The sequence below is a fragment of the Micromonospora sp. NPDC048947 genome (assembly GCF_040649495.1).
Lineage (GTDB): Bacteria > Actinomycetota > Actinomycetes > Mycobacteriales > Micromonosporaceae > Micromonospora > Micromonospora alfalfae.
Genome location: NZ_JBEZFO010000004.1, coordinates 337,498 through 395,168, shown reverse-complemented (window position 1 = coordinate 395,168; position 57,671 = coordinate 337,498). Strand labels below are relative to the sequence as shown.

37 protein-coding genes (1 of these 37 running past the window's edge) are annotated in these 57,671 nt (G+C 68.9%); 22 read left to right on the top strand and 15 right to left on the bottom strand.

Annotation, left to right across the window (positions count from 1 at the left end):
* Positions 1-767: the 5' portion of a branched-chain amino acid aminotransferase gene (locus AB0B98_RS09025; protein ID WP_357361645.1), read on the bottom strand. The gene continues 319 nt to the left of window position 1, outside the view; 767 of the gene's 1,086 nt are visible here — the first part of the coding sequence; it begins with the start codon at positions 765-767; the stop codon falls past the left edge of the window.
* Between the two features lie 304 nt (positions 768-1,071).
* Between AB0B98_RS09025 and AB0B98_RS09020 the strand changes: the two genes are divergently transcribed.
* A complete protein-coding gene (locus AB0B98_RS09020; RefSeq protein ID WP_357361644.1) occupies positions 1,072-2,412 on the top strand; it encodes a glycosyl hydrolase family 18 protein in 1,341 nt (446 codons plus the stop codon).
* Between the two features lie 136 nt (positions 2,413-2,548).
* Here AB0B98_RS09020 and AB0B98_RS09015 read toward each other — a convergent pair whose 3' ends face one another.
* Positions 2,549-2,818: a hypothetical protein gene (locus AB0B98_RS09015; RefSeq protein WP_238668016.1), complete on the bottom strand. Its 270-nt coding sequence runs from the start codon at positions 2,816-2,818 to the stop codon at positions 2,549-2,551.
* Between the two features lie 342 nt (positions 2,819-3,160).
* Here AB0B98_RS09015 and AB0B98_RS09010 point away from each other — a divergent pair, with 342 nt between their 5' ends.
* Positions 3,161-4,282: a hypothetical protein gene (locus AB0B98_RS09010; RefSeq protein ID WP_357361643.1), complete on the top strand. Its 1,122-nt coding sequence runs from the start codon at positions 3,161-3,163 to the stop codon at positions 4,280-4,282.
* An 81-nt stretch (positions 4,283-4,363) separates the two neighbouring features.
* Here AB0B98_RS09010 and AB0B98_RS09005 read toward each other — a convergent pair whose 3' ends face one another.
* Entirely contained in the window at positions 4,364-5,374 is a 1,011-nt protein-coding gene (locus AB0B98_RS09005; RefSeq protein WP_357361642.1) for a mechanosensitive ion channel domain-containing protein, read from the bottom strand.
* Between the two features lie 293 nt (positions 5,375-5,667).
* On the opposite strand from AB0B98_RS09005, the gene AB0B98_RS09000 reads away from it, so the two are divergent.
* The 3 genes from AB0B98_RS09000 to AB0B98_RS08990 are packed head-to-tail and all read left to right on the top strand — an operon-like array spanning position 5,668 to position 7,445.
* On the top strand, positions 5,668-6,264 hold the full coding sequence (locus AB0B98_RS09000; protein ID WP_357289864.1) for a molybdopterin-dependent oxidoreductase: 597 nt from the start codon (positions 5,668-5,670) through the stop codon (positions 6,262-6,264).
* Positions 6,234-6,974: an FAD-binding oxidoreductase gene (locus AB0B98_RS08995; protein ID WP_357361641.1), complete on the top strand. Its 741-nt coding sequence runs from the start codon at positions 6,234-6,236 to the stop codon at positions 6,972-6,974. The genes AB0B98_RS09000 and AB0B98_RS08995 overlap by 31 nt, the downstream gene beginning before the upstream one ends.
* 60 nt (positions 6,975-7,034) lie before the next feature.
* The gene (locus AB0B98_RS08990; protein ID WP_357361640.1) at positions 7,035-7,445 is read left to right on the top strand and encodes a GNAT family N-acetyltransferase; all 411 of its coding nucleotides are present in this window, start codon (positions 7,035-7,037) and stop codon (positions 7,443-7,445) included.
* Positions 7,446-7,540: 95 nt separating this feature from the next.
* On the opposite strand, the gene AB0B98_RS08985 is transcribed toward AB0B98_RS08990, so the two are convergent.
* Positions 7,541-8,413 (bottom strand): NADP-dependent oxidoreductase, encoded by an 873-nt coding sequence (locus AB0B98_RS08985; RefSeq protein ID WP_357361685.1) that lies wholly within the window; start codon positions 8,411-8,413, stop codon positions 7,541-7,543.
* Between the two features lie 545 nt (positions 8,414-8,958).
* Here AB0B98_RS08985 and msrB point away from each other — a divergent pair.
* The 6 genes from msrB (at position 8,959) to AB0B98_RS08955 (ending at position 14,374) form a co-directional block, all read left to right on the top strand.
* Positions 8,959-9,438 (top strand): peptide-methionine (R)-S-oxide reductase MsrB, encoded by a 480-nt coding sequence (gene msrB / locus AB0B98_RS08980; protein ID WP_357361684.1) that lies wholly within the window; start codon positions 8,959-8,961, stop codon positions 9,436-9,438.
* Entirely contained in the window at positions 9,435-9,941 is a 507-nt protein-coding gene (gene msrA / locus AB0B98_RS08975; protein ID WP_238668024.1) for a peptide-methionine (S)-S-oxide reductase MsrA, read from the top strand. Before msrB ends, msrA begins: the two co-directional genes overlap by 4 nt.
* A gap of 313 nt (positions 9,942-10,254) precedes the next feature.
* Positions 10,255-10,911: a TetR/AcrR family transcriptional regulator gene (locus AB0B98_RS08970; RefSeq protein ID WP_357361639.1), complete on the top strand. Its 657-nt coding sequence runs from the start codon at positions 10,255-10,257 to the stop codon at positions 10,909-10,911.
* Between the two features lie 451 nt (positions 10,912-11,362).
* Positions 11,363-11,791 carry an OsmC family protein gene (locus tag AB0B98_RS08965; protein ID WP_357361638.1) on the top strand — a complete coding sequence of 143 codons (429 nt, stop codon included), beginning with the start codon at positions 11,363-11,365 and terminating at the stop codon, positions 11,789-11,791.
* 150 nt (positions 11,792-11,941) lie between these two features.
* Positions 11,942-13,765 carry a Na+/H+ antiporter NhaA gene (gene nhaA, locus AB0B98_RS08960; protein ID WP_357361637.1) on the top strand — a complete coding sequence of 608 codons (1,824 nt, stop codon included), beginning with the start codon at positions 11,942-11,944 and terminating at the stop codon, positions 13,763-13,765.
* Positions 13,766-13,894: 129 nt separating this feature from the next.
* Positions 13,895-14,374, top strand: a complete 480-nt coding sequence (locus tag AB0B98_RS08955; RefSeq protein WP_357361636.1) for a carboxymuconolactone decarboxylase family protein — start codon at positions 13,895-13,897, stop codon at positions 14,372-14,374.
* An 83-nt stretch (positions 14,375-14,457) separates the two neighbouring features.
* On the opposite strand, the gene AB0B98_RS08950 is transcribed toward AB0B98_RS08955, so the two are convergent.
* The 3 genes from AB0B98_RS08950 to AB0B98_RS08940 all read right to left on the bottom strand — a co-directional run bounded on the left by AB0B98_RS08950 (position 14,458) and on the right by AB0B98_RS08940 (position 19,676).
* On the bottom strand, positions 14,458-17,643 hold the full coding sequence (locus tag AB0B98_RS08950) for a penicillin acylase family protein (protein WP_357361635.1): 3,186 nt from the start codon (positions 17,641-17,643) through the stop codon (positions 14,458-14,460).
* Between the two features lie 288 nt (positions 17,644-17,931).
* A complete protein-coding gene (locus tag AB0B98_RS08945; RefSeq protein ID WP_357361634.1) occupies positions 17,932-18,420 on the bottom strand; it encodes a MarR family transcriptional regulator in 489 nt (162 codons plus the stop codon).
* 8 nt (positions 18,421-18,428) lie between these two features.
* Positions 18,429-19,676, bottom strand: a complete 1,248-nt coding sequence (locus AB0B98_RS08940) for an NAD(P)/FAD-dependent oxidoreductase (RefSeq protein WP_238668031.1) — start codon at positions 19,674-19,676, stop codon at positions 18,429-18,431.
* 247 nt (positions 19,677-19,923) lie between these two features.
* Between AB0B98_RS08940 and AB0B98_RS08935 the strand changes: the two genes are divergently transcribed.
* The 3 genes from AB0B98_RS08935 (at position 19,924) to AB0B98_RS08925 (ending at position 22,448) form a co-directional block, all read left to right on the top strand.
* On the top strand, positions 19,924-20,295 hold the full coding sequence (locus AB0B98_RS08935; RefSeq protein ID WP_357361633.1) for a DUF302 domain-containing protein: 372 nt from the start codon (positions 19,924-19,926) through the stop codon (positions 20,293-20,295).
* A gap of 72 nt (positions 20,296-20,367) precedes the next feature.
* Positions 20,368-21,027 (top strand): MSMEG_1061 family FMN-dependent PPOX-type flavoprotein, encoded by a 660-nt coding sequence (locus AB0B98_RS08930; protein WP_357361632.1) that lies wholly within the window; start codon positions 20,368-20,370, stop codon positions 21,025-21,027.
* Between the two features lie 128 nt (positions 21,028-21,155).
* Positions 21,156-22,448: a serpin family protein gene (locus AB0B98_RS08925; RefSeq protein ID WP_357361631.1), complete on the top strand. Its 1,293-nt coding sequence runs from the start codon at positions 21,156-21,158 to the stop codon at positions 22,446-22,448.
* 269 nt (positions 22,449-22,717) lie between these two features.
* Here the strand turns inward: AB0B98_RS08925 and AB0B98_RS08920 are convergent, their stop codons facing one another.
* Positions 22,718-22,876: a hypothetical protein gene (locus tag AB0B98_RS08920; protein ID WP_357361630.1), complete on the bottom strand. Its 159-nt coding sequence runs from the start codon at positions 22,874-22,876 to the stop codon at positions 22,718-22,720.
* A gap of 750 nt (positions 22,877-23,626) precedes the next feature.
* Between AB0B98_RS08920 and AB0B98_RS08915 the strand changes: the two genes are divergently transcribed.
* The 5 genes from AB0B98_RS08915 to AB0B98_RS08895 all read left to right on the top strand — a co-directional run bounded on the left by AB0B98_RS08915 (position 23,627) and on the right by AB0B98_RS08895 (position 31,196).
* Positions 23,627-25,315 (top strand): PfkB family carbohydrate kinase, encoded by a 1,689-nt coding sequence (locus tag AB0B98_RS08915; protein WP_357361629.1) that lies wholly within the window; start codon positions 23,627-23,629, stop codon positions 25,313-25,315.
* Positions 25,316-25,457: 142 nt separating this feature from the next.
* Complete coding sequence (locus AB0B98_RS08910) at positions 25,458-26,381, top strand: aldo/keto reductase (protein WP_357361628.1); 924 nt, start codon at positions 25,458-25,460, stop codon at positions 26,379-26,381.
* Positions 26,382-27,405: 1,024 nt separating this feature from the next.
* Positions 27,406-28,848 (top strand): PLP-dependent aminotransferase family protein, encoded by a 1,443-nt coding sequence (locus AB0B98_RS08905; protein ID WP_357361627.1) that lies wholly within the window; start codon positions 27,406-27,408, stop codon positions 28,846-28,848.
* A 391-nt stretch (positions 28,849-29,239) separates the two neighbouring features.
* Positions 29,240-29,821 carry an NAD-dependent epimerase/dehydratase family protein gene (locus tag AB0B98_RS08900; RefSeq protein WP_357361626.1) on the top strand — a complete coding sequence of 194 codons (582 nt, stop codon included), beginning with the start codon at positions 29,240-29,242 and terminating at the stop codon, positions 29,819-29,821.
* Positions 29,822-29,963: 142 nt separating this feature from the next.
* On the top strand, positions 29,964-31,196 hold the full coding sequence (locus AB0B98_RS08895) for an MFS transporter (protein WP_357361625.1): 1,233 nt from the start codon (positions 29,964-29,966) through the stop codon (positions 31,194-31,196).
* A gap of 16 nt (positions 31,197-31,212) precedes the next feature.
* Here the strand turns inward: AB0B98_RS08895 and AB0B98_RS08890 are convergent, their stop codons facing one another.
* From AB0B98_RS08890 to AB0B98_RS08875, 4 genes are all read right to left on the bottom strand, one after another.
* On the bottom strand, positions 31,213-31,794 hold the full coding sequence (locus tag AB0B98_RS08890; RefSeq protein ID WP_238668040.1) for a dihydrofolate reductase family protein: 582 nt from the start codon (positions 31,792-31,794) through the stop codon (positions 31,213-31,215).
* Positions 31,795-31,860: 66 nt separating this feature from the next.
* Positions 31,861-32,700 (bottom strand): helix-turn-helix domain-containing protein, encoded by an 840-nt coding sequence (locus tag AB0B98_RS08885; protein ID WP_357361624.1) that lies wholly within the window; start codon positions 32,698-32,700, stop codon positions 31,861-31,863.
* 38 nt (positions 32,701-32,738) lie between these two features.
* Positions 32,739-40,379: a SpvB/TcaC N-terminal domain-containing protein gene (locus tag AB0B98_RS08880; RefSeq protein ID WP_357361623.1), complete on the bottom strand. Its 7,641-nt coding sequence runs from the start codon at positions 40,377-40,379 to the stop codon at positions 32,739-32,741.
* Positions 40,380-40,388: 9 nt separating this feature from the next.
* Positions 40,389-49,787 (bottom strand): neuraminidase-like domain-containing protein, encoded by a 9,399-nt coding sequence (locus AB0B98_RS08875; RefSeq protein WP_357361622.1) that lies wholly within the window; start codon positions 49,785-49,787, stop codon positions 40,389-40,391.
* Between the two features lie 329 nt (positions 49,788-50,116).
* Between AB0B98_RS08875 and AB0B98_RS08870 the strand changes: the two genes are divergently transcribed.
* Positions 50,117-50,920, top strand: a complete 804-nt coding sequence (locus AB0B98_RS08870; RefSeq protein WP_357361621.1) for an alpha/beta hydrolase — start codon at positions 50,117-50,119, stop codon at positions 50,918-50,920.
* Positions 50,917-52,158: a SpoIIE family protein phosphatase gene (locus AB0B98_RS08865; protein ID WP_357361620.1), complete on the top strand. Its 1,242-nt coding sequence runs from the start codon at positions 50,917-50,919 to the stop codon at positions 52,156-52,158. Before AB0B98_RS08870 ends, AB0B98_RS08865 begins: the two co-directional genes overlap by 4 nt.
* A gap of 235 nt (positions 52,159-52,393) precedes the next feature.
* On the opposite strand, the gene AB0B98_RS08860 is transcribed toward AB0B98_RS08865, so the two are convergent.
* The 3 genes from AB0B98_RS08860 to AB0B98_RS08850 all read right to left on the bottom strand — a co-directional run bounded on the left by AB0B98_RS08860 (position 52,394) and on the right by AB0B98_RS08850 (position 54,952).
* Positions 52,394-52,621: a ferredoxin gene (locus AB0B98_RS08860; protein ID WP_357361619.1), complete on the bottom strand. Its 228-nt coding sequence runs from the start codon at positions 52,619-52,621 to the stop codon at positions 52,394-52,396.
* Positions 52,618-53,847, bottom strand: a complete 1,230-nt coding sequence (locus AB0B98_RS08855) for a cytochrome P450 (protein ID WP_357361618.1) — start codon at positions 53,845-53,847, stop codon at positions 52,618-52,620. The genes AB0B98_RS08860 and AB0B98_RS08855 overlap by 4 nt, the downstream gene beginning before the upstream one ends.
* 331 nt (positions 53,848-54,178) lie before the next feature.
* Positions 54,179-54,952, bottom strand: a complete 774-nt coding sequence (locus tag AB0B98_RS08850; RefSeq protein ID WP_238668048.1) for a hypothetical protein — start codon at positions 54,950-54,952, stop codon at positions 54,179-54,181.
* A 345-nt stretch (positions 54,953-55,297) separates the two neighbouring features.
* On the opposite strand from AB0B98_RS08850, the gene AB0B98_RS08845 reads away from it, so the two are divergent.
* The gene (locus tag AB0B98_RS08845) at positions 55,298-57,538 is read left to right on the top strand and encodes a glycoside hydrolase family 44 protein (RefSeq protein ID WP_357361617.1); all 2,241 of its coding nucleotides are present in this window, start codon (positions 55,298-55,300) and stop codon (positions 57,536-57,538) included.
* Positions 57,539-57,671: the final 133 nt, after the last annotated feature.

Here is a 57,671-nt window from a genome sequence, read left to right as displayed (position 1 = left end):
AGTTCCGGGGTGATGATCCGGCCGTCGGCCGTGATGAAGTAGAGGTTCATGCCACCGAGCTCCTCCACGTAGCGGCCCTCGGCGGCGTCCAGGAAACAGACCTGCTCACAGCCGTGCTCGGCGGCCTCGACCATCGGCGCCAGGCTGGAGGCGTAGTTGCCGCCGCACTTCGCCTCGCCAGTGCCGCCCCGGGCCGCCCGGGTGTACTCGGTGGAGAGCCAGATGGAGACCGGCTTGACGCCACCGGAGAAGTACGCGCCGACCGGGCAGGCGATCACCATGTAGGTGATCTCCTGCGCCGGGCGGACCCCCAGGAACGGCTCGGACGCGAACATGAACGGCCGCAGGTAGACGCTGTATTCGTCCTCGTCCGGCACCCACACCTGATCGGCGCGGACCAGCCCTTCGACCGAGGCCATGAAGTCCGGCACCGGCAGTTCGGGCAGTGCCAGCCGCCGGGCGGACCGGGCGAAGCGCTCGCCGTTGGCTTGCGGTCGGAACGACCAGATCGAGCCGTCGCGGTGCCGGTACGCCTTCATCCCCTCGAAGATCTCCTGGGCGTAGTGCAGTACGGCCGCCGCCGGGTGCATGAGGATCGGACCGAAGGGGATGATCTCGGAGTCCTGCCAGCCGCCGTCCGGCCTCCACACCGCCCGTGCCATGTGGTCGGTGAAGTACCTGCCGAACCCCGGATTCGCCATGATCTCGGCTCGCCGCTGCGCGCTCGCCGGGCTCGGATTCTGGTGCAACGGGAACGACAGGCTCATCGCCGGGTCCTCTCCATGGCCGCATCCCTGGGCGCTCAGGTCACCGAGAACGATCACGCAGGGGACGATTGTCGGGTGACAGGGTGCAGAATACCGACCGTGTCGTCGCCGACAGTAGACAGACTGCGGCGACTCGGAGGGACGGTGCGGCCACCCCACCGGGTCGTTACGCCATCGACCTGGCCACCCTCCCGCGGCCGGTCGATCCCCCAACTTTCCGGGATCTGTAAACAACCCTTGATATTAAAGGTTACGAACGTCAATATGTGGAGGTCGCGGGTCGTCGAAGCCTGGGGAGCGAGCCATGAGAAGCCGTCGAATTTTCGCAGTGGTAGCCGGGGCGGCGATGACCGTCACGGCCGCCGTCGCCTTCGTCCCCAGCAGCATGGCGGCCGTGCCCTCGGCCAACGCCGTCCCGTTGGTCGCGTGCACCGCCCCCACCTGGGCCGAAGGACCCACCTACCAGTCGGGCGCCCAGGTCACCTACGGCGGCCGGCTCTACCAGGCGCTGGTCACCCACACCGCGCACCCCGGCGCCGGCTGGAACCCCGCAGCGACCCCATCGCTCTGGCGTGACCTCGGCGCGTGCTCGGGCACCACGCCTCCGCCCACCACGCCGCCACCCACGACCCCGCCCCCCACCACGCCACCACCGACCACCCCTCCCCCCACCACACCGCCGCCAACCGGTGGGACCTGCGCCGTGAAGTCGCGGCCCACCGGCAAGGTGTTGCAGGGCTACTGGGAGAACTGGGACGGGGCCTCCAACGGCGTCCACCCCGGCCTCGGCTGGATCCCGATCACCGACAGCCGGCTCACCCAGCACGGCTACAACGTGATCAACGCGGCGTTCCCGGTCATCCGCTCGGACGGCACGGTCCTCTGGGAGAACGGCATGGACGCCGGCGTGAAGGTGGCCACCCCGGCCGAGATGTGCCAGGCCAAGGCGGCCGGCGCCACCATCCTGATGTCGATCGGCGGGGCCGCCGCCGGCATCGACCTGAGCTCCGCCGCTGTCGCCGACCGGTTCGTCGCGACGATCGTGCCGATCCTGACTGCCTACCACTTCGACGGCATCGACATCGACATCGAGACCGGCCTGACCGGCAGCGGCAACATCAACACCCTGTCCACGTCGCAGGCCAACCTGATCCGGATCATCGACGGCGTGCTGGCCCGGATGCCGTCGAACTTCGGCCTGACCATGGCACCGGAGACGGCGTACGTCACCGGCGGCAGCGTGGTCTACGGCTCGATCTGGGGCTCGTACCTGCCGATCATCAAGAAGTACGTGGACAACGGCCGGCTCTGGTGGCTGAACATGCAGTACTACAACGGCAGCATGTACGGCTGCGCCGGCGACTCGTACCCGGCGGGCACCGTGCAGGGCTTCACAGTGCAGACGCAGTGCCTCAACAACGGGCTCACCATCCAGGGCACCACCATCCGGGTGCCGTACGACAAGCAGATCCCGGGCCTGCCGGCGCAGAACGGGGCGGGCGGCGGCTACATGTCCACGTCGTTGGTCACGCAGGCCTGGAACTCCGTGCCCGGCCTGAAGGGCCTGATGACCTGGTCGGCGAACTGGGACGGGTCGAAGGGCTGGACCTTCGGCGACAACGTGAAGCGCCTACAGGGCCGCTGACGGGTCCTGACGCCGGGCCCACCGCCAGCCGGTGGGCCCGGCGCTTCGCTGTCGAAAGGTCGGCACCGGAACCGTTCCACCGCCGGCACGCGCTGTTCGCACTCCGCGGGCCCCGCTTCCGGGCGCCCGTCGTGGGTCATTTCTCAGCAGTGGCTCGACTGTGCACCACCAACTCGTCGATCTCCAGCCGGCCGACGCGCAACTCCCGCACTACCGCCCGACGGATCGCGAGCCGCCCGATGACCAGCGCCCCGACGGCCACGGCCCCGACGGCCAGCGCCCCCACGGCGAGGGCACCGAGCGACGCCGCCCCAGCAGCCCTCGCGCCGGTAGCCGCCGCGCCCGTCGCCACCGCGCCGTCGGCGCGCGTCCCGGTCAACCGCATCAGGCTCACGTTTCGCTTCATCGCCCCATTGTCCGCGTACCGCCGGCTTGGTGCCGAATGTCAGCGTTGGCCCTGTCGGCGGTCCTGACTGGTGCACGACGAGCCGCCCGGGCGACGACGTGCTCAAGAGCCCCTTGCACTGAAACCGCTGCACCGGTCGGGGTGGTCTCTTAGGCTGCGTGGGCGGGACGCCCGGTTCGGCGAGTGCGTCGCGGTGGCGCCGTACGTGCTGGTCGGGGTGCTCCTCTCGGCGGCTTGGCGGTACCCACTGCCTCAGTCGGCACGGGGGCTGGCGCGACGGCGCCTGAGGCGCCGGTCTGTTCGCCGTCGGCGGCCGACCCCGGCTACCGGTGAGGAGCACCGATGACGCAGCGGCAACAGGACCGCCCGGAAATCGTCGTCGGACTGGTGGCAACCCCGCCGGATCACCCGGCTCGGGTGGCAGCGCGGCTCACGACGGAGCTGGCCAGCGGGCTCGCCGAGCGGGTTGACACGGACGTGCGGTGGATCGTCCGGGAAGGCTGGGGCGAAGTGGCGCCGCGCCGCGACGGTGGTGTTGAGGCGCTACTCGATGATCTCGCTCAGCGGCGTGCCGACGACCAGTGGGACGTCGCCATCTGCCTGACCGACCTGCCGCTGCATGCCGAGCGGGTGCCGCTGGTCGCGCAGGCCTCCGCTCGGCGTCGAGTCGCGGTGCTGTCCCTGCCCGCGCTGGGACTGCACCAGCTGCGAGCGGCCCGCGCGGCCGTTCCGGATCTGGTGAGCCGGCTGCTGACCGAGGCTTCCGACCAGCGGGTGCCGCCGGCCGGCTGGGCGCCGGCCGAGACGGCAGGCCGGGTTCCCGCCGTCCACCGGGTGGTCGGCGAGGCCGACACCGGTGAGCAACGCTACGTTGCCTCGCGGCTCATCGGCCGGTTACGGCTCTTGATCGGCATGGTTCGAGCCAACCGTCCTGGTCGTGCCCTGCTGGGCCTGTCGAAGCTGCTGGTCGGCGCGTTCGGCACGGCCGCGTTCGCGCTCACCACGGACACCATCTGGCAGATGGGCGACGCGCTCGGCGGACTCCGGCTCGCCGTGATCATGCTGCTCGGGCTAGCAGCGTTGGTGGCCTGGCTGATCGTCGCCCACGACTTGTGGGAGAAGCCGAGCCGCGAGACGCCGGCCGAGCTGGCACGGCTGTTCAACCTGGGTACGATCCTCACCCTCGCTCTGGCCACGGTGCTGTCCTACGTGGTGTTGCTCGTGGGAACGGTGCTGGTCGGGGCACTGCTGATCGACACGTCAGTGCTCGAACAGACGTTGCAGCGCCCGGTCGACGTCACCGACTATCTGACGCTCGCCTGGATCACCAGCTCGCTGGCCACCGTCGGCGGCGCGATCGGCTCCGGGCTGGAGAACGAGGACACGGTTCGGGCTGCCGCCTACGGCTATCACCCACAACCCGATGGCTGGCGGGACGAAGAGAGCGGGATGCCGGCAGAGTAGTTCGGCAGCCGGAACCGGCGATCGGCTTCGGCCAGGCGCAGTCCTTCCGAGAACCGCTGGTGGCCCCGTCGGGGCCTCGGTTCAAGGCTGATACTGACCACGGGTGCGGGGCAGCCACTGGGGATGGCGGTCGCGGAGGTAGCGAACCATTCCCTCGCGCAGGTCGCAGCGCAGATCCCAGGCGCTGGCGCCGTCGGCGGCCGAGGCCTGCACCTGGATGACCGCTGTCTGCGGGGTGGAGTCGACCATCTGGAGCACCCACTGGTCGCGATCCCACAGCGGTGAGGACTCGACCAGCCGGCGCGCTTCCTGGCGTAGGTCGTCCAGGTCCGCGGTGTGGTCGACATGGATCTGGACTTTGCCGATGACCCGAGACTCGTTCCGGGTCCAGTTCTGAAACGGCCGCTCGGTGAAGTACGTGGTCGGCAGGATGAGCATCCGCTCGTCCCAGAGCCGGATCACCACGTTGGTCAGCTTCACCTCCTCAACCCGGCCCCATTCGCCGTCGACGACCAGTACGTCGCCGACGTGCAGACCGTCGGCGAAGGCGACCTGGACACCGGCGAACGCGTTGCCGAGCGCGGTACGGGCCGACAGGCCGATCAACGCGCCGACCACCCCCGCCGACGTCAACACGGAGACGCCGAAGAGACGCACCGGCCGAAAGGTGATCAGGATCAGGCCGATCGCGATGATCGTCACCACGGCGACGGTGAGCCGCCGCACTGGGCGGATCTGCGTCCGGGCCCGCCGGACCCGCCGGCTGGCGACCGCGCTGCCCGGGAGCCGACTGAACGCGACCGCCTCGGCGACATGCAACGCCTTGATCACCAACCATGCTCCGGACAGCACCAGAGCGACCAGGACGACGTGCCGCAGATGATGCTGCCACCCGACCGGGCTCGACGGCAGCGCGTAGTACAACGCCCCAACCAGCAACAGCGTCGCTGCCGGGCGGCGGCAGGCATGCCGCAGCGGCTCCAGCAGCCACCGGTAACGACCACGGGCTACCCGGCGGACGACCAGTCCGGAGATCAGGTCCACGACCACCGCCGTCGCCAGCGCGGTCACTACGATCAACGCGGTACGCATCAGAGGCCGGTCACCGTAATCCCGACGCCAGCTTCCCCCAGCTCACTGCCCAGTCCACGTGCTCAGGGTGCCACCCCGGCCAGGGGCGGGCGGCCAACATCGACGAACAACCGCCGGCTGGCATCGATGGCTTTCCGTCGCCGCCGAGACTCCACGGACGATCCAGTCCAACCCATGGTCGGCGTAGTTTGCCGGCAGGCACCACATCGACTTAGTCTGGACGGTATGGTCCAGTTCATAGCACGGGCGGCAGCGGGGTCACGGCCACGCGGCCGCCACTCGGGGAGAGGCGCGTGGCGGTGATCACACGTGGCTTCGGTGGCCGCAGACGCGACGACACCGACCTCCCACCCGGCCAGTACCGCACTGACGACTTCCCGGTGCTGTCGGCGGGACCCACACCGCGCATCGGGCTCGACGCCTGGGAGCTCGCCGTCGTCACCGAGACCGGCGAGCGGAGCACGTGGTCATGGACGGAGTTCACCGCCCTTCCCGCCGACGAACCGACAGTGGACATCCATTGCGTCACGCACTGGTCGAAATTCGGCACGCGCTGGCGAGGCGTCTCCATAGACACCTTGCTGGCCGACGTCGAGACGGCCGCCGAGTACGTCGTCGCCCACTCCTACGGCGGCTACACCACGAACATCCCGCTTGAGGACCTTGTCGACGGCCAGGCCTGGGTGGCGTACGAGTTCGACGGTGAGCCGCTGGTTCCGGTGCACGGCGGGCCAGCTCGTCTGCTCGTTCCTCACCTGTACTTCTGGAAGAGCGCGAAATGGCTGCGCGCTCTGGAACTGCGTCTCGACGACGAGCCCGGGTTCTGGGAGACGGCCGGCTACCACAACTACGGGGACCCATGGCGCGAGCAGCGTTACCTGGCAGACTGACCTGGCTGCCGGCGACTGTCGCGGCCACCCGCGCGGAGACTGCGACGGCGCGGACCCTGGTCCTCGACGTCGACGGCTGGACACGTCACGTGCCGGGCCAGCACGTCGACGTCCGGTTGACCGCTCCCGACGGCTACACGGCGTACCGCAGCTACTCGATCTCGTCCGCCCCGGGGCCCGACCGCCTCGAGGTGACCGTCCAGACGGTGCCCGACGGTGAGGTCTCGCCGTATCTCGTCGACGTTGCGGAGCCGGGTGACCAGCTCGAGATCCGTGGGCCGCTCGGCGGTTGGTTCGTACGCCGACCCGGTGATCCGCGCCCGGCGTTGCTGATCGGCGGCGGATCCGGCGTGGCGCCCCTGATGTCGATGGTCCGTGCGGCGACGGCTCCCACCAGGCTGATCTACTCGACCCGATCCCCGTCGGATGCCCTGTTCACGGCGGAGCTTGCGACAGCAGAGGCCGCGGGCGATTCTCCTGTCGCCGTCACCCACGTCTACACCAGGGTCGCGCCCCCCGGCTGGCCGACCCCACCTCGACGACTCGACGCGGACACCCTCGCCCGCGTCACCTGGCCCGGTGCTGCCGATGTTGTCGCCTTCGTCTGCGGGCCAACCGGGTTCGTCGAGACCGTGGCCGACCTTCTCGTGGCCACCGGCCACAACCCCGGGAACATCCGCACCGAACGCTTCGGACCCAGCGGAGGATGACCACGTCGAGCACCACAGAGAATCCGAACAAGCACGGCGGAGCGAGAGTCAGGAGCGACGATGGCGAACAACGCTGAGGACATGGTCACGTTGACCAGCACCGAGCAGGACTCGGGTGGCTCGAAACTGCCGGCAACCACCCCGCCCGACGCGGAAGACATCGTCATCACCAACGACAGCGCGCACGGCATCTACGAGGCCGCCGTAGGGGGCCAGACAGCCGCAGGGCTCGTCTACAGCGAGGTGGGAAGCCGCGTCATACTGTCGGCGACGTCCGTGTTCCCCGAGTTCCGGGGCAAGGGAGTAGCGAGCAGGCTCATCGGCGGCGTCCTCGACGACCTGCGCAGGCAAGGAAAGACCGTTGCCGTGACCTGCCCGTTCGCGACAGCATTCGTCAATGCCCATCCGGAGTATGCCGACGTTCTGGACCCGGCGTTTCCTCGGTCGCACTCCGCCGAGCGGGGGCATTGAACACGCGTGGTCGCGGCTGAGGTCGGCCTTGCTGAATTGGCCGGCGTGGTGTGTTCGCTCAGCGGAGCGCGGGACCGGTCGTTCTCCTCGAATCCTTACGAGTGAACGCGGATGATCGTCTTCCCGGTGATCCGCTCGGTCGGGTTGAGAGCGGAGACGGCGTCGTCGAGGTCCGCGACGGTGCCGATGTGCGTCCGCAGTCGCCCGTCCCGTACCCGCCGGACGATTTCCCCCAGTTGGGCACGATCCGGCATCACGACGAAATCGATCGCCAGGCCGTCCGCAGGCCGCACCTCGGACGGCCCGACGACGGAGACCAGGACTCCTCCGGCGCGAATCAAGCCTGCCGAGCGCTTCCCGATGACGCCGCCGATGACGTCGAAAACGAGATCAACTCCACCGACGGCTTCGAGCGCGTCGTTCTCGAGGTCGACGAACTCCCGCGCGCCGAAGTCGAGCGCCTTCTGACGGTCGGCAGCGCGTCCGGTGCCGATGACGTAGGCGCCGAACTCACGGGCGAGCTGCGTCACCATCGAACCGACCGCGCCGGACGCGCCGTGCACGAGGACGCTCTGCCCGGTTTGAAGGCGGCCGTGCTCGAACAGTCCCTGCCAGGCGGTCAGGCCAGAGATCGGCAGGCTCGCGCCCACGGTGAAGTCGACGTCGCCGGGCAGCGGCGCGAGGTTGCGTGCCTCGACTGCCACATACTCCGCCAGGGTGCCGTCGCGGGTCCAGTCAGTGAGGCCGAACACCCGCTGTCCCACCGACAGTCCCGTCGTGCCGTACCCGAGAGCGGTGACCACTCCGGCCAGCTCGTGCCCGGGTATCGACGGCGTCCGGTCACGGCCGAGGCGATCGGTCCAGGTCGAGGGCCACGCCAACTCGGTCGGGACGTACCCCGAGGCGTGAACCTGGACGACGACGTCGTTGAGTGCCGGTTCCGGGTCAGGCCGCTCCGCCAGCCTCATCCCGGCCGTTCCCGCAGCCTCGTCCGTCACCACAATCGCCTTCATCAGACACCTCCTTGTATCCAGCCCTCGTCCGTACTGGCACGAGGAGCACGTCTCCGTTTCCCCGCATCGGCGGCGCCAAGCCTCCGGGGCCGGAGCACACCACGCTGATCGGTGGCGGTCGGACCGCGGGGATGCTGCCGGGACTGGCGGGGACGTTTGTCGGACTCGACGCCGACGGGCAGGTCGGGCAGCCCGCTGCTACCGGCTGCGCCCGTTGGACGTCCCGAAGCTAGTCGCGCCGAAACTGGTCTGTCAAGTCCACTTTCAGTTCGCCAGACTGCTGTTGAAGTTGCGCGAAGAACCAGTTCAGCCGCCTTGGCGCGCCAACGTTTCGCCATCGGCTGGAATCCGTTTTCGGACTTTGCGGTCCAGTAGAGGTGCAGGCTGTGGGAATACCATCGCCCCGGAGAGCGTCTGTACCTGCGTGCCCAGGAGCGCTGCACCTGAGGCTCCGCAGCTATGCGCCGCAAGGCCGGGAAGGGAGAGCTGTGCCTCAGCAGATCCAGTACCACAAGAACCCGGAGGCCGTTTCGGGGCTCAACCCGGAGCAGTACCACGTGACCCAGCAGGACGGCACCGAACGACCGTTCGCCAACGCCTACTGGGACAACCATGAGCCCGGCATCTACGTCGATGTCGTGTCCGGCGAGCCGCTGTTCGCATCGGTCGACAAGTACGACAGCAACTCCGGCTGGCCGAGCTTCACCAAGCCACTCGCGAAGACGAACGTCGTCGAGCGCGCAGACTCCAGTCACGGGATGATCCGGACTGAGGCCCGCTCGCTGCACGGGGACAGCCACCTCGGCCACATCTTCAACGACGGCCCCGCCGAGAAGGGTGGACTGCGCTACTGCATCAACTCCGCGTCGCTGCGGTTCATCCACCTCGACGACCTGGAGAACGCAGGGTACGGCGAATACCGCACCCTGTTCACGAGTGACACCAACACTGGCGCGACCACAGGCATGGAGACGACATGACCACCGAAAAGGCAATCCTCGCCGGCGGCTGCTTCTGGGGCATGGAGGAGTTGTTCCGCCGCGAGCCCGGCGTTGTTTCCACGCGCGTCGGCTACAGCGGCGGCGACGTCCCGAACGCCACCTACCGCAACCACGGCACACACGCGGAGTCCATCGAGGTCGTCTACGACACCGACAAGACCGACTTCCGCGCGCTGCTCGAGTTCTTCTTTCAGATCCACGACCCGTCGACGAAGAACCGCCAGGGTAACGACATCGGCGTCAGCTACCGCTCGGCGATCTTCTACACGAACGACGAGCAGAAGCGGGTTGCCGAGGACACGATCGCCGATGTCGACGCCTCGGGACTGTGGCCCGGCAAGGTCGTCACCGAGGTCACCGCGGCAGGCGACTTCTGGGAGGCCGAGCCTGAGCACCAGAACTACCTGCAGACCTACCCCGACGGATACACCTGCCACTTCCCCCGCCCCGGGTGGAAGCTTCCGAAGCGGGCGACTGCCTGACACCTCCGGCGCGCGGGCCCCGGGCCCGCGCGCCGGCCCCGGCCGAGGTGATCGGCCCGGACAAGGAGTCCGCCGGATGGGTGCGGGCTCCACCGGGGCCGCCCGGCGCGGCAGCGGTGGACACGCCCAATTAATGGACCAAATAGTCCAGGAAATCTCTCACGAGAAATGCTCTAGCCGCCTAACGCACCGTTCATTCAGCATGCTGACGCCATGTTCGCCCTTCTTCATCACGTGGCTTCAACACGGCACCTAATGGACTCCAGGGTCCCAATCCCAGTAGATTATCTGGTGCGCTGGATACACTTGACAGATGAGCGACGAGCAGGTGACTGCGCCGACGAATAGGCGGAGGATCAGTCAGCGGGGCATCGCGACCCGAGAGCGGATTCTCGAGGCGGCGAACCGGCTCATGCTCGTGCGCGGAGTGAACGCGACGACCCTTGACGACATCCGCGAGGCGAGCCAGACGAGCAAGTCTCAGCTCTACCACCACTTTGCCGACAAGCAGGAACTCGTGCGCGCCTTGGTCAACTATCGAGGCGCGCTCGTGCTTCAGCGTGAGCGCGCAGGGCTCGAACGATTGAGATCGTTCTCAGGGCTGGTCCGATGGCGTAACGCGCTGGTCCAGGCCAACTCGCTGAACAACGGCAAATACGGCTGCGGCCTCGGGTCAATGGCTCTCGAGCTGTCCGATCAAGATGAGCAGGCTCGTTCGTCCCTGTCGGAGACGTTCGCGGCATGGGAAAAACTGATCAGCGATGGTCTGCACCGGATGCGGGACAGCGGTCTTCTCCGCCAGGACACCGACCCGGAGAAGTTGGCGACGGGGTTGATGGCCGCCCTGCAGGGCGGCTACCTGCTGGCGAACGCCGCGCACGACGTCGCACCCATGGAAGTCGCTCTGGACATGGCGCTGGAACACATCAAATCGTTCCTCGTGCAGCCGGCCGGTGAGCCTGCCCGCTAATTGGGCCCATGCCCACCCTCAAGACCTAGGAATCCTGGTCAACCGTCGTCGTCCGTCCACCCCCACCGGGCGCGCGTACCAGTGCCGGCACGGTGGCCCAACTGGTCGAGCAATGCTGGGTTGAGAGCATGCACCGACTTCCCCAGCCACTGCACGGCAAAGGACTAGTTGGTCCATTTTCGGATCGGGGCCGATCGGCTCTAGTTCGGGCAGGTGTGGCCCTGGTCATCCCCTCACGGCAGTTTGAGCCACCGCTCCCCCAGGTGCGCCTGGGCGGACGCTCCTGTCAGCGAACGGTCGGTTGGACTATTCAGTCCGGTGAAGCTAATCTTCGAGGCACCCGCCACATGGGGTGACACGCCCGGCCGCAGCCGCGCTGAGACTGCGCTTCGGCCACTGCTGGTTCCGTATCCCTGGACCCCACCACTCGATCTACAGGAAGGCGCGGCTGATGGAAACCGATCATGATCATGTCGTCGCATCGGCCCGAGTTGTCCTCCCGGCCACTGAGCGCCGGCGCACGGACATGACGACCCGCGGCTTCACGTTCGTCGCCGATGAACCACACAACGGCGCACTCGGTGAAGGCCCGACGCCGACGGAGTACCTGTTGATGGCGCTCGCGTCGTGCACTGCTCAGACGCTGCGGCAGTACGTCGACTACAAGTACGACACCGCCGGCGACATCACCGTCGAGATCGACTACCACGAACCCGAGCAGGAAGGCGCGGAGCGTTACCTGCAGCGCACGATCACGCTGAGCGAGGAACCCGACCCCGACGACCTGAAGGTGATGCACGACATTGCCGAGAGGTCACCGGTGACCCTGCTGATCCAGTTCGCGTGGAGCGTGCGGACCGACTTCGTCGGGCCGCGCTGAGGACATGCCGCTCGCTGCTCGGCGATCACAGCCGCGCAGCGGGCGGTTGCCGTTGCGCCCCAAGCGCGCCTCGGAAGGTGACGTGTGACCGAATCCAAGACCGGCCGGACGACCTGGAAGCCGAACCAAGCGTCACCGCTGCGAGCATTCTTGCGAATCGAGTCCGGCAGCGCCGGCGTGCTCGTGGCCGCCATCGTCGCCGCACTGTTCTGGGCCAACATCGACCTCGGTTCCTACGAAGCCGTGTGGCGCACCCCGTTGTCAGTGCGCATCGGGCAACTCGAAGTCTCCCGCGACCTGCAGACCTGGATCAACAGCGGCCTGATGACGCTGTTCTTCCTCGTCGTCGGCCTTGAGGCGCGGCGCGAGTTCGACCTCGGCGACCTCCGCGACCGGCGACGTTTCGTGCTGCCCTGCGTGGCCGGCCTGATGGGCATGCTGATCCCAGTACTGATCTTCCTGGCGATCAACCGCGGCGGGCCGGGCGCGCACGGTTGGGGCGTGGCCATGTCGACCGACACCGCCCTCGCGTTGGGTCTGCTGGCACTGCTCGGCCGGGGTGTGCCCGACCAGGTCCGAATCTTCCTGCTCACCGTGTTCGTGGTCGACGACTTGATCGCACTCATCGTGATCGCCCTGGTCTACAGCGACGACATCACCGTGATGCCCATCGTGGTTGCCGTGGCGGCATTCGCGGTGATGTTGGCCATCCGCGCGGGCGGCGTCCGACGGGGCTGGGCGTACGTACCGGTCGCCGTCGTGATGTGGGGTGCGCTGCTGGTCAGCGGAGTCGACCCTGTGGTGGCCGGACTGGCCATCGGGTTGACCGCCATTGCCTACCCTCCCGGCCGAACTGAGCTCGAAAAGGTCAGCGGGCTGTTCCGGTCGTTCCGTGAGCAGCCGACGCCCACGCTCGCGCGTACGGCTTCGATCGGCCTGGCGAACACGCTGTCGCCCAACGACCGCCTCCAGCGCATCTACCACCCATGGTCCAGCTACGTCATCGTGCCGCTGTTCGGCCTGGCCAACGCCGGCATCAGCATCGACGGTCCGTTCCTGACCCAGGCGCTCGCGTCGCCTGTCACCTGGGGCGTGCTGCTCGGGTATGTGGTCGGCAAGCCGCTCGCCGTGATCGGCACCTCGGCCGGGCTCACCTGGCTCTCCCGCGGGCGCATCCGTCCGGCGGTGGGCTGGGCGGGCGTGCTCGGCAGCGGCACGATCGCCGGTGTCAGCTTCACCGTGTCACTGCTGGTCGCCAGCCTTGCCTTCACCGGCGACCAACTGGCCGAGGCCAAAGTCGGGGTGCTCGGTGCCGCGATCGTATCCTCGGCACTGACCTGGATCACGTTCCGCGTCACCAACGCGTTGCCCCAGGACAAACGCATCCCGGCGCTCTTCGGCGACATGACGGAACTGATCGATCTCACCCCGGCGGTGGACGAGAAGCAGGACCACGTTCGTGGCCCAGCCGGCGCGTCGGTAACGCTGGTGCAGTACGGCGACTTCCAGTGCCCGTACTGCGGGACTGCCGAACCGGTCGTCCGACAACTGCTGGGCGACGCCGACCTGCGTTTCGTGTGGCGTCACCTGCCCCTGTCAGACGTGCATCCGCAAGCCCGACTGGCAGCAGAGGCCGCCGAGGCAGCCGCCGCCCAGGGCAAGTTCTGGCAGATGCATGACCTGTTGCTCGGCCACCAGGACGAGTTGGACAGCACTGCTCTGATCAGGTATGCCGGCGACCTCGGCCTGGATCAGAGACGGTTCAGCGACGATCTGGCAAGCCAGGCGCACGCCGACCGCATCGACAGCGACATCGACTCCGCCGACCACAGCGGAGTGTCCGGCACCCCGACGTTCTTCATCAACGGCCGCCGCCACTACGGCGCCTACGACATCACGGCCTTGACCGCGGCCATTCGTATGGCTCGGGCCCGCGCCCGCCTCGGCCGCGACGCGGAGCCGACCCGCACGTGAGGCGTGGCACCGCGAGGCGCGCGCACCACGGAAGCAGAGGTACGACCCAGACCGTGCGACGGGTCTGCCGCACCGATGTGGACGTCCCCACCACTGGTGCTGTCGTTGTCACCTGTAGGAGGTCACCTCTTGGATACCAAAATTCAGAACGTCCGACTGAACGTCACAAACGAACACCTCACGGCGCTGGCAAATGCCGGGGCCGCAGCCTTCGGCCATACCGCCACACTCCAGGTGGACCGCGCCCTGGCCCAGCTTCTCCGGCTGCGCGTCGCGCAGATCAACAATTGCAGCTACTGCCTTCTGGTGCACCACGCCGCCGCCCGCGCCGCCGACATCCCGCCGGCCAAGGTCGAGACCCTCACCGCGTGGTGGGAGACGCACCTGTTCACCGAAGAGGAGCAGGCCGCGCTGGCCTATGCCGAGACGTTGACCCGGGCCGCCGACGCCACCATCAACACCCGGTTCCAGGAGGCACACGACAGGATGACTGCGCACTTCACTGACGACGAGATCCTGGAGATCGCGGCCGTTGTCATCAACATGAACATCTGGACGCGACTCAAGCTCGCCGAGGGTGCCATGCCCACGACGGCGCCTCCCGGGTGAGGTGATACCAGCGCTGTGATGGGCGAGGCTGCGCACCTCCGGAGGGGCGGTGGACGATTCCCGCCGCCCCCTCCGGGGCGAGATCACTTCCCGTACACCTCGAATTCGTAGAGCGAGAACCCGTACGAGGTGGCTCGCCTGACCCCGTACACCCGCACGTAGCGGGCGGTGACCGGCGCGAAGGTGGCGTTGTCGACGCCGCCGTTGCCGGTCGTGGTGGCGAACACCGGCGTCCAGGAGTTGCCGTCGCCGGAGACCTCGATCCGGTACGAGGTGCCGTACGCGGCTTCCCAGCGCAGTACCGCCCGGCTCACCGTGCGGGCCGCGCCGAGGTCGACCCGGAGCCACTGGTTGTCGTTGTAGCTGCTCGCCCACCGGCTGCCGAGGCTGCCGTCGATCGCCTTGTCCGGCGTGTGGCCGGTCAGGAACTGGGTGCTCGACGCGGTGGCCTGACGGCCCTGCGCCAGGTTGGTGACGTCGTCGCCCCGCCGCGCCGGGAACGAGACGACCTGCTGGTAGGTCGGGCGGTTCTGCCAGGCGATCACCGGGTGGGTGATGCCGCCGAGCCCGGACTGGGCGATCGAGTCGGCACACCACTGGTCGCCGGCCCCGCACGACTTGTCTCCGGGGTAGACAGTGGTGGCCGGCACCACGGCGGCTTGGCCGAGCGCGGCGAGCAGGGCCTCACGGCATGCACCGAGGTTGCCGTTGCCGCAGTACGCGCGGCCCAGCCCACCGGCCACCGGATCGCCGAGGACTGTGCGCAGGTCCTTGTCGACGTAGCCCCACCAGCCGTACTGGAACGACGAGCCCTTGTGCGCCTGGCCCTGCAACGCCCAGCTCGCGGCGCCGTCGCGTCCGCCGTTCTGGCCGCCGGACGGCGCCTCGTTCACCTCGATGGCGTCGACCAGCGCGGCGTAGAGGTCCGGCCCGAGGCCGGGGCGGAACTGCGCCGAGGCCAGCAGCGGCCACCAGGCGTCGAAGATCCGGATGGCGTCGGCGTGCTGGTAGACCTTCGAGCCGGGGGACGTCTCCACCCGACGGGTCCCGGCCTGCTGCCAGGCGCGCAGCTTGCCCACCGCGTCGGCCAGCGCCGGATCGGTGACCGGCGTGCTGTCCAGCACCCGCAGCAGGTCGCCGAGGACCTGCTGGCCGCGCAGGTCGGTCACCGCCGCATCCGCCATGATCTTGACGACGTCGGCGCGGCCGAGCTTGCGCTGGGCGATCGCCGCGCGCACCGGGCCGTCGAGTAGCTGAGCCCGGTGTACGGACCCGAAGCTGAAGTTGCCGTCCGCGGCCCCGAAGTCCCGCGCCTGCTTGTTGTTCCAGCTGACGTAGTAGTCCTGGTTGACCGACTGTGGATGCGCCGACGCCGGGGTGTAGGTGGCGTCGTTGGTGTCCGGGTTCCAGCCGGCCCACTCGTACGCCGGTTCGGCCTTCGTGGGCAGGTTCGGGTCGGCGGTGGCCGGACGGACCGGGTTCGAGCCGGAGTTGAAGTACGCCGCCTCGGTCGAGTTGACGTAGAACCAGTTGAACGCGTACCCGACGGTGGCCGCGGACGCCTGGAAGGCCGCTGCGCTGCCCATCGCCGCCGGGTCGTTGTAGGCCTGGAAGCCGATCGCCGAGTCAGCCTCGTGCCGGTAGGTCGACCGCAGTTTGGTGAACGCGGTCGGCTGCCCGTTCACCAGCCCTCGGTAGGACACCAGCCCGTACTTCGTGCGCAGCGCGCGCAGCGTGTACGAGCCGGCCGGGGTGGAGTCGGCGAGCGTCGGGGACCAGGAGTTGCGCTGCTCCAGCGCTTCCATGGCGAGGCACTGCCCGTGGTAGAGGTAGCTGTTGGTGCGCAGCGTGGGGGCGCTGCCGTCGGTGGTGCACAGCGGCACCGCGTACGTGTCGGTGAGGTCCTGGGAGGCGGAGGTCGCGCTCCACGCGTAGTCCTGGCCCCGGCCGAGCAGCACGTAGAGGTTGAGCCCGGCGAACGCGGCGCCGCGCGCGCTGATTCCCGGCCCCTGCAACTCCTGGAGCATCAGCAACTGCGGGGCGAAGTAGCCGGTCTGCGGCCCGAACACGGCAACCGGGTTGCCGGTGGTGGTGTGCCGCCCGGAGACCACTACCGCGTTGGACATGCCGTGCGCGCGCAGATTGGACAGGCCGCCGAGCAGCTCCTTCGTGGCGGTGCTGGCGCCGGTGCGGGCGGCGGCCCCGCCGGTGGCGTCGTAGGCGAGCGGTTCGGCGACCACCGAGCCGGCGTCGGGGAGCACCGCGCTCGTCGCGCCGGGCGGCGTCGCCCCGTACGGGAAGCTCTGCCCGTCGTGCAGTGTGAGCACGGTCTCCGGGTCGTTCTGCGAGCGGAACGCCGCCCACACCCGGTCGCCCTCGGTGGCCCCGTATTTGGCGCGGGCGGCCACCCGGACCAGCGCGGACTGGATCTCGCTTCCGCCGCCCCCGCCGAAGAGCCCGCCGACGACTCCGGCGGTGGCGATGAGGTCGGTCATGGTGAAGTGCTTCGGCTTGCCGGCGCCCGCGAGCACGTACTCGCCGGGGTAGTTGTCCTCGGCGATCGACTTGTCGATGTAGGCGTTGATGCCGGCGATGTAGTCGACCACGTCGGTGTAGAGCTGCTGGCCCCGGGCGCCCTTGGTACGCAGCGCGTCCACCTGGGCCTGGAGGTCCGCCTCGGTGTAGGGCGAGTTGGCCCAGACGCTCTGCTCCAGTTCCCGGTTGCCCGGCGCGCCGCCGGCGAACGAGGTGACGCTGCCGCGACCGACGTGTCGCAGCAGGTCCATCACCCAGAGCCGGTCCTGGGCCCCGGCGAAGCCGGCGCCGAACATGGTGCCGGCGCGGGTGGTGCCGGTGATGTGCGGGACGCCGGTGGCCTTGTCCCGCACGATGGTGACGTCCGATCGCGGCGAGACGGTGCTCTCGACCTGCGCGGCCGGCACCCCGAACGACGCGTCGTTGTAGAAGTGGGCGATCTGCTCGTCGGTCAGCCCGGCGTAGTTGTAGACCAGGTTCGCGTACTCGTCGAGCTGGTCGCTGGAGTGCGCCGGGCGGGTGCCGAGCGCCTGGTGCGCCAGGATGGCGACGAGCGTGGCGTTGCCGTTCTGCCCGGGGGGCAGGATGTCGGCGCACTGGCCGAGGCAGTAGTCGTTGGCGGCGAATGTCGTCGCGGCCAGCGCCGGTGACGGCGGGGTCACCGTCAGGACGCTCGCGGTCAGGACGGCGGCGGTGAACGCCGCGAGCCGGGTACGGGAAGCGGGACGGGGCATGGCGATCCTCCGGGGACGCGGAGTCGGGCCGTTCGGTCACGCCCGGCTTCCGGTGCCGACGTCTCGCCCTCCGCGCCCGGGCGCTCCACCAGGAGGTGAGAGTGACTCGCATCTATCTTCGGGCAATGATCGACGCAGGACCCCCGCCCGGGATACCCGTCGTTCACCACGCGCCAATGCCGACGTTTCGCCGCCTTTCGCCAGCGACAGGGTCACCCCGTGGTTCCCGACGCGACAGCGGTCCGATGCAGCCAGCGTCGCCGACGGCGGATCAGCCGCGACGCCGCCTCAGACTGACCGCTGCGCGGTGTCGCCGCTGCGGAGGCGGTCCAACTCGGCGAGGTACATCGCCTGCATGCGGTCGTAGTGCCGGGCCAGCAGCATGACCTCCTCGACGCTGTAGCCCTCGATGAGCCGTTCCGCCCGCTCGGCGAACCGCTCGTACGGTCGCTCCAGATCGGCGACCCGCTCCGGCCGCAGGGCGACGATCACCCGCCGCCGGTCCGCCGGATCGCGCTCGGCCGTCACGTAGCCCGCCTGCTGGAGCCGGCGGAGCATGCTGGTCACCGCCCCGGTGGTGAGGTTGGTCCGCTCGGCGACCTGCCCTGCGGTGGCGGGTCCGACGTCCGCCAGGTAGTCCAGGCATTCCAGATCGCTCACGGCGAGGCCCAGCCGCTCCGCGATGGCGTACCGGAACACCATGGACAGCCGCGACATCTCCCGCCCGGCGCGCATGAGGTCGGCGATCGCGGACGCACGGGCCGGCTCGTGGGACATGCCCGCAATCATGCCTCCGGCACTGTGACCCTGTGCAGCCGAGGCAGCACGCGGGTCAGCACCCAGTGGGGTGCGGCCGCTCCCCCGGTGAGGCGGCGCATCAGCCTGTCGGCGGTGTCGACGGCCCGGAAGGCGTAGGACACCATCTCGTCCTGGTAGTTGGCGATCGCCTCCTCCACCGGCGCGCCGGTGGCCCGGGCCTCGACCAGCTTGTGGCCGAGCAGGGCGGCGTCACGCAGCGCGGTGTTGCCGCCGTGCGCGCCGAACGGCGGCATGACGTGCACGGCGTCGCCCATCATCGTCGCCCGGGGCACCGCCCACCGGCGCGGGCGCTGGCCGGTGGCGAAGAGGTTGAGCACAGTGGCGTCCAGTTCGGCCGTGCCGACCAGCCGCCGGACGACCGGGTGGAAGTCCATGCTCATCCCGGAGGCCAGTCTCCACAGCGCCAGCAGGTCGCCCCGGATGCCGATGGGCACCTCCTCCTGTCGGAGCAGCAGCCCCCACATGACGTAGTCGTCGCCGGTGGGCGCATAGCTGCCCGGGGCAAGGCGCGCGAACGCCTCCGGTGGGCTCTCGCCGAACCGCATGGAGGTGAAGAAGAAGGCGCGGCCCGGCCGGTCGGCGATGGCCAGGACCCCGCTGGTACGCAGCGCGTCCGGGATGATGCTCTCGCCGTTGCGTCGCAGCGGCGACCGGCCGTAGATGCCCGCCATCGTGGTCTTCGTCGGGTCCGCGTCCGGCATGATCTGCGCGCGCAGCGCCGATCCGACGCCGTCCGCGCCCACGACGACGCTTGCCGCGGCGGCCCCGCCGTCGGAGAACAGCAGCCGCGGCCGTGTCGGGTCGCCGCCGTCCACGGCGACGGCGTCCTTGCCGTAGTGGATGCGCCCGTGAAGCCCGGACTGCAGGATCGACCGCAGGGTCAGCCGGTCGACCTGGCGGGTCGCGTGCGGCTCGTCCTTGAAGGTGATGGTGAATGCGTCCCGCAGCCGGCTGTCGGTGAAGCGTAGGTGCCCCCCGGGCTCGTCCCCGGTGGCCAGCGCCAGGTTGTGGAGCGAGCGCGGCAGGCTCTCGCGCAGCGCCTCCAGGCCGTACCGGTCGAGAATGATCCGGTAGCCCTGCCGCCGGACGAAGGGGCCCGGGTCCCGCTCGTAGACGTGCACGTCGATGCCGGCGCGCATCAGGTACTGGGCGAGACAGAGGCCGGAAAGGCCAGCGCCAGCGATCGCCACCGAGAAGTCCGTCGATATGCTCACAGGATTATCTTAATGACTAAGGTGATTTGGGCAAGGCCCACAGAATCCGATCCCGGGAGGATGCCGATGTTCTCTTTGAGCGTCGCGAAGGCTGACAGCGCCGCCGCCTCCGGAGGTGACCTTGGCGAGCCGCCTGTCGGGTGTCGTTTTACGGCGAATCTCCCCGGACCGGTCTCGCTCGTGGGGAGGATGAGTGGTATTCGCGCGGGGACGCGGTGAGCGGGGGTCGGTCGTGAACGACGGATTGGTGACCAGACGCAGCGCCCGGGGTGTCGGAGAGACGATCTCCGCGCTGAGGGCTGAGGCGGAACGCGTAGGCGCTGCGGTGGTGGCGGTGGTCGACCACGCGGCCGCCGCCGGCAGGGCCGGGCTGAGCATGCCCGACACCCAGGTGATCATCTTCGGGAACCCACAGGCGGGCACTCCGCTCATGCAGGCCCGCCCCGAGATCGCAATCGACCTGCCGATGCGAATGATGGTGCGAGACGACGGCCAGCCCGGTTCGCTGATCACCTGGCAGGACCCCGCGTACCTCGCCCAACGCTACGGACTGGGCGAGGACCAGCTTGCACCCCTGAACGCCCCAGCCAAGATCGCCTCCGCGATCGACAGCCGCTGAGCACGGCTTGAATCGGCGGATACACACGTGACGACGGCCGAATCGGTCAGCTTTGTCGATTAGTGTCGATGCATGACGCCAGTCCTTGCCGCCAGCGCCTTCGACTCGCTGCGCCTCGACGCCGTGCCCGACCAGGAGGCGCTGCGCCGGGCCTACGAACTCCCCAGTGACGCGGCCGTGCGAAAGCAGATGACCGAGCTCACCGACCAGACCCGGCGGTTGATCGGCTGCTCGTCGCTGGTCCTGGTCGCCACAGTGGACGCCAAGGGCAACTGCGACGTCTCCCCGCGCGGCGGCCCTGCCGGCTTCGTCACCGTCCTGGACGCACGGACGGTGGCAATACCGGATGCCACCGGCAACAAGCGCCTGGACACCCTGCAGAACGTCGTCGCCACCGGGCGAGCCGGGCTGCTGTTCATCATCCCGGGGCGCGCCACGACGCTCAGAGTGAACGGCCGGGCCTGCGTCTCCACTCGCTCCGAACTGCTGTCGCAACTGACCGCCGTGGGCAAGCCACCGGCCAGTGCGCTGGTGCTGGGGATCGACGAGGTCTACCCGCACTGCCCCAAGGCGTTGCTGCGCAGCGGGGCCTGGAAGCCCGAGCAGTGGCTGCCGGCGGACGCCCAGCCGACCTCGGCCGAGGTGACGCTGGCCCAGCTACGCATGCCCGAGCTGACGATCGCTGACATCGAGAAGGCCGAGGCTGACTCGCTGAAGTACCGGTACGAGTAGCAAGCCGCACAGCGATCGTTGTGGTGCCTCGCGCTGCTTCAGCGAACCCAGCGGCACATATTGCTGAGTTTCGATGAATTCAGGTTCGTGTCTGGTGGGTTTCCGCCGGCCTGCTCTAACCTCGATACATGGTTTCGCGTCGATCCGTCCTGCGGGCGGTACCGCTTGCCGCCGCTGCCCTCACCGCCGCCCCGGGCGATGCCCGTCGGCCCGGCCCGCCATCCACCTCGACGGATGGGGACCGCGTACCACCCGACCCGGCCACGATGCAGGCTGCCGCCGCCGCCGTTCGCGGCTTCACGGCCGACCTCTACCGCACTGTGGCCGCAACCCAGGCTGGCGGCAATGTGGTGTGCGCGCCGTACTCGGTCGGGCTCGCGCTCGCGATGACCAGGGCGGGCGCCCGCTCGACCACGGCGCACGAGATGGACGCGGTGCTCCACGCGCCGCATCCCCGCCCGCGCGCGCTCCACAACGGGCTCAACACCGTCGAGCAGACGCTCGCCGGTCGGTACCAGGACGGTGACGGAGTCAAGCAGCCTCGACTGACCACCGCCAACGCGCTGTGGACACGACTCGATCTGGGCCTGCGCCCCGGGTTCCGCGACATCCTGACCGGCTATTACGGTGCCGCGCCGCGACCTGTCGACTTCCGCGGCGCGCCGGAGGCAGCCCGCCAGGAGATCAACACCTGGGTGTCCGATCGGACCAACGCAAAGATCCCGGAGCTGCTGCAGTCCGACGCCGTGAGCCCCGCCACCAGCCTGATCCTTACCAACGCGATCTACCTGAAGGCTGCCTGGAAGTACCCGTTCACCGCTGCGGCCACGTCGCCGGCACCGTTCACAAGGGATGACGGGACCGTCGTCGACGTCCCGATCATGCGCGGGCCGTTCGACAGAATGGGTTACCTCGAGGGAGACGGGTGGCGCGCAGTCGACGTGCCGTACGCGGGCGACGGGCTTGCCATGGCCATCATCATGCCGACCCAGGACGATCTCGCCGCGATCGAGGCGAGCCTCGACGCGACGTGGCTGGGCGCGTTGCTGACCGGGTTCCAGATCACCGACGTCGAACTGCGCCTGCCCCGGTGGACGTTCCGCCTACCGGCCGAACTGGGCGCCGCGCTGGCCAGCCTCGGCATGCCCACGGCCTTCACGTCACAGGCCGATTTCACAGGCATGAGCACCGACCCGGCCCTGTGCATCGACAACGTGGTGCACGAGACGTTCATCGCGGTGGACGAGAAGGGTACCGAGGCCGCAGCCGCGTCGGCAGTCATCGTCCGGCCGCCGTCGATCCCGCAAGGGCCGCAGTTCTTCGTCAACCGACCATTCCTGTACGTCATCCACGACCGGCTCACCGGCGTACCGCTGTTCCTCGGCCGGGTCCACGACCCGCTGGTCGACGGCCCAGCCTGACGGGACGGGGCCAGGCGACATCGTCGGTCGATTCGTAGCACGAGCCGGGAAGGGTCGTGCCCGCGCCATGACGAGGAGTCGCGGCAACAGCGGATGTCCGGCAACGTTCAGCGCAGACTGGAGGTCGGACTCCGTGCGCGGAGCCGAGCGCGGGTTGTCTGAGCTGAGGTAGATCGCGCCCATTGCTTACTGTCCCCGAAGGCATTGCCAGCCCGAACGTGCGGCATGGCCATCACGAGCGCCTTCGCGAGGTCGACTGGTTGCACCCATCAGGGGGACGGCTGAAACAAGGTTAGATCATCGGCGAGCAGCACGAGCACCGAAGTGAAGATCACTTGCCAGTAGGCCTTGGGCTGGCCCGACCACAGGCCGCCCATCACTACCAGGTAAGCGAACGCGATCAGCGCTAGGTACAGCAGCGCGACCACACCGAGTAGCGCGGTTCCTCCTGAGCGATAACAAGGTCGGTGCCGGCTGGCACCCTCCACGCGATCACCGCACACGCGCGGCCGGGGCGCGATGCCCACCGTCACCCCCTGGCAGCGGCGGAGTGCAGTGCCGCGCACAACCAACCCTGCTGCTGGCCTTCCTCGTCGATGCCCCGGGCCAGTACTCCTACACCGCGCCGAGGTAACCGGCGGCACCACCGCGCTCACCGAGGCGGCAAAACTCGCCGACACCTCGGATAGCAGCATCTTTCAGGACCACCCGACCCGGAAACAGGCACCGAGCACGCGCTCAACGAACAATAAGGCAGCAGATCCACTGATGTTTGGCCGTGATTCCGCAGTCCAACTTTGCGGATCAGGCCGGGATCTTGACCTTGGCCAGAAGCTCAACAATGACGAGTAGGAAATCCCCGCGTCGGGCGCTAGCCGGTCGAGCAGGATCGGCGGGCGACGACGGACTGACCAGCAGGTCGACTGCCCACCGAGAACGCGACTATCTGTAACAATTCGCACGGGAACGTGAGTGAGTGCACGGGCGCATCGCGTGCATGGTCATCTTGGGGGTCGCGTCGATGGCGCCAACTTGCCCGGCCCTCCAGTGGACGCGGGGGGGCTGCACACCTCTGCTGGCGCGCGCGATCAATGTGGGCAATTGACAGGATTGAACCGGGCCGCTAATTTCGGATACAGCCAGCGATCCGGGCTATATTCGCCGCAAGATCCTGCGTGATGCCGAAAACCTTCCATGCCCGCGAGTATAATGCGACGGCATCACGGTCGATCGGCTTCCACGAAGGACGCACGACCAAGGAGGCAAATCTGCGCTCTCAGCCAAAGCCCACACTTCGACGCCAAGTGCCGGACGAAGGCCCGCTCTCTCGGGAGGACCCTGATATGCAGAAGGCAATTCCGGAACTGATTGGTATCGGAATGATCAACGTCGACTACATTGCACGACTGCCTACCAATCGCAAAAGCCTGCCTGCCGCATTCGAGCTAGGCTCAGATCGAGTTGCCCGCGACGACGAGATATTATACGCAATCGAACAGATGCAACCGTACCATCCCAAGCTAAGCCCAGGCGGATCGGCATTGAACGCCGTGACTGCTGCGGTGAGCACCAACGCCAACATACGCGTCGGCGCTGTAGGCGTCTGCGGTCAGCCAGAAAAAGAGAATAACTTTGATTTTCGTTCTTGGTTCCGCCTGCTTGATATCGACGATCGCTTCGTGTCTTATACAACCGATCAGCCCGGTACATGCCTTTCCTATTCGTTGAACGATGAGCGATCGATGCTCACCTGGCCGGGAGCTAACCGCTCACTCGACGACTACATTGGCCAGAGTCATTCGGAGTTGTTAGACTACCTCAGCGGAACGCGAATTGTTCACATAGCAGGCAGCGCAAATGGGGTGGCACCCGACCGCCTGGCAGAACTTATACGCGAGCTAAAGGCGCGCAGCCCCGCAATAACTATTTCATGCGACCCTGGGGCAATATGGGCGAGGCCTGACCGCCCCGATTCGGCGGAAATGATCTTGCGTCTAAGCGACATCGTTTTCCTCAATGCTAGAGAGTTCGACACGCTTGCAATGAGACTTCCAAATATGTCCGACGCTGACGCCGGCCGCTATGCGATGCAGCGCTACGGGGCCAAACATGCAATGTTCGTGTTGAAACGCTACGACCGCGTTGGGTTGTTTTCACTTGTAGCACGCGAACTATTAGTTAAAATCTATTCAAATAGTGAAGTTCTTGAGCCACAGGAGGTCGTTGACGATACCGGAGCGGGCGACGTCTTTGCAGGTGGGGTGCTATCCGCGCTCCTGCTGCCTGGAATGGAGTTCCACGATGCTATCGATCTTGGATTACGCATGGCTAGACGGAAGCTGAAATTTGAAGGAATGCTTGAGCCAGCGCTCTTTCAGAATGACTTCCGGGATTTCCTTGCGAACGTGGTAGATCAATCAAGACGGTTAACCCTGGAGCCCTCCCCGCCAAGAATATTTATCGCTCATGGACATGATCGCCAATGGCTTGAGGTAAAGGATTTTATTGAAAGACTTGGGCTTCGTCCCTCATATTTCGAGTTCACTCCGGTCGCAGGCCATTCTGTCAATGACATTCTGGCGTCGCAGGCACTGAACAGCAGCTTTGCCGTAATTGTCGCTACCGCAGATGATGCGTCCACCACCGGACAATCAAGTCCGCGGCCAAATGTCATCCATGAGATGGGCCTCATGCAGGGACGGCTGGGATTTCAGAAGGTAGCTGTACTCCTGGAGGAATCGTGCGAGGCATTCAGTAACATCGCAGGTCTGCAGGTAATTCGATTTCCCCGCCAGCGAGTCAAGCAGGCATTTTATGAGTTGCGAAGTGTACTAGAGCGAGAGCGGATCCTTGGCCCGAGTCAATAGGCTTCGCCACGGCTATTGCAAAGAAATTGACGATACGGCAGGACGGCTCGGTCGCCGCTTTTAGTGAAGCGGCGTCTTTAAACCTACGGCGACGTAGATAACAAGGCCGGAGACGGCGCTCCCGAACGGGGAGGTGAGGGACGTGTACCCATCATATCGAAAGCTCGGGAGCACTGGCTTTGACGTATCAGTGCTCGGCTTTGGTACCTGGCAAATTGGAGGAGGACGCTGGGCTGCGGGTGAGGAAGATGAGGTGCTGCGAACACTTCGGACAGCACGTGATGCTGGCGTTAACATCTTCGATGCTGCGGTCGTCTACGGACAGTACGTGGACACGATGGGCTACCATCAGAGTCGATCTCAGGAACTACTTGGCAAGGCCTTCGGGCCAATGGCAGATGATGTTTTCATCTGCACTAAGGTCGGCCAGTATGACGAACTTTCGCATCGCGGCAGCTTCGGCGCTGAACGGCTTGTCGAGCAAGTGCGGCAGTCGCTGCGACGCCTTCGTACGGATGTCCTAGACATTTGCCTCGTGCACGCCCCTTCACTCGCGGAAGTTCGCAGAGGGCTGGCCATTGAGGTGCTGAGAACCCTTCAGGCAGTCGGCTGGATCCGAGCAGTTGGATACAGCTTCGAAAACGAGCCTGGTCACGTAATGAACGCACTCGACCAGCCGGTCGACGTGATCATGCTTCAGTACAACATTCTGGATTCGCAATGTGGGGAAGCCATAGACCGGGCCCAGGAACGCGGAATAGGCGTGCTTGTCGGCGGGCCTTACAAACGTGGTTACCTTACAGGGCGGTACCGGTCGCTCGAAGATTTACCTATGGAGGATGACTATTGGAGCTGGAACGTTCGCCACAATCCTCGCAAAGTAGCAGCAACTTTACAGCAAGTAGCGACGATGGCGAAAAATGTGCCGGCAGCCGCTGACCTCCGGGCACGGGCACTACGATTCGTTGTTTCTAAACCAGGTGTATCGAGTGTGATCGTGGGGCACCGGAGTTTGGCGGAACTTGTTGAAAACCTAGAACACGTAGAGTATTTGGAAGCTCCCTGATATCCTATTTCTTTCTTGCCGACCTTGACGTGAAGATCGTGATGGCCTGTTACGAATTCCATCGGCGCCTGCGCCAGCAACAAATGAATATGGGGAGGGCAACCGCCGCCTACACGTCATCCATCAGAATAGAGGTCCTCCGTCACAGTCCTTGGCCGAGTTCGTAGTTGCCGCCCGTTGCCACGTCCCTTGCGAGCAGGCGGTGACAGTGGGCGGGTTTGAAGAACAAGATTGCGGCCCTCTGTCGGTCTCGCCATCGGCGGTGCCGAAGTTGGCGCCGATGTCGCTGCGCACGGTCCCACCGACTCGTGCACGTCAAGGCATAGAGCCATCACCTGAATATCGGCTGGCAGCCTAAGCCGGCCTTTATCCCGTCGTTGCGATGGTCAAGGCGGCGGTGCGCGGCGAGATGGCGTGTCACCCGATTGGGTAGTGCTGCTGTTTGCGGAGCGCGCAGGAACTGCTGACGGTTCATCAGGTTAGCAAGGACAAAGCCGCGACTTGGTCCTCGAAGCTCGATGTCCTCACCGGGCGGACCAGGCGGCCCTGAGAGGTCGGTGCGGTGCGGCCCGGCTGATCCGGGTACCGTCTGCCCACTACTCGAAGTCGCCCGTAAGCAGGTTGATCTTGGGCTCCGCCAGTCCTGGACGCGTTGCAAACAGCATCGGCCGATTGCCCATTCCTGTGGGCACCGAGACGCGGTGGCGAATCACGTTTGCCGGATCGAGAGGTGGATACCATGGGCCGTTGCCCAATCCCAGACACGTGCCCTTCCCCGCAAATGCACGACCAACACGACGGGTGATAGGGCTGAGGCAGGCGTAGTTGCGGCGTCAGCGGCAGCTACCACGCGTGCCTGGCTCAGGTACTGGCTGCGCAGCGCTGTGCCTACCTCCTCTTCCTTGGCAGGTACGTCGTGGCGGTGGGCGTCTTTGAATTAGATCCGTCAACGCAACGCGCCAGCTTCGTCCAGTTCAGGCTCGGTATGGGTTCGGTCGGTTGGACTGCTATATGGTCTGTTTTCATGGCAGATTCGCCGGCCAATTCGGAGGCCAGAACAGCGTCGGTGTTCGGCGTCGACCTACATCTGGACCTGACCGGCCCCGGCCTGCGCGCCGGGCTCACGGACGCCCTGCGGGAGGCCATCCGGACCGGACGTCTGGTGCCCGGCACGCGGCTACCGTCGTCCCGCTCGCTCGCGGCCGATCTCGGCGTGGCCCGCAACACCGTTGCCGACACCTACGCCGAACTGGTCGCCGAGGGCTGGATCACCGCCCGACAGGGCTCCGGAACGCAGGTGGCGAAGCGGGCCGAACCGCGCGGCGCGGCGCAGACCGCAGCTCGCCCAAGGCCCGCTCAGCGCCGTCCCACGTACGGGCTGCTGCCGGGTGCACCGACCCTCGCGGAGTTTCCCCGTACGCAGTGGCTCGCCGCAGCTCGGCGGGCTCTGTCGGCGGCCCCGAACGATGCCTTCGGCTACGGCGACGCTCTCGGCCGGGTGGAGCTGCGTATCGCCCTCGCGGACTATCTGGCGCGGGCTCGCGGGGTGTACGCCGAGCCGGACCGGATCGTGATCTGCGCCGGCTTCCACCATGGCCTGACGCTGATGGCGCAGGTCCTGCGGGCGCGGCGGGTCACGGCGCTGGCTGTCGAGTCGTACGGCCTCGACGTGTATCGCGATCTGCTGACCAGCGCTGGCCTGCGTATTCCGCCCCTCTACGTCGACGAGCACGGCGCGCGCACCGACGGCCTGGCGGGGTTGGACGGGGCGGGGGCGGCACTGTTGACACCGGCGCATCAGTACCCGACGGGGGTCGCGTTGACCCCGCAGCGGCGTACGGCGGCGGTGGACTGGGCCCGCGCCACCAGTGGGCTGATCTTGGAGGATGACTACGACGGGGAGTTCAGATACGACCGCCAGCCGGTGGGCGCGCTGCAGGGTCTCGACCCGGAGCGGGTGGTGTACTTCGGCACGGCGAGCAAGTCGCTGGCGCCCGGGTTGCGGCTCGGTTGGATGGTGCTGCCGAAGGAACTGGTCCCGGAGGTCGTGGCGGCCAAGGGGGACATCGACTACATGTCGAGTGCGCTGGAGCAGCTGACCCTCGCGGAGTTCATCGCCTCGGGCGCGTACGACCGTCAGGTGCGCTCGATGCGTGTGCGCTACCGGCGCCGCCGCGACGAGCTGGTCGCGGCGTTGACTCAGCGGGCGCCCGGTGTCCGCGTGACCGGGTTGGCCGCCGGGCTGCAAGCGGTCCTCGAACTTCCGTCCGGCACCGAGGGTTCGGTCGTTCAGGCGGCCGACCGCCAGGGTCTGGCGGTGGCCCGGATGGCCGACTTCCGCCACGAGCTGGCCGACTCGGGATGGCAGTTGGCCGAGCGGGACGCCCTGGTGGTCAACTTCGCGGCTCCCTCGGACAGCGCGTGGGCGGGAGCGCTGGACGCCTTGTGCAGGGTCATGCCCCAGTAGTGCGTCGTCAGGTCGACAGCGTCTGGATCAAGGCCGGATTGGCCCATGGATTCGCCACCGAATTGGACCAGCGAACGGTGCCACTCGGCGCGTAACTTTGCGGCCGTGACCATGAACCAAGCATCAGTAAACGGACAAGAGCCCCGGAGCGCGCAGCGCGCCTGAACTGGGCTGATGCCTACCAAGCATGGCTGCCGTGACAGGCCGGCGCGTCTCGCTCCGCCCCGTGGGCGATCGCGGCGACGGATGGCAGGACATCCCTCTCTCCCGCTGAACGACAGGGCGTCACCGGCACTGCCGTGGCGGGCCAGTCGTCGCGCGGACCGGTGGGGTCCTGCGGCGGCAGCGCACACAGCTCGACCTACCGAACCACAAACGATTGGGAGACATGATGCGGGTATTTCTTGCCGGTGCGTCCGGCGTCATCGGACAGCGGCTGATCCCCCGACTGGTGCAGATGGGGCACGTGGTCGGTGGCATGACGCGATCGGCCAACAAGACGGAGCTGCTGGCGCAACTTGGCGCCGAGCCGATCCTGTGCGACGTCTTCGACCGGGACGCGGTGATCCAGGCGGTTCGAGACTTCGCACCGGACATCATCCTGAACGAACTGACCGATCTACCGGATGAGGTGGAGAGGATCGGTGATCATGCGGAGCTGAACGCTCGCATCAGGACCGAGGGCAACCAGAACCTCATCGAGGCGGCGCGGCAGAGCGGATCGCCGAAGATCCTGGCCCAGACCGTCGCCTGGCAGCTTCCGGACGGGCCCGACGCCCGGGCTGTCGCCGAGTTGGAGCGCGCCGTCCTCGCCGAGGGTGGCGTGGTGCTGAGCTACGGACAGTTCTACGGGCTCGGCACCTACAACGAACAGCGAATCCCGGCCGAGCCTCGGGTCCAGATCGATCGGGCCGCCGAGCGCACTGTGCAACTGCTGGATGCGGCGTCGGGCGTCGTCGTCATCACCGACTAGCGATCACGATCCGGCCGCCGCGTCGCGCCGAACCCGGCCGTGGGCCAGACCCGGGCCCGACGGCAGTGGCCCGGCGGCCGAATCCCCTTCCCACCGTCACCAATTCGTCGGCCCATCGCTGCGGCCACCCCATGGAGCTGTCATGTCCTCGATTCCGGGAACCATCGAGGCGCCCTCGACCCGTCGGCGGCGCACCCTCCCCGCCGGCCTGGCGTTGACAGGTGCGGCGCTCGCGTTCACCAGCCTGTATCTCGCGGCGGGTGTGCTGACGCCCCTGCTGGTGCTCTATCGCCAGCAGTGGAACTTCGCGCCGTCGCTACTCACGCTGGCGTTCGCTGTCTATGCGATCGGCTTCCTCGCCGCCGTCCTCACCCTGGGGTCGCTGTCCGACCATGTCGGCCGGCGCCCGGTGCTGATCGGCGCGCTGGTGATCCAACTCGCGTCGAACGCCCTGTTCCTCGTCGCCCCCGACGTGAGCTGGGTGATCGCCGGGCGCATCGTGCAAGGTGTCGCCAGCGGCGCGGCGACGGCAGCCTTCACCGCAGCGCTCGTCGAACTCACCCCGCCGAACAGGAAGAGACTGGGTACGGTCCTCGGCAGTGTCGGCCTCACCGGTGGGCTGAGTGCCGGCTCCCTGCTGGCCGGTCTCGCCATCCAGCTCACGCCCAGGGCGAACTCGATCGTCTTCGCCGTCCTCATCGTCCTCACGATTCTCGGTGCCGTCGTCATCGCCCTGTCTCCGGAGACCATGCCCCGTACCGCCGGTGCGCTCCGCTCGATGGTTCCGCGCGTCGCCATCCCACCCGCCGCCCGAGCGGAGTTCGCCGCCGCGGCGCCGGTGGTCGCCGCCGTCTGGATGCTCGCAGGTCTCTCCGGCGGGCTGGCCCCGAGCATGGTTCGCAGCGTCTTCCATCTGGACAGCGGCCTGCTCAACGGCGTGGCCGGGTTCATCGCGCCGGCGGTTTCGGCAATCGTCGGACTGACCTTCGCCCGCGTCGACCCACGGCGAGCGATGATCATCGGAATCTACGCGTCCCTCGCCGGGGCCATCGGCATCATCGGTGGAGTGTTCGCCGGAAGCCTGGCCGTCATGATCATCGGGCAGGCTGTCGCCGGTGTCGGCTTCGGTGCGTCCTTCACCGCCGCGCTACGCCTCATCTTCCCGCTCGCGGCAGCGCACCAGCGCGCGGGAGTCGTCGGCGGAATCTACGTCGTCTCCTACCTCGCCTTCGGGCTACCCATCGTCATCGAGGGGCAGCTCGTCGGCCCTCTCGGCGAGGTGCCGGCAGTCGTCTGCTACACCGCGTTGACCGTCCTCCTGACGCTCATCAGCCTCGCCGGCCAGACCCGGATCAGAGGGCGCACCCGCGGCTGACGGACGCTCGGGTCGGTCAACGGCGCACCCGACAGCGCAGGTGAAGCACCCGGTTGCCCTGAATCACCACGTCAGGATCGTCCAACAGGTGCTGGGCGTGGACCGACCCGAAGTAGCGCTTGCCGGACCCGAACACGACAGGTACGACGTCCATGCGCACCTCGTCGACCAGGCCCGCGGCAAGCACCTGGCCGCCGACGTCGCCAGCGGCGACCTCGACGATGCGGTCCCCCGCGAGCTCCTGCGCCCTGGCCACGGCTGCCTTGACGCCGTCGACGAAGTGAAACGGCGCCTCGGGGTCCCACCCCTCGGGCTTCGGCCGGTGCGTCACGACGACCACGTGGTCGATCCCGCTCGGAGGCTTCCCGTCCCAGCCGTCCGTCATGTCGAAGACATGGCGGCCGGCGATCGTCACCCCGATCTGGTCCCAGTACGGTCGGATGTAGTCGAAGGACGCCTGTGACACCTTCAACGCGCCGCTCTCGTCCAACGGGACGTCACCGCTGGTCAACCAGTCGAACAGCGGTCCGGGCTGGTCGTTCTCGTCGGCGATGAAGCCATCCACCGACACCGAGCTGTACATGACTACTTCGCCCATGGGCAAGCTCCTCTGCTTGGAATGCCCCGAGGTTAGAGTTTCGTGGGCTGTCGCTCTTGTAAGGAATCAATCGGTCGGTAGCGGCCAGCCGTCCAGCACGTGGCCGGGATGTTCGCGCAGGAACCGCCGCCTGACTTCGACGTACCGGGTCGGTGTGAGCCCGGTGAAGGCCCGGAACTCGTGGCCGAAGTGGGCCTGGTCGAAGTAGCCTGCGCCACCGGCGAGGTCGGCCCAGTCGACCGGTTCGGCGGGGTTGATCGACAGCACTGTGGCGGCGAAGCGGTAGCTGCGGGCCAACCGCTTCGGCGTGACGCCGATGAGCTCCTTGAACCGCTGCGCCAGGTGCGTGCTGCTGACACCGGCGGAAACCCTCAGGTCATCGATCGCCACCGCCCCGCTGGTCGCGGCGATGATGCGGCTCGTATGGCGGACCAGCCCCAGGCCGGCCGCGTCGCCCAGCCGTCGCAGCAACTCCTCCTCGAGCAGCGTCAACATCTCGTGGGGTCCCTCGGCCGTGGCCAGCCGGTCGCGCAGCTCAGCAGTGGCGGGTCGGCCCCACACCTGCTCCACCGTCACCGGCCGGTCGCACAGCTGCACTGCGGGCATCGGCAGGAACGGCGCCAGCCCCCACGGCTTGAAGTGCACGCCGATGGACCGGGTCCGGGGTGGATAGCCGAACTCGAACGCGCGGCTGGGCGTGGTGACCACGCAGCCGTCGGCGTACTCGGCCGTCTCGATCTCGGTGCCGGCCCGAATGCGAAACGGTGCCCCGAGGTTGACGATGAGGAACGCCGCCGGACTTGCCGGCAGCGTCAGCCGGGCGTACGGCGGCGCACCCTCCAGGTAGTAGAGGTCGTCGATCAGCCCGTCCAGCGGCGGTCGAGGCACTCTGGACACGTACTCCACGCCCACAGTATCGCCGACGTGACAGCGGGGAACGTGGGTCACCACCAGTCGAAGTAGCGGCCCGCGTGGAAGATCCCCACGCCGATGGCGGCGACGACGCCGACCACGAGCACGACCGGAGCGATCACCACGCTGCCGGCCGCGATGCCGATAGCGCCAGCGGCGATGGCCAGACCCGCCCCGATGCCGACGCCGCCGGCCACCACCCCTGGCGTGTCGCCGGCCTCGGCGGCCCGGTTCATGCTGACGTACGAGACGGCGGCCAGACCGATGCCACCGATCACCAGTCCGGCGGTCATCGCGCTGACTGTGGCGACAGTGGCACCGGGCACGGCGATGGCGTACAGCTCCAGGCCACCGCCGACCGCGCCGAGCGCGTCACCGACGCCCATCTCCCAGTCGCCGTGCTGGTAGTCGCCCCACAGGGCGAACGCCGACAGACCGAACCCGACGACGCTGAGCCCCTTGCCGAGCATCCCGGTCCGGCCCGGCAGTCCGCGCACGTGCTCCGGGGCCGTGGCACTGGCCGGGATGTCCCGCCCGCGTCCCGGGTTGGTCGCCGTGCGGATCGCGTTCCCGGCGCTGGCCGGCGCATCGGTCTCGGTGATGATGACGGCCTGGGACCGCTTGCCGGCCATGGTGCCGCTCGGGTTGGCCTGGATCGCGGCATCCGCGTCCCGGGTCGCCTCCCGGGCGATGTCACCGGCCTTGCCGTACCGGTCGGTCGACTTGATCTGCTTGACCGTGGTGCTGGTCTCCAGGTCGAAGTCCGCCGTGTTGTCGCGCCACGGCATGCCGTAGAGCCATTCGAGGATGTTGCCGCGGAACGTCCCCCGGCCGCCCTTGAACTTGAAGTTCCAGATGAACTTCTCGGCGGCGGGCGCGGTGTGCGCGGCAGCGCCACCGGTGACGCCGGGTGCGGCCGGAGCCTTGCCGCCGTTGTCGGCCGGCGGCGCGGCCGGGGGCGGTTCGGGTGGTGGGGCCGGTGTGGGTGGTGGCGGCTCGGCCGGTGGCGGCTCCGGTGGCGGCGGAGGCGGCGCGGGCTTCGGTTTCGGCGGTGCCGGGGGCGGCAGTACGGCGTGCAGCACCCAGGTGCCGCCCGGATGCTCGGACCAGTTGCCGCCCTCCAGGTTGAGGGTGACGTTGGCCTGGTAGTAGATGACCGAGTTCTTGTTGTTGATCCGCGGGTCGAGGGTCGCGCCGTGACTGTTGAGATAGCGGCGGAAGTCCTCCACGGTGGGGTTCTCGGACCCGGTGAAGTGGGACTCCGTGATGGAGATGTCGTGGGTTTCCGGCCCCTTGACAGTGGCGGGCTTGAACCCGGCCGGATCGGCCATTCCCACCGGATTGTTGCGGCAGTACCGGAACAGGTTGCCCCCGTCGGCGAAGCCGCCCGGATCGCTGCTCGCCCACCTGCCCAGCCACGGCACGTAGTACCGAGCGCCGGCGTAGCAGAAACCCGTCTCGTCGTCGACCTCGTGCCCGCCGAAGCGGTACCGCTTCAGGCTCAGGTCGTTGCCCGGCCGGCCGTACCGGTACGCGGTGGTGCCGTACGGGTGGTACTCCTCGTAGGAGATGAGCACCCCTGCCGCGTCGGTCTCCAGCGCGGCCGAGCCGAGGTGGTTGGTGAGCTGGTAACGGATCAGCGCAACGCCGAGCGGGTTGGCCGGGTCGAAGCCGCCGACGTCGACGGTCTTGACGTCCACCTGGGCGACCGGGCCGGTGTCGTCGGCGATGGTGGTGGTCCACCGTTCGTGCTGGAGGGTGCCGGTGACCCGGTTGCGCCGCCGGAACACTGTGACCGCACCCAGGAAGATCCATTCAAGTTGGACGCTGCCCGGCCGGTCCACGACCTTGCGCAGCCGCCGCCCGCTCGCGGCGTAGACGAACCGGGCTTCGCCACCGCCGCCGAGGTCGACCCGGCGGAGCTGGTCGTGGACGTTCCACTCCAGGGCCGGCAGGTGCGGCATGACGGTCAGGTTGCCGACGGCGTCGTGCGCGTACAGGGCCGAGTAGGGGCCGGCGTCGGCGTCGCCGGGCAGGCTCGTGGCGGCCAACCGGTTCGTGGCGTCGGCCGGGTCGTCCTGGTACGCGTACCGGTAATGCCGGGTCCAGCCGGCACCCACCCCGGCCTGCGTCCGGAACCGGTGCCGGAGCACCGTGAGGTTGCCCAGCGGGTCGTACTCGTACTCCTCGGTGTAGGCACGTACCGCGCCGGCATCGGTGAGGCTACCGGCGGGCGGCACGTCGGTCTGGTCGCGGATCGCGTCGTTCGGCGCCCCGGCCAACTCCCGCCCACTCGCCCGGATCAACTGGTAGAGCGGGTCGTACGCGTAGTCGCTGGCCGCCGGCACCGCCGCGTTGCCGAAGAAGGTCGGCGCGCCCGGCTCGGCCACCCGGGTCAGGTTGCCCACCGGGTCGTAGGTGTAGCGAAGGTCGCGCACCCCGGCGGTCAGCAGACGTTCCAACCGGAACGTCATCGGGTCGTAGAAGTACTCGGTGACCAGGCCGTTGCCGTGCCGGGCGAACCGCCGCCGACCCAACGCGTCGTAGTCCTGCTCGGACAGGAACTCCACCTCAGCGCCCTGGCCGCGCAGCCGCGCGGTGAGCCGGCCCAGCATGCCGCCCTCAAGGTAGGTCGGTCGCAGCTCGGTGGCGTCGGGCAGGGTGACCAGTGTTGGACGGTTCACCGCGTCGTACTCCGCGGCGGTGCCGAAGACCTCGCTCTCCAGCAGCGGCGCCGCAGCGGCCAGCAGCGCGGCGTGGTCGGGCGCGGCGGCCACCGGTGACCAGTCCGGGCCGTCGACATGGTCGGTGGCGAGTCTCCGTTCGGCGCGGTGCGGGTTGCCCTTGAAGTCCACCTCGGGCACCCGCACCTGGCCCGCCGGGTCGAACACCAGGTACGGCACGCCGTGCAGGCCCAGCGTCGCCGCGTCCGGATGCCGGTCGCCGAAGACCACGTACTGCACACAGCGCTCCGCGCCGGCGGACTCGCTGACGTACAGGCCGACGGGCCGGTGCAGGGCGTCGTACGTCGTGCGGAAGGTCCGGCCGTGTTCGTCCCAGATCCGGCGCACCCCACCGAGCACGTCCTGGAACACCCACCGCTCGCCCTTCTCCGCGCTCCACGACCGCACTCCCGCGCCGTGCATGGCGGTGGCCGCGGTGGCGATGTGCCGGCCCAGCGCGTCGTACCCGTCGCAGGACCGGCCGGTGAGGTCTCCGGTGGTGCGTACGCCGAACCGCTGGCCGGCGCCCCGGTCGGCCACCGTGTAGACGGCCCGGCCGAGGCTGTCGAAGTGGATCACGGAGGGTGTGTCGGCGTGCGTGGCGGCGAGCCACGCGGCGCGGGTGGCCGGGTCGGCCGGTTCCGGGTCGGACACGGCGGGGCTGCCCCGCTCGGCGTACCACTGGCTGTCGAGCACCGTGTCGTTGGCGTCGAACAGCCGGTGCGACCAGGCATTGGACTCGACCCGGCTGAGGGTGCCGTCCGGATACCGGGTCAGCACGGCCCGGCCCAGCGGGTCGTAGTAGCGGATCGCTGTGGCGCCGATCTCGCGCAGCGCCGCGGCGTCCTCGTACTCGTGGGTGGTGCTGAAGTAGGGCTGGTACCGCTTCACCGGGTTGCCCTTGTTGTTGACAACCGTGCGGCCGGTGCCGACCCAGCGCGGGTCGGCGTCCACCTCGACGGCCACCCCGTCCTCCCCCACCTCCAGGGCTCTGCCGGGATGCACCCGCGACTTGGTGATCGCCACCCCACCGGTGCCGGTGCTGTACTCGTAACTCTCCAGCCAGCGCGTGTTGGTCGGGCCGTGCCGTTCCCGGTGCCGGCCCCGGCTGTACGCGGGCTGGCCGTTGACCACCCAGTTGAACGGGTCGTAGGTGAACGTCAACGTCGGATCGTCGAGGGTGTCGCCGTCCCCGGCGCCGGGCCGGCCGAGCAGCGCAGAGGCCACCACCCGGCCCAACTCGTCGTAGCGCACCGCGCGGCGCTGCCCGTTCGGGTCGGTGACGAGGCTCGGGCCGAGCACAAGGTAGTTGTTCACAGCGGTGGTGACCGACCAGGACGCCTGGTCGATGGTCACCCGCTCGGTGAGCAGGTGGTAGTCGTCGAAGGTGACAGCCGTCGCCAGGCCCAGCGCGTCCACTGCCCCGTTGGACAGGTAGAAGTGCGCGGCCGGATCGGCGGGATAGCGCAGCTCGCCGGAGGGGATCCACCAGTCCGGGCCGCCGTCGAGGTGCACGTAGCCGGCGGCGGTCAGGTCCGCGCCGGTCACCGCAGTGCCGTAACCCGCGGCCAGCGCGGCCGGGGTGAAGGCGAGTTGGTACGTCTGGTGCCCCAACCCCAGGCTGTCCCACTGACCGGCCGGCAGCGGCGTCAGCGCGTTGTCCCGGAAGCGCACCTGTGACCGGGACAGCAACCGCCGCTGCGCGCTGACCTCGTCCGCCACCACCTCGTACCCGATCGGGGTGGCCGCCGCGAACCCGGCGAGCAGTTCGGCGCGGGTGAACAGCGGGCCGGCCGGGGCCAGCCCGGTCAGCTCGTGCCCGACCGCCTCGTACGCGGCGCGGATCCGGTACGCCGGCACCGGCAGTGTCTCGTCGATGTCCGGGGTGTACCGCTGCTCGCCGTACGTGACGTGACGGCGTCGCTGTTCGGCGGTCACCTCGACGGGCAGCTCCGGGTCGGGCGTGGTGCGACCGTAGACCACGGCGGCGGCCTGGACGACGGTGCCGTACGGGCCGAGGACCAGGTTGAGCCGGTGGCTGATCCGGGGCTCGTCCGGCTGCCGGTCGTAGGAGAGGCTGACCGCCTCCCGTTCGACGGCGACGAACACCCGCGCGTCCAGCCGCTGCACCTGGTACGTCTGCTCGACCACCCCGTACGGGTGCTCCTGCGCGGAACTGCCGTCGTACGAGTACACCTCCTGCCGAAGCGGCAGGCCGCGCAACGCCCGACGGCTCTCCCGCAGCTCCGCGGCGGAGACTCCGACCGGCAGCTCCACAGTGGGCAGGTGCCGGCCGGCGTACCACTCGGCGGACAGGTCGACCGGGGCGCCGGTGTGGTACCAGGTCTTCGTGGTGACCGGTGGCTGGAACAGCTCGGGCGAGGTGTCCTGATGCCCGTCGACCGCCTCGACGCCCAGCACGTGGTCCACGAAGGACTCGCCGTCGATCTGCTCGACCATGCCGAAGCCGGCGAACTCCCGCTCGTCGCCGTCGTAGTGCCCGTGGTGGTAGCGGTAGCCGGTGACCAGCCGGGTCCCGGTGATCCGGTCCACCTGCTCCACCCGCTCGACGACCTGCACCGGGAACGGCAGTCCGGTCACCCACGGCTGGCCGGCTCGCCGGTCGGCCAACTGGAAGGCGGTCGAAGCGGCGTACCGGATGGTGGTCTCGCCGCCCAGGTTGTTCACCACCCGGGCGAGCAGGTGTGGCTTGCCGTCGGCGGCCAGATTCAGGTAGCGCACCGGGCCGGCCGCGTCGCCGGGCAGCGGCGACGACCACACCAGGCAGCCGGTGCCGGTACCCAGCAGGTCGGTCACTGTCACCGTCGAATCGGGCGTGACGTGCGGCAGGTCGGGCAGGTCGGCGGGGGCCGACCAGCCGTTGCCGGACTGGTTGTACCAGAGCCGGATCTCGCGCCGGCCCAGGTAGCACAGGTCCATCACGCCGGTGCCGTCCACGTCGGTGAGGAGCACCCGGGCTGGGTCGAACTCGTCCAGCCCGGTGAACCACGGCGCGTCGTCCATCTCGACCTTGGCGCCGAATCGTCCGTAACCGACGTTGGGCCAGTAGCAGACGGAACCGTCGCGGACCCGGACCAGGTCGGTGAGCCCGTCGCCGGACATGTCGGCGAGGAAGATGCTCTGCCGGTCGTCGGAGCGCAGCAGCCGCGGCCCACGGTCCTCGTCGGCGGGCCAGAGCGCGGGTCGCGCCGGGCCGTACCCCACCTCGGCCAGCGACTCGTGCCAGGCCAGCACTGTGTCACCGGCGATCAGCAGGTCGGCCCGGCCGTCCCCGGTGAGGTCCAGCAGCAGCAGGTCGGGGCTGGCCCAGTCGACGGCGGGCAGCTCGCGGAACGGCTGGAAGCCGGACCAGCCGGCGTCGTCGGTGCGGCGGACGAAACCGGCCGGCACGGTGCCGAGCTGGACCAGCTCGATCCGCCCGTCACCGTTCACGTCGACCAGTTGCTGGCGTCCGCCGGCCAGGTCGGTCAGCGACGGCACTGTGGGCAGCGCGGTGACCGGGCCGATCCGGCCGGCGCCGAGGTTCGGTCGGTAGTAGAGGGCACCCTCGTGCCCGGTCAGCACCCCGGCGATTCCTTCCCCGTCCAGGTCCACCCACAGCTCGGTCCGCCCGTCCACTCCGGCCGGCAGGTTTTCCAGGCTGCCGCGCTCCAGTTCCCGGGTGGTCGCCGCGATGGTGGCCGGTGTGTATGCGAAGGTCACCGGGGGCAGTGCGGCGCTGGTGTGCCCGCCGCCGGCGGCGGGGGCGTAGCCGCGCTGGGTCACCTCGACCAGTGTGGACAGCACGGGCCCGCTGGCGTATTCCAGCTCCACCGCGCGGACCAGGCAGTCCGCGCCCACCTCGGGCTCGTCAGGGAAGTGGTGGAACATCAGGATCCTGCGGCACAGCCGGTAGGTGCGGACCTCGAAGCCGGCACGGTAGGTGGAGAACGGGTCCGGCCGGCAGGTCCAGTCCCCGGTGTCAGCGGGCAGCGGGGTGTCCGGGTGGTGCTCGCCGTAGTCGAGCACCACCTCGAACAGCCAGCCGGCGTCGGCGATCCGGGCCGGCGTCAGGTCCACCGGGCGCCGGCCGTCGGGGTCGAGCAGCGGCACGGTGTTGCCGTACCGCACCGACTTGAGGTAGCGGTTGGCGTTCCGGTCGGTGCGGTGCCGTTCGTGCGGCCGGTCCAGGTCCAGGTCGGCGGTGTCCTCGGGTTTGTAGGTGTAGACGACAGCGTTGCCCCGGTCGTCGCGGGTCTCGCAGAGCAGCCAGGCGTGCACCCGCCGGCCCAGGCCGATGCGGGAGCCGCCGTCGCGGCCGTACACGGCCAGCAGGTTCGACCCGGACAGGGTGCGCCAGTGCACGTCACCGTCGGAGTCCCGGGTCCACCGCTCGATGCGGGCGAACGCCCCCTCGGTCCGTGGCCGGAACCGCTGCACCGTGTGCCCGGCGACCGGAGTGCCGCCGGGCACCGGAATCAGGTCGTCCTCCCCGGACAGCAGGAAGGTGTCGGTGTCGTCGTAGCGGGGCAGACCGCGGTCGGTGCGCCGGCTGATGGCCGGCACGGGCAACTGCCAGCCGAGGCCGAACGGGCCGTTCCCGGCGCCCGAGTCGTAGCTGAGCGTCAGGTCGGGTTGGAACCCGGACCGGCCGCCGCTGACCGGGATGGGAACGGACATGCCGCCGGTCCCGGTGACGGGGTGGGCGGCGAACGTCTCGCCGATGGCCCGGATCGCGCCGCCGCCGGTGGGCAGGCTGATCGCCGGTCCACCGAGTCCCGGTCCGGTCGCGGCCCGACCGGCTGGCGCCCCGGTGCCGGTCGCGTCGGTCGGCGGCCCGCTCGGGCCGAATGCCCCGCCGGGAGCGCCGGCGCCGGTCGGGTCGGCGGAGCCGCGCCACCGGGAGCCGGGCCCCGGCGATCCGCCGCCGACCGGGTAGCTGGTCGTCACCGCTCCCCCTCAGCCGTCGAGCCGGTAGTGCAGCAGGACTACCAGGTCGCTCAGGCCGTCCGGGTCGGCCGCCAGCGTGACCGGGGTGCCGAGAACCAGCGGATCGGACTGACCCACGCACTGCCGCAGGTCGGCGTCCCGGTTCAACGTCACCGGGTCACCGGCCACCGTGAGGTCGTACGTCCCGGGATCACCGTCCACCCGGGCGTACCAGGTCACCTCGTCCACCACCGGCTGGTGGTCACGGGCGAGGTACGGCAGGTGCTCCGGCCCGATGGTCAACTCGGTGCTCTGCTGCTGGGTGAGCTGCCACCACTCGTCCGGGAAGTGGTGGCGCAGGCTGTATGCCTGGTACAGCCCCGTCCGTCCGGCGTCGACAAACATCTCGTTGAGCACCTCCCGCAGGGAGTCCTCGACCAGGCCGCGCAGCGTCGAGCCGCCGTCGCGGGCCGTGTAGCGCAGGTGCAGGATGATGTCGCTGATGCTGTCGTAGTCGAACTGGCGGACCGCCGTCGGCAGTTCCAGCCGCCAGGTGCCGATCGCGCCCTTGCCCTCGAACGGCAGGTAGCGGTCGTCGGCGAAGTTCAGCTCGAACATGCCGCTGTCGCTGAGGCCGCTGCTGGTCGCGATCGACTCGATCCCGCCCACGTTGTACGCGAAGCGCTCGTCACCGGGCACCTCTGTGTACTTGTCCTTGGCGCTGGTGCCGCCCTGCCGGGCCGCGGTGGAGCTCCGGTACCTGTTGCCGATCAGGGAGAGCTTCGCGGTCACCGGGGTGTACGGGCCGGCCACGCACGGGATGGACAGGCTGACAGTGCGGAGCCGGCGGAAGTAGTGCCCGGGGTGGTCCAGGTCGAACAGCGCCTCCGGGACGTTGACGACGCAACTGCCGGTGGCCCGCAGCTCGATCAACGCCGCCGGGTCGAGCTGCGCCAGCGAGACGTGCCGGGTCAGCTCGCGTTCGCGGCTGTGCTGGTCGAGGTAGGCCACCTCCATCCGCTTCAGGTCGTGGCGCAGCGTGTCCGCCACTGTCAGCCCCTTGCGCAGGCTGTCCCAGTAGCCGGGTTGCAGGAACGTGGCCTCGCTGCCCAGCTCGTGGGCGAAGCACCGCTCGGCCTTCTTCGCCACGTCGAAGGCGAGCTGGTACGCCCCGAAGTAGACCGAGCTGGCCCGGCTCATCATCCACTGGTACAGCTCGGTGTTCGTGTACTTGCCGCGCAGGTACTCCTCGGTGGCCCGGGCGTTGTCGGCTTCCTGGTCGTGCGCCGCCAGCTCGTCGGTGAGCATGGCCACGTGCAGCCGCCCGGTGAGGAGCTGCTGGTCGAGCTGGGTCAGTTCGAGACCGGCCAGCGCCGCCTGGTGTTCCCAGTCGTCCATCCGGCGGCGGTAGCCGCCCTGGTTGGCGGCCATCCCGGCGGCCTTGTCCAGGGCCCGGGCGATCGCTTCCAGGGTCATCACCGCCGAGTCGGCGGCGGCACCGGCCTTGTCCCCGCCGAGGGTGAGGGTCACCGTGGGTGAGCCACCGAAGCCGGCGCCACCAGCAGTGAAGTTGGGTATCAGCTTCAGCCCGCCGGACAGGATGTAGCCCACGGCGATCGCGGTCTCGCCGAGCAGCGACACCCCTGACAACGCGGTGGCGGTGATTTCCCAGGCGTTCATGTACGGCCGGCCGGCGTAGTAGCGTTGCCGCTCCTCCACCACCTTGCGGCTCAGTTCCAGCGCTGCGACGTTGCCCTCGGCCTCCGCGATGGTGGCGAGCTTGACCGCCCGTACCGCGTCGAGCAGGGCGATCTCCTGGCCGGCGCGCAGCCGGGCGAGTTGCTCGGCGTCCCGCTTCTCCATTGCCGCGAGCAGCCCGCCGCCCAGCTCACCGACGTACCCGACGAGTTCGGTGGCCTTCTGGGCCAGCACCCGGAACCGGTAGTTCGGCAGCGGTGCGCCGAGCCCGGCCAGGAACGACGAGACGGACATGCCGGCGGCTGCGGCCCGGACCAGTGCCCCCGGGTCGATCGGCGGCGAGAACAGGGCGAGCATGCTCTCCACCCCGTCGATGTTCTGGCAGTTGCGGATCTTGAACAGCCGATCGCCGATCAGGTCCCACAGCCGGAGCATCTCCTCGTTGGGCGGGACGCAGAAGTACAACGCGGAGTAGCTCAGCGGGCTGGGCAGTTCCGCACCGCCGTGCGGCAGCAGGTCGAGGTCGGGGATCAGGTTCTCCAGGTCCAGCAGCGCGTTGCCGAACAGGTCCACGGTGGCCTGGAGCTGGTTCACGGTGGCCGGAGCCGGGCTGACCAGCGGCGGCACCACGCTCGGCTTCGGCCCGAGCAGTTTGTCGGCCAGAATGTAGAGCTGAGTGGCCTGGGTGACGGACTCCCTGGTGAACTGCCGGAACAGCTGGTCACCCCAGTCGACAAGGTTCTTGATGTAGCTGACCACCACGGCGAGCTGGTAGGCGACCGGCCGGCTGCGGGCCACCACGTGCGGGTTGAACGGCTTCCCCCGCCACTGCTCCACAGCGAACTTCAGGTCCGTGATGCTGGCCCCCGACGGGTCGGCCGCGATCGCCGTGAGAATGTCGCCGATCCGCTGGTTGAGCAGCTCGGGCACTCCGGTCTGGAAGAACGGCTTGGTGACCCAGTACTTCTGCGGGGCAGCGGCGCCGTCGGCGGTGCCGACCGGGTTGAAGATGTGGTGGAACCAGTTCCGCGCCTCGGCGAACCGCTGGTCCCGGTTGAGCCGCAGCGCGATGTCGAACGGAAGGTGGTAGAACAGCTCCCAGTTGTAGCCCGCGTACGCGCCGTCCGCGGCGAAGTCCAAATCCTCCACCGGGTACGGCGACACGACCACCGGCGCCGGCTGGTAGGTGTCAGCGAAGTCGAACCCCGTGTTGGTGAGCTGGGTGGTCCGGCTCAGCAACGCCGGCACGCCCGACCGGTGGACGGTGGCCCGCAGGAAACACAGCAGCGGGTGGTAGAAGTTCGCGAACCGCACCCCGTACGACAGGGTGCCGTAGACCTCGAACTCGGCCACCAGCCTGTGGTACTCCGCGTCCTCGGTCATCGCCTGCACGGCGGCCGCGAGGTCGTGCGCCGGGTCCTCGGCGTATCGGCGCAGGTACTCGGTGAGCAGAGCCAACACGTCGCGGGCGAACTCGTCAACGTCGCTGTACGTCTTCTCGATCCGGTCCGCCGGGTCCTCGGCACGCCGGTCGTAGAAGCCCGGGATGATCACGTAACCACGGTCGTAGTCGCCGTAGAAGTACGGCATCAAGGTGCCCAGTGGCAGCACCGGCCGGCGGTCGTGGGTGCCTCGGATGCTCTGCGCCAGCCCCAGCAGCATGACGATCCAGTCGAGCAACGACATCTGCATGGGGTACGTCACCCGGAACCGGCCGGGCGTCTGCGCCACCAGCGTCTGGAACGCGCCCATCAGCGGAGTGCTGATCGCCAGGTCGTTCTGCGTCCGGAAGACCAGTTCGGTGAACCGTTCGGCCAACAGTTCGGTGTCCTTGAACACCGGCGACAGCTGCAGGTTGCCGGAGCCGCCGCCCGGCATCGGCTCCGGATAGCCTCGGCAACCGGTCAATGCGAACGAGCCGACGAACTCGGAGCCGGTGAGCACGCTGATCGCCTGACCGGCCGCTCCGGCCGCGTACGCGAAGCAGGTGAACTCGTCCGCGGCGGGGAGGTCCTCCCGGTAGCCGCTGGTGGGGTAGTACAGCGCGTCCTTGGAGATCTTCTTCGGCTGCCAGCGGTCCTGCGTCCGCTCGCCGATGGCCAGCTGGATCCGCCACCGCCGACGCGGTCGCTCCGTCTCGGTGCCGCCCGGCGGGATGCCGTCCGGGTCCGGAATCTGGGAGGTCTGCGCCGTGTCGGTCTCCTGCGTGAAGACCGGCCAGGCCACTGTGAGCCGGCTGTTGCGGTCGAAGGCGAGCAGGTGGTCGCCCGCGATGTCCAGCGGCACCCGCCGCCACGGCGTCCAGTACCGCTCCCGCTCGAACTGCCTGTGGTAGTACACGGTCGGGTCGCCGCCCCGGGTGCGGGCGAACACGTGCATGAGATGCCTGTCGTGCTGGTAGTAGCAGGCCATCACGTCCAGGTGTGCCAGGTCGTCCAGCTTCTCCAGGTACGCGATGGTGGCGTTCTCCACCGCCAGGTCGGTCAGCTCGTCCTGCTGCAACTGGTCGTCCAGCTCGGTGAACAGCTCCGACTTGTCGTCCCGCAACTCCGGCAGGATCCAGTTCTCCGGATACAGGAAGATCTTCCGGTTGGCCTCCCACACCCGGTAGTTGGCCATCCAGTTCCACTGGTCCCAACCTGGATCCTCGGTGACCGCCGCGACGCTGTCCGGCTCCAGGCCCAGCAGGCAGCGCTGCACGAACAACTGAACTGTGGCGTGTGCCTGCACGATGCGCGACGTCGCCATGCAGGCGCCCATCTCGACATCGATGAGGAAGTGGTCGTACAGGTCATTGGTGTCGCGCAGCCCTGGGTTCTCGGCCAACAGGTACGCGACCAGCGCGTCCCGTTTGGCCACCCGCAGCCGGTCCTGCACCCCTTGGAGCACCCCGAACCACTCGGCCTCGGCGTAGCGCGCCTTCAGGGCCTGCCGCATGGTGGCCGCCCCTGCCGCCGTGGTGACCGGCTGGCCCAGCGGCACCGCCGCCGCCACCGGTAGGCCCAGCCGGCGCAGCACTGTGAGCGCCTGGGCCAGTCGCTGGATCGTCGCCGGTGACCGGTACGCGGTGAGGTCGACCGCCGACAGTTCGAGGTGGGTGTCGAGGTCGGTCAGCACTGTGGCGTCCCAGCCACCGAGCTGCGCCAGATGGGTGTGGACCTGCGTGGCGGTGGTCCCGGCCGCCAGGACCAGGTCGAACAGCCCATACACCGTCCACGGCGCGGCTGCGTCCAGCGGGTTCGCCACCGGCGGGTAGGTGCGGGCCAGCTCGACTCCGGCGGCCAACCGGATCCAGTCGGTCAACGGGGCCGGCGGCCGGCCGGTCTGGTACGGCACCCGGTCCGGGGCCAGCCAGCCGAGCGGCAGGGCGTTCGCCAGCAGCCAGCCGAGGTCCGCGTCGGGCACCCTCAGGTGGTCGACGAGCCGGCTCAGCACGTGCAGCAGGCGCAGTGCCCGGTACTGCTCGTCGAACCCGGCCGGGGTGACCGCCGGCGGCGCCGGCGGCTCGTTCACAAGATCCACCAGCGCGTCGTCGGTGAGCACCGCGAGCAGCGGCCGGGTCAGCTGCGCGCCGGCCAGCACTGTCGCGGCGGCGTCCGCCGAGAACCCGAAGGTGTCGGCCACCGCCGCCACCGCCAGCTCCTGCTTGGTACGGGTGTACGCGTAGCTGGACAGGGTCGTGGTGATGGCCAGCAGCAGCGTGGTCTGCTGGGCTTCGGTGGGGCTGGCCACGATCGCTGCTGTTATCGGTGTGGTGTCCACGAGGGCGGCGAGCTTCGCGTCGACGAACTGCGCCGGGGTGGTCACCGCATCGGTCCAGCCACCGTCCACTATCGAGGTGAAGCCGGCCAGGTCCGCCTCGGTCATCCCGGGCACCACGGCCAGCAGGGCACGCAGGCCCGGCAGGTTCTCCTCGGGGGGCGCCGCCGGGTCGACAGCGGGTCGGGTCGCCGCGTAGCCGCTCTGGTAACCGGCCTGCAACCCGGTGAGCACCGCGGTCAGCGTCTCGTCCGGCAGGTCCCGCGCGGCCAGGTCGTCGGCTTCGTGTCGGAGCAGGTAGCGCAGGTCGGCCGGGCTGATGCCGGTGCCGGCCCGGGCGGCGTCGAGCAGCGCGACGAAGGCCAGCGCGGCGGCCGGTGTGGTGAGCGGATCCGGCCCGATCAGATCCTTCATGGTCAGGTACTCGCTGACGGTGAGCCCGAGCGACCGGGCCAGCAGCGTTCCGGCGTACACCGTGTGCAGGCCGACGTTGCTGACGATCGCCGGGGCCGGAAGGTCGGCTACCAGCAGAGCGGTGTCCGCCGTGGTGGCCCCCAGGCAGGTCGCCAGGTACGCCTCGTGCGCCGACAGCGGAGCACCGGAGCCGGGTGTGGTCAGCTCCGCCTGCTCGTTGGCGAGCACGTTTGCCGGCTCGAACGCGTCGAGGACCGGGCCGTTCGCCGTGTTGCGGAACACCTCGGCGTACCGCGACTCGTTCAGCGGCGCGAACAGGTCGACCACCTCGGGCAACGGCAGCCCGAGCCGAGCGGCCAGCCGGTGCAGCGCCGCAACCGTGACCAGGAGGTCGTCGTCCAGGGAACCGCCGCCCAGCGCGTCGGCCCGGATCGTCCGGTCCAGCAGCGGCGGCGTCCAACCGGTGCAGGCCGGCGCGCGCAGCAGACGCAGGAACCTGTGGATCCGGTCCAGGCGCGCGTCGGTGAGCTGCTGGATCCGCTTCGCGCTGAGGTCGGACCCGGTGTCCAGGTGCTTGACGAACATGGCGTTCCCGGGATTGACCCAGGTCAGCGCCAGCAGTTCGGTCAACTCCCGATAGTCCAGGCGCGCCCGAGCGAGGAAGTTGTCCACCCGGGCGATGCCGCCCAGAGCGCCGAGCGGCGCGGTGTTCCAGATGTCGTCCTGAGCGGCCGGGTCGGCTGTGACCACCAACTGCCGCTGCGCGTCGCTGATCCCCAGTTCCTCGGCCGCGATGGCCTCGTCGCTCGGGCCCGCCGACCGGCGCAGCGCCCGCATCACGTCGGCCCGGGCGATGTCGAACTGGGCGAAGTAGCTGCGGGTCTCCTCGTGCGCCAGGTCGAACGGCAGGGCGAACGCGTACCGGCTGCCCGCCAGCAGGGCGTACGCGGCGGCATTCACGTACTGCGGCGCGGCCGCCAACTCCAGCGCGGTGCCGGTGCTCTGGCGCAGTCGGCGCACGAACCACCCGCCGCCCCCGTCCGGGCTCGCCTTGGCCACCACGCCGACGTCCCGGACGACGCGAGCCCCGGCCAGGTCCGGCTCGTACACGAGGGAACGGTCGGTGAACGGCCAGCCCTGGCCCTGCAACAGGCTCAGCAGCCCGGCCGACGGCGCCTCCACCGGGTCGACGCCGCCGCTCAGCGGGCCCCCGAACGCGAGGCCCGCGTCCGGCGACACCGCCTCCTCCAGCAGCTCGCACACCAGGTCCAGGTAGGGCAGCGGGAGGTCGGTGTTCTCGCAGCTCAGATCCAGGTCACCGAGGTCAGGCCGGCGACCGTACAGCACGTCCCGGGCGACCTTGGTGGCCGGACCCGGCGTGTCGGCGTCGGTCACCAGCCGGTCACCGAGGAACTGAAGGGCGTCCACCAGGTACGCGGCGGCGCTGTGCACGCTGCGGCACGGCTCGCAGTAGCTGGAGTCGGCGAGCTGGAACAGGCTGCTCAGGTTGGGAAAGTCGGCGCTGACGGGGGTGAGGTCCGGGGCCACCGAGCCGCCCAGGGCCCGGACCGGCAGCGCCCGCGCCGCGCTCTGGAGTTCGCCGGCCAGCAGCCCGCTCGCCACGTGCACGTCCACGGCCCGGCGATACACCGACCGGGCCTGCTCGTCGGTGAACCGGCCGGTGTTCACGGCGGTGGCCACGAACCGCGTCTCGCCGAGGGCGTGGATCCGGGCCGCCGACGGCACGTTGGCCGCCAGCAACGCCGTGGTCTGCCGATAGGTCGGTGCCAGCTTGAAGATCCGCTGCATGGCCTTGAGCGCCGGCCGCCCGGTCCGCAGCCGCTCCGGGTGGTCGCGCAGCAGCCGTTCCACGTTGCCGGTCGCGAGGTCGAAGTCCGGATTCGCGGTGAGCAGTTCGAGCACCGCGTCCCGGCGCCCGCCGAAGGCGCGTTCGGCGGCGCTGGCCCGCTCGTCGGTGCCGGGCTGTTCTTCGGTGCCGGGCTGTTCGTCGGGGTCGGCCCGTTGACCGGGGCCGGGCCGATCGCCGTTGCCGTCGGGTCGTTCGGCTGCGGCGGTCGCTGTGGTGTCGGCCACGGCGCCCGCGTCGCGTTCGAGTTGCGCGGTGAAGGCAGTGGTGGGATAGCGCCTCTCCAGCTTGCGGGCCAGCGCGCCGGCGTGCAGGTCGATCAGCTCCGGCCGGACCGGCTGACCAGCGACCCGGACATCCGTTGTGCTGTCCTGCAACACCCGCCGCCAGTCCGCCGGGGCCAGGCGGGCCAGCCGGCGAACGTCGGCCGGCCGCTCGATTCCCTCGCGGTCGCGGACCCGGTCGACGATCGTCTCGTCGTAGCCCAGCACGTCGGCCAACACGCTCGCCGCGCCGGCCGCCTCGGCGGCCGACCGGTCGGGAAACGCCGCCGCGTCAGCAAGCCGGGCGATCAGCCCGGGCAGGTCACCGGCGGCGTCGGCGGCGAGAAGAGTCTGGACCCGCTCGTGCGCGCCGTCGGCGAGGAACCGCTCCACCCGCCCGTACAACACCTTCGGCCGTTCCTGCGCGACGTACTCCTTGGCCTCCGGCCGCACCCGGGCCAGCATGTCGAGGATCCGGTCCAGCTCACCGAGCAGGTCCTCGGGAACGTAGCGATGGCGCACGGCCTCGGCGACGGCGTTCCGGACGGTGTGCTCGTCGAGCAGTGCCATGTCGTAGTACAGCGGCCGCAGCTCGGTGTTCAGATCGACGTCGAACCGGGCGAGCGCGGCGCCGGTGCAACTCGCTGTCAACAGCGTCCGCTCGGCGAACAGCGCGTAACCGAACACCGCCGGCAGCTTGTAGGACGCGGCCAGTTTCTGCGCCACACCGAAGTGCGCCAGCGCCGTCGCGGGCAGTCCGGTCTCGGCAGCCAGGAACGTCACGTCCTCGACCTCGTCGTCCTGCCGCAGGTCGTACAGCGCGACCTCGCCGAGCAGCGGGACGATCGTGGCGAGGATCCGTTCGTACTCACTGCGTTCCCGGTCCCCGCCACCGGACAGATCCACTGTGAGCGCGGCAAGCTCGGGAGCGTTGAACAACACAGCGCTCAGCGGCGGGTCGGACAGAAGGCGATCACCAGCGGACACGCGGACGAACAGGTCGGCGGACTGCTTCTCGGAGCGGGTGAACCGGTCCCGCGAGTAGTCGATGCGATACAGTCCGTCATCCCCGGTGATCGCCTCGCCGAGCTGCTCGGAGTGCCGCAGGTCCCGGTCGAACGCTCCGATCGTCAGAGCGTTCGCCGGCTGCCCGTCGGCCCAGCGCACCCGACCCACCACGACGAACCGGGACGGCGGCTCGGCCAGCACCATCTGCACCGCGTCCCGGGTCGCCCCGTCCACAGTGCCGGTGACCGGCAGCTTGTGCGTCCGTTGGAACTCGGCCACCCCACGACGGGTGGTCGGCCCGTACCGGGCGTCGACCAGTTCGTCGGTGGCGATGTCAGCGGGCATCCGCAGCAGCGCGGTGTGCAGCCGCCGGACGTCGTCGCTGGGGCGGTGGCGGCGCGAGCCCATCGGGGTGGTCATGAGCATCTCCGATCGTCCGCCAGCCGGCGACGGCGGCTGTCTGACGCCGGTACGACCGGGGGCTACCTGGCATCCTGCGGATCGGAGGAGCACGCAGCATCACATTGTCCAAGATCCGCCTTCCCGTTTGGCTGAACGGCAGCGGGCACTGCCGGGACGGCCGGTGGCAGAGCCGGGACTTCCCGGGCAGCACCCTCAGCCTCAGTGACACTGCACCGGCTGAGCAGCGACCCAAACGGTGAGCGACATCGTCTCGGCCAGCAGCGGCGGCATTTGAGGTGGATTACCGGTCATTCCAGATCGGCTCGCACGGGTGCAACAATGCGGGCATGAACGTTCGGGAGCGCAGCAACGTCACCGTCACGGGTCGGGAAGGTGGCCCGATGGTGATGCTCGCCCACGGCTTCGGATGTGACCAGAACATGTGGCGGCACATCACGGCGACGCTCGGCGAGCAGTCTCGCGTGCTGCTCTTCGACCACGTCGGTGCGGGGCGCTCCGACGTGACGGCGTGGGACTCGGATCGGCACGCGACTCTCGACGGCTACGCCCGCGACGTCCTGGAGATCTGCCGTGATCTGGACCTTCGCGACGTGATCTTCGTGGGGCACTCCGTCAGCGCCATGATCGGCGTGTTGGCTGTCAACGAGCAGCCTGACCGCTTCGCCGGCCTGGTCCTGCTGACTCCCTCACCCTGCTACATCGACGAGGAGGGCTACCGGGGCGGGTTCACCCGTGACGACATCGACGAGCTGCTGGATTCGCTGGACAGCAACTATCTCGGATGGTCGGCCGGCATGGCGCCGATGATTATGGGGAATCCCGACCGGCCCGAACTGGGCGAAGAACTGACTGCCAGTTTCTGCCGCGCCGACCCGACCATCGCGAAGGCGTTCGCGAGGGTCACCTTCCTGTCCGATCATCGTGCCGACCTGGCGAGGGTACGAGTGCCCACGCTGGTGATCCAGTCGGCGATCGACGCGATCGCGCCCCCCGAGGTGGGCGCCTACGTCAACGACCAGATAACGGGCAGTCGCCTGGTCACGCTCGACGCCACCGGGCACTGCCCACAACTGAGCGCGCCGCAGGCGACGGCGCAGGCCATCGCGGCGTTCGTGGCGGAACGCCGGTGAGTGAACCGGTGCCCCGCACGGGGTCGCGCTGCGGGCTGCGGGACGCCGCGGAGTTTCCCGCCATGCTGGAGGACAACATCGACGATCTCTACGACGGTTCGCCGTGCGGGAACGTCTCCACGTTACTGGACGGCACCATTGCCAAGATCAATGCGACGTTGCTCGGCTGGCTCGGCTACACCCGCGAGGACGTCATCGGGCGCAAACGCTTCAGTGACCTGCTCACCGTAGGCGGGAAGCTGTATCACGAGACACATTTCGCCCCGACGCTACAGATGCAGGGCGAGATCAACGGTGTCGCCCTCGAACTCAGGCGCGCGGACGGATCCCGGTTACCAGTGCTTGTCACCTCCGTGGTCAAGACGGGCAGTGACGGCCAACCCCTGCTGATCCGTACGACAGTCTTCGACGCCCGCGAACGTCGCGCGTACGAAAACGAGCTCCTCCATGCCCGCCAGGAAGCCGACGCCGAACGGGAACGCCTGCGGGGATTGATCGCCGGACTGCAACACAGTCTGCTGCCGGACACGTTGCCGGCCCCGCCGCGTACACAGACCAGCGCCTATTACCACATGGCCTCCGCCGACCGGATCGGCGGAGACTTCTACGACCTGTACCCGCTCGACGCGAGCCGGTGGGGGTTCTTCCTCGGCGACGTGTGCGGCAAGGGCCTCGCCGCTGCCGCCACGACCGCGGCCGCCCGACACACCCTGCGCACCGCTACCGCCTACGACCCGGATCCCGCCGCCGCGCTCGCCCACCTCAACACCGTTCTCTACCAGGATCACCGCAGCCGGTCACACCGCCACTGCACTGTCATCCTCGGCATCCTCACCCCGACGCCAACCGGCTACTCGATCACCCTCGCCGGTGGTGGCCACCCCGCCCCCATGCTGCTGCGGGCCGACGGCACCGTCGAGCCGCGACCCACCACCGGCGGCACCATCATCGGCGGCCTCCGCACACCACGCATCGCGACCCGGACCTTCTCCCTGGAGCCCGGCGACACGCTGATCCTCTACAGCGACGGCCTGCTCGAAGCCCGTTCCGGTCTCGGCGCGGAGCAATTCGGCGAAGAGTCGCTGCAGGAATTCCTGGCCCGGCTGGCGCCCACCACCGCGCCCGCGGCAGTCAGTGCGCTTACCGAACTCCTCGCCACCTTCCAACGGCTCGACGACGACGTGGCCCTCATGGCAGTGTCGCTCGACCCAGGCCCGCCTGCTCACACTCGCGCCTAGTCGTACGCACAGTGCCCCTCCGTCGGGGCCGATCCGACCGGCCAGGAGCACCCGTGAAGGTGTCGGCCGAAGGCATGCCCCCGGCGTCGAACCCCACGAGCAACTCGGCGCCGGGCGCCAGGCGACGCTTCTGCCCCGGATCGCCAGCCGGAGTTGAAGCTGACGCGAGCTGATACGCCGTCCATGCCCGCCCTCCAGGGGTCGCTGTGTGCCCTGGCACCGGGTCGATCTCGGGTCACTCCTGCGGCGCGATCAGCCTGTCGTCGGTGGTGTCGTGGACCGTGATCGCTTCCACCGGGCACGAGTCGGCGGCGTCGAGGACGACCTCGGCCGGGGCGACCACGTCGGCCAGCGGCGCGGACTGACCGTCTACCAGGTGGAAGTACTCGGGCGCGGTACCGGCGCAGATGCTCGTGCCGATGCAGCGGCGTGAGTCCACCCCGATCCGCCAGGCGGCGCTCACCAGGCCACCGGCATGCCGAGCAGGCCCCGCACCAACATGCCCCGCTTCCACTCCAGCTCGGCTTCCGGCACGGCGAGCCGCAATCCGGGCAGGCGGGTCACGAGGGTGGCGACGGCGACCTGCAACTCCATGCGGGCCAGCTGCGCGCCGACGCAGTGGTGCACACCGTGCCCGAAGCCCAGGTGCGGGTTCTGCTCGCGCGTGAGATCCAGCCGGTCCGGGTCGGCGAAGACGCCACCGTCCCGATTCGCCGAGGACAGTGAGCCGAGAACCGGCTCACCTGCCCGGACCAGCACCCCGCCGACCTCGACATCCTCCTTGGCGTACCGGGCGAAGGAGGAGCCGACGCCGAGCGGCACGTACCGCAACAGTTCCTCCACAGCGGCCGGCACCAGCGACGGGTCGGCCCGCAGCTGAGCGAGCTGGTCCGGGTTGTGCAGCAGGACGTAGACGAAGTTGGGGATCTGGGTCACAGTGGTCTCGTGGCCGGCCGCGAGCAGCCCTCCGGCCAGCTCCACCAGCTCGGTCTCGCTGAGCCGATCCTGATTCTCGTCGCGGGCCCGCACCAACGCGCCGAGCAGGTCGTCGATCCCCGGCTCGCGGCGGCGCTCGGCAACCAGATCACCGATGTAGCCCCAGAGATTGTTCAGGTACTCCTGGATCGTCTCCATCGGCAGGGAGGTGGTCGAGACGATCGCCTCGGACCAGATGTGGAATCGGTCGCGGTCGGCGTACGGCACCCCGAGCAGCTCGCAGATCACCTGGATCGGCAGCGGCGTGGCGACGTGCTCCACCAGGTCGGCCGGAGGACCGAGCCGGACCAGGTTGTCGACGAGCGCGTCGGCGATCTCCTGGGTTCGGGGGCGCAGCGCCTCCACCCGACGTGCCGTGAACGCCTTCGCCACCAACCGGCGCAGCCGGGTGTGATCGGGCGGGTCCAGGGTCAGCATGCCGCTGTACTGCTGGCGCGGGGTGAGTCGGGGCTCGTCGCGCTGGACGGCCGGGGCGCGGCCGAACCGCACGTCGCCGAGGACCGTACGGACGTCCTCGTACCGGGTGGCGAGCCAGGCCTCCTCGCCGTAGGGGAGCTTCACGCGGGTCATCGGCTCGTTCTCGCGCAGCTCGCCGTAGGTCGGATCGACGACGAGGCGGTCGGGCACACTGAACGGATACGGCCGCGCGGGCGGAACGCTTCGACTCTCGGTGGTCTGCGCGCTCTCCGTCATCCGGATTCCCTTCGTCGAGAGGGCGTGATCCTCAGGTCGGGCACCACGTTCGTAGCGGCGCCGGATTGCCAGCGTCCAGGGCTTGCGGACAGCACACATCAACGCTTAGTAATCTGTCGATGTCGGATCGTAGCGGGAGATGCCGATGATCGCCATGGCAGGCTGGTCCCGTCCGCACGCGAAAACGGTCTCGCGGCCAACCGCTCGCCGGGCCTCGCTCTCGACGACCAGCCACTCCGCCGGGGTGCGGCAGTAGAGCCGCACCCCGGCAGGGACACCCATCGGGACTGACATCACGACCACAGGTGTCGCGAGACTCCTCGGCTCCAGATCAGCAACCGAGCCGCTTGCTCGACAGGGCGATGTCGTCGATCCAGAGGTCGAAATCGCCCGGCGTCGTGCCGCCCTGGTAGAGCTGCCAGCCGATCTTCACAGTGTCGACAGTCGGCAGGACGAAGGGAACGTCGTTGCCACCGTGGTCGCTCGTGGAGGCTGTCAGCTCCGGGTTCGCCACGCCGTCGATCCACACCGCGACGCGGTTGTCCGCCGCGTCGATCTTCCATTCGAAGCACTGCCAGGTGTCCTCTACGACCGGGGCGGACTCCCGCCAGTTGGTCCAGTCGCCGGTCGGACCGCCGTCGGCGCCGACCCCCCAGAAGGTTCCGGGGACCGTTGGCGCGTACTGCCCACCGACGGGACGGACGACCTCCGCGCTGCCGGTGCCGGTTGCTTCCACCAGCGTGAAGTGCGCCCAGTCCGGGGCCGTCGGGAAGGCGTCGACGCGCAGACGCATCCGGCCGTAGAAGCGGTTGCCGGGCGCAGCGAAGTCGTCGACGCGCAGGAAGGCGCGCCCATTGTCGACGGTGTGGACGTGCAGCACCTGGTTGCCGCGACGGGCACGTTCGACGGTGAGCGTGCCGTTGCGGGTGTCGACGCCCCAGTTCAACGTGCTGGGCCCCCCGGCGGGCAGCCGCTCGAAGTCCTCACAGAAAAGCAGGCCACGGGGGCACGAGGGCGGGGAGGCCGCCGATGCGCCGGCCGGGACACTGCCGACTGCGGCCCCGAGGATCAGGGCGGCGCTGAACACCGCGAGAAAACTCCGCATTGTCATCCTCCAAGACGGCTGGCTCCCCACCACAGGGGCGGGGCCAGCAGGAACCTTCCGGCCATGCGACGCTGAGGTGCTCCCGCTCGCACCGCTGCGGCGCGGTTGCCTCCGCGCTGCGGTGATCCGAGCTATTCCGGCATCACCGCATCAGCCACAGCCACATTGACGGACGTCATTATATGTGAAGAGACTGACTCCGGTCGGCCAGCCGCGTAGCGCTGCACGGATCCGCTGGGCGTTGACTCGGAGCCGGGAAAGCGGAACGCTGTGGAAGCGCTCCCATCGTCGAGCTCCTCTGCGAAAGGAATGCTCGTGCGTCCCACCACAGCTCTACTTCCGGTCGTGCTAGCCACGGCCCTCGGCGGTGTGGTCCTGCCGGGGCCCGCCCTGGCCGCAGCCGGCCCGGCCCTGACAGTGGACACCACTGCCGCCCGGCACCAGATCAGCCCGTACGTCTACGGCATGAACTTCGCCGACCAGGCCCTCGCCCGCGACCTGCGGCTACCTGTGCACCGCTACGGCGGCAACGCCACCACCCGCTACAACTTCCGTGTCGACACCACCAATCGTGCGTCGGACTGGTACTTCGAGAACATCCCCAATGACAACCCGAACCCCGCCAACCTCCCGGAGGGCTCGGAGACCGACCGGTTCGTGCAGGAGAACAAGGCCACCGGCGCCGCCACGGTCATGACAGTGCCGATGCTCGGCTGGATCGCCAAGGAACGGGCACGGGCGTGTGGCTTCAGCGTCGCCAAGTACGGCCCGCAGCAGTCCACCGACACCTGGGCACCGGACTGCGGCAACGGCCTGAAGCCGGACGGGTCACCGGTCACCGGCAACGATCCCGAGGACACCAGCGTCGCGGTGGGTCCGGAGTACGCCACCGACTTCGTCAACCACCTCAAGGGGCAGTTTGGCGCCGCCGCCGACGGCGGAGTCCAGTTCTACAACCTGGACAATGAGCCGGACCTGTGGCACTCCACCCACCGCGACGTCCGCCCGGCCGGGCTGGGCTACGACGAGCTACGCGACAGAACCTACGAGTACGCCGCCGCCATCAAGGCCGCCGACCCCGGCGCGAAGACGCTCGGTCCCGTCGGCTGGGGCCTGAACTCGATCCTCTACTCGGGCCTCGACCAGGACACCTGCTCGCGCACCGGCTGCTGGTCGAACCCGCCGGACAAGGCCGCGCACGGCGGGCAGGACCTCGGCCCGTGGTACCTGGACCGGATGCGCGAGTACGAGCAGCAGCACGGCACCCGCATCCTCGACTACTTCGACGTCCACCTCTACCCGCAGCAGTCCGGCGTGCTCGGCGACGCGGCCGGCGACGCCAACACCCAGGCGCTGCGACTGCGCTCGACCCGCCAACTCTGGGACCCGACCTACGTGGACGAGAGCTGGATCAACAGTCCGGTCCGGTACATCCCGCGCCTACGCGAACTGGTCGACCAGCACTACCCGGGCACGAAGATCGCGATGACCGAGTACAACTGGGGCGCCTTCGGGTCGCTCAACGGCGCGCTCGCCCAGGCTGACGTCCTCGGCATCTTCGGCCGCGAAGGACTCGACCTGGCTACCCTCTGGACCGCACCCCAGGCCGACCAGCCGGTGGCCAACGCCTTCCGCGTCTACCGCAACTACGACGGCAAGGGCGGCGCGTTCGGCGAGACCTCGGTCCAGGCGACAAGCGCCGACCAGGGCAGGCTGGCCGTGTACGCCGCCGAGCGGAGCGCCGACAAGGCCCTCACCCTCGTCGTCATCAACAAGACCGGCGACGACCTGACCAGCCCGGTCGCCCTCACCGGCGCCTCCGCCAGCACCGCTCAGGTCTACCGGTACAGCGGGGCGAACCTCGCCGGCGTCGTCCGGGAGGCCGATCAGCCGGTGACCGCCGACGGCCTCACGGCCACCTTCCCGGCCAACTCGATCACCCACCTGGTGCTGCCGCGCGACACCACACCCGGCGACACCCAGGCGCCGACCGCCCCGGGCAAGCCGACCGCCGGCACGATCACCGGCGACAGCGTCTCACTGGCCTGGGCACCGTCCACCGACGACACCGCCGTCACCGGCTACGACGTACACCGGGTCGACACCGCCGGCACCGTGAAGGTGGGCAACGCCACCGGAACGACGTACACAGTGACCGGGCTGACCCCGGACACCCCGTACACCTTCGTGGTGACCGCCCGCGACGCGGCGGGCAACGTCTCAGCGGCCTCCCCCGGCCTGACCGTACGGACCGCGCCCACCGCCCCGACCGCCGGCTGCGCTGTCGGCTACACGGCGAACAGTTGGCCGGGCGGCTTCACCGCGACAGTGACGATCAAGAACACCGGCGCCACTGCGATCGACGGCTGGAAACTCGCCTTCGACTTCTCCACCACCGGCCAGAAGGTCGACCAAGGCTGGTCGGCCACCTGGAAACAGAACGGAACGGGCGTCACAGCGGACAGCATGAGTTGGAACGGCAAACTCGCCCCCGGCGCGTCCACCAGCATTGGCTTCAACGGCACGTGGAGCGGCACCAATCCGGCACCAACCGCCTTCACCCTCAACTCGCAACGCTGCGGGTGACCTGAGAGACCCAGCTCCGCACCACACCGGCGGAGCAGACCGGAGGGGGGGGGGGGGGCCCCCCGCCCCCCCCCCCCCCCCCCCCCCCCCCCCCCCCCCCCCGCGGGGGGCCGGGGCAAACGGCCCACGGAAC

What these genes read in the sequence shown, in the direction of transcription:
- AB0B98_RS09020 (WP_357361644.1), top strand. Translation starts at nt 1,072, where the DNA reads ATGAGAAGCCGTCGAATTTTCGCAGTGGTAGCCGGGGCGGCGATGACC.
- AB0B98_RS09015 (WP_238668016.1), bottom strand. Translation starts at nt 2,818, where the DNA reads ATGAAGCGAAACGTGAGCCTGATGCGGTTGACCGGGACGCGCGCCGAC.
- AB0B98_RS09010 (WP_357361643.1), top strand. Translation starts at nt 3,161, where the DNA reads ATGACGCAGCGGCAACAGGACCGCCCGGAAATCGTCGTCGGACTGGTG.
- AB0B98_RS09005 (WP_357361642.1), bottom strand. Translation starts at nt 5,374, where the DNA reads ATGCGTACCGCGTTGATCGTAGTGACCGCGCTGGCGACGGCGGTGGTC.
- AB0B98_RS08995 (WP_357361641.1), top strand. Translation starts at nt 6,234, where the DNA reads ATGGCGCGAGCAGCGTTACCTGGCAGACTGACCTGGCTGCCGGCGACT.
- AB0B98_RS08990 (WP_357361640.1), top strand. Translation starts at nt 7,035, where the DNA reads ATGGCGAACAACGCTGAGGACATGGTCACGTTGACCAGCACCGAGCAG.
- AB0B98_RS08985 (WP_357361685.1), bottom strand. Translation starts at nt 8,413, where the DNA reads ATGAGGCTGGCGGAGCGGCCTGACCCGGAACCGGCACTCAACGACGTC.
- msrA (WP_238668024.1), top strand. Translation starts at nt 9,435, where the DNA reads ATGACCACCGAAAAGGCAATCCTCGCCGGCGGCTGCTTCTGGGGCATG.
- AB0B98_RS08970 (WP_357361639.1), top strand. Translation starts at nt 10,255, where the DNA reads ATGAGCGACGAGCAGGTGACTGCGCCGACGAATAGGCGGAGGATCAGT.
- AB0B98_RS08965 (WP_357361638.1), top strand. Translation starts at nt 11,363, where the DNA reads ATGGAAACCGATCATGATCATGTCGTCGCATCGGCCCGAGTTGTCCTC.
- AB0B98_RS08950 (WP_357361635.1), bottom strand. Translation starts at nt 17,643, where the DNA reads ATGCCCCGTCCCGCTTCCCGTACCCGGCTCGCGGCGTTCACCGCCGCC.
- AB0B98_RS08945 (WP_357361634.1), bottom strand. Translation starts at nt 18,420, where the DNA reads ATGTCCCACGAGCCGGCCCGTGCGTCCGCGATCGCCGACCTCATGCGC.
- AB0B98_RS08930 (WP_357361632.1), top strand. Translation starts at nt 20,368, where the DNA reads ATGACGCCAGTCCTTGCCGCCAGCGCCTTCGACTCGCTGCGCCTCGAC.
- AB0B98_RS08925 (WP_357361631.1), top strand. Translation starts at nt 21,156, where the DNA reads ATGGTTTCGCGTCGATCCGTCCTGCGGGCGGTACCGCTTGCCGCCGCT.
- AB0B98_RS08915 (WP_357361629.1), top strand. Translation starts at nt 23,627, where the DNA reads ATGCCGAAAACCTTCCATGCCCGCGAGTATAATGCGACGGCATCACGG.
- AB0B98_RS08905 (WP_357361627.1), top strand. Translation starts at nt 27,406, where the DNA reads ATGGCAGATTCGCCGGCCAATTCGGAGGCCAGAACAGCGTCGGTGTTC.
- AB0B98_RS08900 (WP_357361626.1), top strand. Translation starts at nt 29,240, where the DNA reads ATGCGGGTATTTCTTGCCGGTGCGTCCGGCGTCATCGGACAGCGGCTG.
- AB0B98_RS08895 (WP_357361625.1), top strand. Translation starts at nt 29,964, where the DNA reads ATGTCCTCGATTCCGGGAACCATCGAGGCGCCCTCGACCCGTCGGCGG.
- AB0B98_RS08890 (WP_238668040.1), bottom strand. Translation starts at nt 31,794, where the DNA reads ATGGGCGAAGTAGTCATGTACAGCTCGGTGTCGGTGGATGGCTTCATC.
- AB0B98_RS08875 (WP_357361622.1), bottom strand. Translation starts at nt 49,787, where the DNA reads ATGACCACCCCGATGGGCTCGCGCCGCCACCGCCCCAGCGACGACGTC.
- AB0B98_RS08870 (WP_357361621.1), top strand. Translation starts at nt 50,117, where the DNA reads ATGAACGTTCGGGAGCGCAGCAACGTCACCGTCACGGGTCGGGAAGGT.
- AB0B98_RS08855 (WP_357361618.1), bottom strand. Translation starts at nt 53,847, where the DNA reads ATGACGGAGAGCGCGCAGACCACCGAGAGTCGAAGCGTTCCGCCCGCG.
- AB0B98_RS08850 (WP_238668048.1), bottom strand. Translation starts at nt 54,952, where the DNA reads ATGCGGAGTTTTCTCGCGGTGTTCAGCGCCGCCCTGATCCTCGGGGCC.